We start from the raw sequence: 56,464 nt of genomic DNA on the forward strand, positions 1-56,464 counted from the left end.
TGCTCGCACGCCTCATCGTCCCGGGCCGGCAGAACCTGTCCATCGCCATGACCATCGTCATCGGCATCATCGGCTCGTTCGTCGGCGGATTCCTCGGCTACCTGTTCTTCCGCAGCGACGCCGCCGACGGCTTCCTGCAGCCCGCCGGCATCATCGGATCCATCATCGGCGCCATCATCGTGCTGCTCATCTGGATCCGCGTCGGCGCCCGCCGCTCCATCACCAGCTGACCCCACCGCGCGCCCGACGTCCCCGTCGTCAGGACCGGGACGTCGGGCGCCGACACTCACACGTTGAAGCGGAACTCCACCACGTTCCGTACCGGCACAACGTGTGAAACGGAGGCGGACCGGGCCCAGGGACTCCCGAGCCCGGTCCGGCCGCTCACTCAGGCCCGCTCGACCGGGAACCAGAGCTCACACGTCGCGGTACTGAAGTCGGGCGCGCGGTCGAGTACGGAGACGATCGACGGACCAGGGCGCAGCCGCCACGGGTTGGAGGGGAACCACTCTGTCGCAGACGCCGCGTACGCCTCCTGGAGGGCCGCCGGGTGCGAACCGGAAGTGCGGAAGACCACCCACGCTCCGGCGTCGACGTCGATCACGTCGAGGTCATCGGGAGTCTGGGCGTCGACGTCAACTGCCACGCCGTGCAGATATGTCAGTTCGCTGCCCTCAGTCGCGTCCGGTTCGACATCAGCACTGACCTGCAGCAGCCCCGACGGCTCGGTGCCGCCGAGCTGCTTGAGGCGCTCATGCTCGGAGACGGGCAGCGAAGCGACGTGCCGCTGAATGTGTGGGTTGACACCCTCGTAGACCAGCGGCACGCGAGCGGCGTGGCCGATGAGACGGAAGGCGGGGCGTTCGATGATGCGGGCATCCATAGGGTGCGTCCCTTCGACGGTCAGGCGGAACCTGAGCTGCGGTTGACTACGAAGGGGGCCTCCATCACGGCGGACGTCGCCATGACTTGCGCCGTGCACGGCACGGAATGCTCGCCCGAATGCCTCGGTCGAGCCGTATCCGTACCGCACGGCGATCGTGAGCAGATCCTCGTCCCCGATCACGTCAGCCGCGGCGACAGTCATACGCCGCCGCCGCACGTAGTCGGACACCGGCATGCCCGCCAAGGACGAGAACATGCGACGCGCGTGATAGCCCGTCGTTCCCATCGATGCCGCGAGGTCATCGACGTCGAGGTCGTCGCCGAGGCGCTGCTCGATCTCGTCGACGAGCCGGTTGAGGATCTCGATCATCGCCGCTCCCTTCGCCTCCCACTCTCATCGACGCAGAGGGGGCTCCGCCCGACTTCTCCGGTTCGGTTCTGTCGGGTGAACAGCGCAGCTCAGGGAGGACGCGATCACACGTTGAAGCGGAACTCCACCACGTCGCCGTCGGCCATGACGTAGTCCTTGCCCTCGATGCGGGCTTTGCCGGCGGCGCGCGCGGCGGCGACGGAGCCGGCGGCGACGAGGTCGTCGAACGAGATGACCTCGGCCTTGATGAAGCCCTTCTGGAAGTCCGTGTGGATCACGCCGGCGGCCTGCGGGGCGGTCCAGCCCCGGTGGATCGTCCAGGCGCGCGACTCCTTGGGACCGGCCGTCAGGTACGACTGCAGGCCGAGCGTGTGGAAGCCGACGCGGGCCAGCTGGTCGAGGCCGGCCTCCTCCTGCCCGTTGTCGGCGAGCATCTCCTTCGCCTCGTCGGGCTCCAGCTCGACCAGCTCGGACTCGAACTTCGCGTCGAGGAAGATCGCGTCGGCCGGTGCGACCAGCGCGCGCAGCTCGTCCTGCATCGCGGTGTCCGCCAGCCCGGCATCGTCGGTGTTGAACACGTAGATGAACGGCTTGCTCGTCATGAGCTGCAGCTCGTCGAGGTGCTCGATCGTCTTGCCACTCTGCGACAGGGTCTGGCCGGTCTCGAGGATGGCCTGCGCCTCCTGGGCTGCCGCGAGCAGGCCGGCGTCGGCCTTCTTCGCGCGGACCTCCTTCTCCAGGCGCGGGATCGCCTTCTCCAGCGTCTGGAGGTCGGCGAGGATCAGCTCGGTGGCGATGATCTCGATGTCGTCCTTGGGGTTCACCGCACCCGAGACGTGCACGACGTCCGGGTCCGCGAACGCGCGGGTGACCTGGCAGATGGCGTCGGCCTCGCGGATGTTGGCGAGGAACTTGTTGCCCAGCCCCTCCCCCTCGCTGGCGCCCTTGACGATGCCCGCGATGTCGACGAACGACACGGTCGCCGGGAGGATGCGCTCGGAGCCGAACAGCTCCGCCAGCACCTCCAGGCGCGGGTCGGGCAGCGGGACGACGCCGACGTTGGGCTCGATCGTCGCGAACGGGTAGTTCGCGGCGAGGACCTGCGCACGGGTCAGCGCGTTGAAGAGGGTGGACTTGCCGACGTTGGGCAGGCCGACGATGCCGATGGTGAGTGCCACGAGGGAGCAGTCTAGGCCGCCGGGCGAACGTGATCCCGGTCGCACGCTCRGCYGAGCGTGCGACCGGGATCAGGGACGAGGCCTATCGGCGCTGCCGGCGGGACCCGACCGCGACCAGCAGGCCGCTGCCGAGCAGGACCGCGAGGACCGCGGCCCACGCGTAGACCTGCACGTCATGGGCGCCGGTCGCCGCGAGCACCGCCGAGGAGCCGGAGGACCCCGGCGCCGCAAGGACGGCCGATGTCGGCACCAGGACCGGCGGCGTCGTGATGCACGTCGGCGACGACGGCGGGTAGCTGACCGCCACCGTCAGCGTCGGGTTCACCGACACCACCACGTGCACGTTCGGCCCTCGGGTCCACGCGAAGTTGCCCGTGGTGGCCGTGTACGTGCCGTCCGCGTTGGTGATGTACCCCGGCCACTGCGTGCCGTGGCCGTCCGGCCCGACCGCAGCGCCCGGCCACAGGACCGAGAACGCACCGAGCGGGAACGCCGTCGGGTAGGTGTAGGTGTTCGTCCCGTCCGTCAGGCTGATCGTCGCCGTGTGGCCCGTGCTCTGGTTGTCGGGGTCCACGAGCACGACATTGCCCTGCAGGTACGGGGCATCCAGAGAGCACACCGGGTTGAGCACCGTGCCGTCGAGCGTGGGTGCCTGGAACAGCACGGGCGTCGGGCAGGCCGTGTTGGTCAGCGTGGCGGTGAACACCGCGGTGCCGCCCTCCGTCGTCGACCAGCCCGTCGGCAGCACGCCGAAGACGTACCCCTCGTCCGTGCTAGCCGTGACGGTGACGGTCGCACCGGAGCGGCTGGTGACGTACGTGATCCCCTGCACTGCGACGGGAACCACCGTGTCGTTGGCCGTCTCGCAGACGTCCGTGACCGTCACCGACGGCACGACGGTGACGGGGCACTCCGCGGACGGGCTCGGCAGCTTGCCGGCCAGCGTGTACGTCGTGCTCAGCGTGGTGCCGGACGCGAACGTGTAACCGGTCCGCGTCGTGGCCGTCAGGGTGTTCCCGCTCCACGACCACGTGTACGTGTCGGTGTCGGCCGGGGTCGACGGCAGCGACGCACCGGCCTGGCAGGTCGGCGGCGAGGCGGGCGGGAAGGTCACGTCCACGATCGTCGTGACGCACTGCTCCTTGGGGAGCCTGGGCAGCAGGTCGAACGCGAACACCAGCGTGGTGCCGTCGTCGGACACCCGGTCGCCTGCCGGGAACAGGTGCCCGGGCGCGGCCGTGAAGGTCACCTGGTAGTGCGTGCCACCGGTGGGGACCACCGGGCCGGCCGTCGCGTTCACCACGTTGATCTTGGCGACGGTCCCGTCCGCCCCGCACGTCGGGCCGCTGACCTGCACGTCAGCCGACGCGTCGCGCGGGAGACCGCACGGCTCCGACGACGAGTACTTCCAGTAGGTGACGATCGCCTCGTCCTCCGGGTGCGCGACCGTGCCCCCCAGCTGACCGTCAGCGAGCACCGCCTCGATCGCCTCGCGCGAACCCGAATAGTGGTCCTTCTGGTAGGTGACGCCGCAGTCCGTGGGGTGGATCTTGCCGAATCCCACGAACGTCTGCGGCAGGCCGACCCTGGCCAGCGTCGGATCGACCGGCACGTAGTTCGGCGCCTTCCAGGTGACCCAGAGGTCACAGAGCTCGCCGCCCCCGTCCTGGGACGTGCAGTACTGACTCAGGTCGGTCGCCGTGGCCGTGCCGGCCAGGCCGACCACCCCCAGCAATGTCAGACACGCGGCGACCAGCGCCGCGAAGGCCTTTCTCATCTGTCTCTCCCGTTCAGCCAGTCATGGGCCGTACGGTCGCCTCGTTGCTCGAGCGACAGGGGAGCTGCGGACCCTGGACGACGGCGCGCTAGAAGCCGCGTCGGGATCGGAAAGTCGCGGGGCCCCCAAAGACGCGGAACGCTCCTCTGAGCCCGCCTCGTCCGCCGTCCCGCAAGCCGGCGTTGATTCGACTATGACACGGCATACCGGACATCTCGTGCTGAAAGTGGGTGATTCCGACGCTCGGCAGGGGTGAAGTCGGCAGCCCTACGCGCGACCTCAGGCGAAGGCGACGATGCGCCGCAGGAGGTCCGGCGCGGTCCGGTCGAGAGTGCGGCCGCCGACCCGGACGCCGATGGCCAGCAGCACCGGTCCCAGCACCAGCCCGACCGCCAGCGTCACCCAGCCCAGCGCGACCGAGCCGCGCCCGACGGACACCACGGCCAGCACGATCTCCGGCAGGCACAGGACCATGACAGCCAGCCAGCCGCAGACCTGCGAGACGAGCGCGGACATCGAGGCACCCTGCCGGCTCTGGAACGGGTTCTCGCCGGGCATCTGGACGGGGTAGACCACCAGCGCGGAGACGACGCTCGATCCCCCGAGCGCGGTCAGGAGGACTCCGAACGAGACGCCGAGCAGCGCGGGGACCAGCGCGACCTTGTCCGTCAGCACGGCGGACGCCACGGCGAGGACCACGACGGCCGGCACGGCGATCGCGCCCGCGGCCAGCACGCGACCGAGCCGGTCCGTGACACCGCGCAGCGGCGCGGCGACGTGCGTCCAGAACGCCGTGCCGTCGTAGGCGACGTCGGCGGAGATGCCCCAGCCCATCAGGTACCCGGCGATGGGGCCGATGAGCAGGAGCAGTCCGCCTCCGGGGTTCACGACGTAGAACACGACGGCGAGCACGGGCACGATCGCGGCCGCGAGCGCGTACCGGGGGTCGCGCGCCCAGTAGGTGAGGCAGCGCGCGGTCACGGCACCCAGGGGCGTCGCCGGCAGGCGGTCGAACCAGCCGAGGCCGTGCCCGCGGGTGGACACCGCCTGGTGGGGCGGGTTGACCAGGGCGTGCGCCATCGCGCGGTCCCACACGACGGCCGCGACGACCAGCGTGCCGACGGCGATCGCGAAGCGGACGGCGGCGAGGGACCACCGGCCGTCGGCGACGTCCGCGGGGACCGCCCACACGGCACCCACCGGCGTCCACGACAGGACGTCGGCCACCTGCTCGACCATCGGCTGGGTGATCGTCGTCCCCGAGAAGAACCGGCCGAGCAGGGGTCCGACGACGATGAACGGCAGGATCACGACGGCCGCCATGACCTCGCGGAACCGTCGTCCGCTCATGAGGCTCGACGCCGCGGACGTCGTGGCCCGAGCTCCGACCACGCATGTGGCCAGCGCGAGCACGGCGCAGACGAGCCCGGCGACGAGGGCCGCGGGCGTCCGCCACCACACGCCCGCCATCGAGAGCACCGCCAGGGTGGTCACGACGCCGGGGATGCCCAGCAGCCCCGCGAGCGCCAGGCCGACGAGCAGCGACCGCCGCGGGATGGCGAAGGTGACGAACCGCGCCGGGTCGATGGTCGAGTCGAGGCCGAAGGCGAGCAGCGGCACCACCCACCAGCCGAGCACCAGCACCGACCCGAGCAGGATGGTCACCAGTCCCCGGATGTCCGGCTCCTGGACGCTCAGCACGGCCATGGACACCACCACGACCGCCAGCGCCAGGAGGCCGTAGAGGGCGCCGACCGCGAGGCCGACGATCTGCCACGCGCTGCGCCGCAGACCGTTGCGCAGCAGCGTCAGCTTCAGGCGGACGAGGTGCGCAACCACGCGAGCCCCTCCCCGCCGACCCTGCCGCCGACGAGGTCGACGAACCGGTCCTCCAGGCTGCCGTCGCCGCGGACCTCGTCGACGGTGCCGGCGGCGAGCACGTGCCCGGCCGCGATGACCGCGACGTGGTCGCACATGCGCTGGACGAGGTCCATGACGTGCGAGGACACGATGACGGTGCCCCCGGAACGGACGTAGGACGCCAGGATGTCGCGGATGTTCGCGGCGGAGACCGGGTCCACGGCCTCGAAGGGCTCGTCGAGCACCAGCAGCCGCGGCGCGTGCACCAGCGCGCACGCCAGCGCGACCTTCTTGGTCATGCCCGCGGAGTACTCGACGACCAGCTTCGTGGCGTCGGCCGTGAGGTCGAGCGCGGCCAGCAGGTCGGTCGTGCGCTCGGCCACCGTGGCGCGGTCCAGTCCCTGGAGCAGACCCGCGTAGGTGATCAGCTGCTCGCCCGTGAGCCGGTCGAACAGGCGCACGCCGTCGGGCAGGACGCCGAGCATGGCCTTCACCTCGACGGGCGCGGCCCACAGGTCGCGGCCGTGCACCAGCACCGTGCCGAAGTCGGGTTGCAGCAGCCCCGTCGCCATCGACAGGGTGGTCGTCTTGCCCGCACCGTTCGGGCCGACGAGGCCGTAGAACGACCCGGCCGGCACGACGAGGTCGATCCCGGAGACGGCGATCTTGTCCCCGAACCGGCGCCAGAGGCCGCGCAGCTCAAGGGCGGGTGCGGTCGACATCGGTCCACCCTAGGTGGCCGGGCGGCGCGCCGTGCGGGATCCGGGCCGCATGTCGGTGGGCGCTGGGAGGGTGCTCGCATGGACACCGGACTGCTGCTGGGACTCGTGATCGGGGCCGTCGTCGGCGTGCTCGTGGGCTGGCTGCTGGCGTCCGCCCGGCTGCGCGCGGCCGACCTCGCGGCCGCCCGGGCCACGGCACTGCTCGAGGCCGAGCGGCACGGCGCGCAGGCGCGGCTCGCGGACTCGGACCGGCTGGCGGACCAGTTCCGGGCCCTCGCCGCGGACGCACTGGCGACCAGCTCCGACCAGTTCCTCGCGCTCGCCCACCAGCGGTTCGCCGCCGACCACCAGACCCAGGTCGGCGAGCTCACCCAGCGCGAGCAGGCCGTGCGGGCCATGGTGGAGCCGCTCTCCCGCACGCTCGACCAGGTCCGCCGCGAGCTGTCGACCGCCGAGCAGGCACGCGCGGCCGGGCAGGCCGCGCTCGGGGAGCAGGTGCGCGCGATGCAGCAGGCGTCCGAGCACCTCCGCGGCGAGACTGCCCAGCTGGTCACCGCGCTGCGCTCGTCGCAGGTGCGCGGCAGGTGGGGCGAGCTGCAGCTCAAGCGCGTGGTCGAGGCCGCAGGGATGCTCGCGCACGTCGACTTCGTCGAGCAGGACCAGGTGCGCACGGACGACGGCCTGCTGCGGCCGGACATGGTGATCAAGCTCGCCGGGGGCAAGAACGTGGTCGTGGACGCCAAGGTCGCGTTCCTCGGCTTCCTCGACGCCGCGCAGGCGACCGACGAGCGTGTGCGTACCGAGCGGCTCGCCGCCCACGCGCGACACGTCCGGGCGCACGTCGACGACCTCGCGGCCAAGCGCTACTGGGACCAGTTCGCGCCGGCGCCGGAGTTCGTCGTGATGTTCGTGCCCGCCGAGTCGTTCCTGCACGCGGCCGCCGAGCAGGACCCGTTGCTGATCGAGTACGCGTTCGAGCGCAACGTCGTCATCGCCACCCCCACCACCCTGCTGGCGCTCCTGCGGACCATCTCCTACGCCTGGCGGCAGGACGCGCTGGCCAGCAACGCGCAGGCGGTCCTCTCGCTGGGCAAGGAGCTGCACGGTCGGCTGGCGACGATGGGGTCGCACCTGGCCAAGCTCGGCCGCGCCCTCGACTCGGCGGCGGGCGCCTACAACCAGACGGTGTCCTCGCTCGAGACGCGCGTGCTGGTGAGCGCCCGACGGTTCGCCGACCTGCACGTCGTGGACGCCGACCTTCCCACCCCGGACCCGGTCAACCCGCAGCTGTCCGTCGTCAGCGCCCCGGAGCTGGTGGCCGCCGCCGAGGAGCAGCTCGTCCTGTTCGACGGCCGGGCGGAGCGCGACGAGCGAGCGCTGAGGGACGAGAGCGCCGCGCCACAGAGGACCGAGGGCGACGCGTCGACCGCGTGACGTGCACGTCGCGAGCCGACCGTGTCGGCGCGCGGGCCGCGCGGGCGGGGGGTCAGGCGGGCTGGACGTCCAGGGACCGGCGGCCCTCGCGGCGCGGCACCTCGGGCGCCTTGCCGGCGGCCTTCAGGTCGGCGCGCAGCTCGCGCGGCAGCGAGAACATGAGGTCCTCGGTCGCGGTGCGCACCTCCTGCACGTCGCCGAAGCCGTGCTCGGCCAGCAGCGCGAGGACGTCGCGGACCAGGATCTCGGGCACCGAGGCGCCGGACGTCACCCCGACCGTCGTGACGCCGTCGAGCCACGCCAGGTCGATCTCGGACGCCTGGTCCACCCGGTAGGACGTCCGCGCGCCCGCGTCCAGCGCCACCTCGACCAACCGGACGGAGTTCGACGAGTTCGCCGAGCCGACCGTGATGACCAGGTCGCACTCGGGCGCCAGCTTCTTCACCGCGACCTGGCGGTTCTGGGTGGCGTAGCAGATGTCGTCGCTGGGCGGGTCCTGCAGGTTGGGGAACCGCTCGCGCAGGCGGCGGACGGTGTCCATCGTCTCGTCGACGGACAGGGTGGTCTGGGAGATCCAGATGAGCCTGTCGGGGTCGCGGACCACGATGTCGGCCACGGCCTCCGGCGAGTTCACCACCTGGATGTGGTCGGGGGCCTCCCCGTACGTGCCCTCGACCTCCTCGTGCCCGTCATGGCCGATGAGGAGGATGTCGTAGTCCTCCGAGGCGAACCGCACCGCCTCCTTGTGCACCTTCGTCACCAGGGGGCAGGTCGCGTCGATCGTCTGCAAGGACCGTGCGGCCGCCTGGGCGTGCACCGCCGGGGACACCCCGTGCGCCGAGAACACGACACGCGCGCCCTCGGGCACCTCGTCCGTCTCGTTCACGAAGACCGCACCGCGGGCGGCCAGCGTCTCGACGACGTACTTGTTGTGCACGATCTCCTTGCGCACGTACACCGGGGCGCCGTAGTGCTCGAGGGCCTTCTCGACGGCGATCACGGCGCGGTCGACGCCGGCGCAGTAGCCGCGCGGGGCGGCGAGCAGGACGCGCTTGCCGCCGACGGCGGGGGTCACGGGGCCGAGGTCCTGGCCGTCGGGCGTCGAAGAGGTCACGTCGGGAGTCTAGTTCGGCGCGTCCGCACGGCCCCGGCCGATCGGGCGTCTGCGGCTGTGACCTCCACCCGACCCGCACTGGGTGCACACGAATGTGCGAGGGCGGACCGGGTGTGGGCGGGATGAGGCAGGCTGGGCGCGTGAGCACCGGCCCCATCACCAGCGCGCCGGCGGCCGGTCCCCCGCCGCTGCGCGCCGCGGACACGACGCCCGACCGCCCCTGGCCCGTGCGGCACCTGGCCCCCAAGATCGCCGACTACATCGCGAAGATGCCGCCGGTCTGGGTCGAGGGCCAGGTGCTCAACCTCAAGCGGTGGAACACCCTCTACTTCCTGACGCTGCGCGACACGGACCTCGACATGTCGCTGTCGGTGACGGCGCCGGCCTCCGCGATCGGCCCGCTGGCGGACAAGCTCGCGGACGGGGCCCACCTGGTGGTGCACGCGCGGCCGCAGTTCCACGCGAAGAAGGGGACGCTGTCGTTCTCGGCCGACGACGTCCGGCTGGTTGGGCTCGGCGAGCTCCTGGCCCGGATCGAGCACCTCAAGGGCATCCTCGGCGCCGAGGGGCTGTTCGAGCCCTCGCGTAAGCGCGCCCTGCCGTTCCTGCCCGCGCGGGTCGGGCTGATCGTGGCGCAGCAGGGCGATGCCGAGCACGACGTCGTCTCCAACGCGCGCGCCCGCTGGTCGGCGGTGCAGTTCGAGATCCGGCGGGTGACGGTGCAGGGTCCGCGCGCGGTCCCCGAGGTCAGTGCCGCCATCGCCGAGCTGGACCGCGACCCCCGCGTCGAGGTGATCGTGGTCGCCCGCGGCGGTGGCTCGTTCGAGGACCTCCTGCCGTTCAGCAACGAGTCGCTGGTGCGCGTCGCCGCCGCCTGCCGCACGCCGCTGGTCAGCGCGATCGGGCACCACCTCGACACGCCCCTGCTCGACCTGGTGGCGGACCTGCGCGCCTCGACGCCGACCGACGCGGCCAAGCGGGTGGTGCCCGACGTGAGCGAGGAGCGTGCGCGCGTCACGCAGGCCCGGCTGCGGGCGCGCGCCGCGCTGACGGCCCGGCTGCACCGCGAGCAGACCGGCCTGGACCACTGGCGCAGCCGGCCCGTCCTGGCCAACCCGACCACGCTGGTCGACGTGCACGAGCACCGGGTGGCGGCCCTCCGGGACAGCGCGCGCCGCTCGCTGCACACGGCGCTCGTGCACGGGCGCGCGGAGGTGGCGGGCCTCGCGGCGCAGGTCAGGGCGCTGTCGCCGGCCGCGACCCTCGACCGGGGGTACGCCGTGGTCCAGCGTGCCGACGGGCACGTGCTGCGCGACCCGGCCGAGGTGGCCGACGGCGACGCCTTACGCATCCGCGTCGCCCGCGGCGAGGTCGCGGCGCGTGTGACCACCTGACGCGCGTGGCCGTCCTGGCATCCGGGTCGGCCCCGGCGCGTGTGACCGGCTCACGCGAGGCCCGGCTCGAGGCTCGTCTCGGTGGATGGTGGGGCCGCGCAGCGGTGTGGGCATGTCCTGGTTGACTGTCCCTGTGCCGAAGCCGTCCCCGTCCTCCTCGCCCGCCGCCCCGCCGCCCGACGTGAACGCCGACGTGCGTGAGCTCGGCTACGAGGAGGCTCGCGACGAGCTCGTCGCAGTGGTCGCGCGGCTCGAGGCGGGCGCCGCGACCCTCGAGGAGTCGCTGACGCTCTGGGAGCGCGGCGAGGCGCTCGCCGCGCGGTGCCAGGAGTGGCTGGACGGGGCACGGGAGCGGCTCAGCGCGGTGCGCGACACCCCGGCGGCCGGCAGCACGGACGACGAGGAGTCCTGATGAGCACGACCGACCGCGCCCTCGTCGTGGGCGAGGCCCTGATCGACGTGGTCGCCCGGGCGGACGGCAGCCGCGCGGAGCACCCCGGCGGCAGCCCCGCGAACGTGGCGCTGGGGCTCGGACGCCTCGGCCGGCACGTCGACCTGCTCACGTGGCTCGGGTATGACGCCGAGGGCGACCTGGTGCGGCACCACCTGGAGGGCTCGGGCGTCCACGTGCTCGAGGGAAACCGGTCGGCGGCGCGGACGTCGCTGGCCACGGCGACCATCGGCTCCGACGGCTCGGCGTCCTACGAGTTCGACCTCGAGTGGGACCTGCCCGAGACGTGGGACGAGGACCCCGGGGATCCGCTGGTGGTGCACACCGGCTCGATCGCGACCGTGCTGCAGCCCGGCGGGGCCGCCGTCGCCGCGATCCTGGCCCGGCGCCGCGACACGTCGACAGTGACGTACGACCCCAACCTGCGGCCGGTGCTCATGGGCTCGCCCGCGCACGCCCTGCCTGTGGTGGACGCCCTGGTGCGGCTGGCCGACGTGGTCAAGGTCAGCGACGAGGACCTCGCCTGGCTGCACCCCGGCGTCGCGCCGGCGGAGATCGCCGAGGAGTGGAGCCGGTCGGGCCCGTCGCTCGTCGTCGTGACGCACGGTGGCGAGGGCGCGTTCGCGAGCACGTCGGCGGGCGCGCGGCTGTCGGTGGTGGCGCCCAAGGTGCAGGTGGCGGACACGGTCGGCGCAGGCGATTCGTTCATKGGCGGCCTGATCGACGGGCTCTGGTCGGCCGGGCTGCTGGGGGCCGACCGCCGGCAGGCGCTGGCGGACGTCGACGCGGCGACCGTGCAGGCGGTGCTCGAGCGCTGCGCCCGCATCGCGGCGATCACCGTCTCGCGTCCGGGCGCCAACCCCCCACGCTCGGCCGAGCTCGACTGACCCGTCAGGCGTGCGCCTTCTCGCGCGCCTGAGCCCGCTCGAGGGAGGCCTTGCGGTCGGCCTCGTTCTCGCGGTCGAGCGTCTGTGCGGCGTCGCCGTCCCACGTGAGGTTCTCGCCGCTCTCGGGGTCGAACACCATCATCCTCGCGGGGTCGAACCACAGGGTCGCGTCCCGGCCRTCGCGGATCTTGGTCTCCGAGGGGAGCGCGACGATCAGCTGCGTGCGCAGCCCCTCGCCGTCCAGGTCGCGGTCGAGCTCCTCCAGGGTGGACGCGACGTCGGGGTTCGTGTCGAACGGGATGTAGGCGTAGAGCTCGGAGCCGAGCCACTCCGTGACGTCCACGGGCGCGGTGAACGAGACGCCGGTGCCCTTCTTGGAGTCGTCGAGGAGAGCCTCGTCCTCGAAGTGCTCGGGCCGGATGCCGACGATGACGATCTCCTTGCCCTGCAGCTTGGGCGCGAGCGCGGCGGAGATCGGCACGTCGGCGAACGGCAGCCTCATGGTCGACCCGTTGATCTCCCCCGGCAGGAAGTTCATGGGCGGCGAGCCGATGAAGCCGGCGACGAAGAGGTTGACCGGCTGCTCGTACAGGCCTCGCGGGCTGGCGACCTGCTGGAGCTCACCCTTGCGCAGGACGGCCACCCGGTCGCCGAGGGTCATGGCCTCGGTCTGGTCGTGGGTGACGTAGACGGTGGTGGTGCCCAGCCGGCGCTGCATCCGGGCGATCTCGGTGCGCATCTGGCCGCGCAGCTTGGCGTCGAGGTTCGACAGCGGCTCGTCGAAGAGGAACGCCTGCGCCTCGCGGACGATCGCGCGGCCCATCGCGACGCGCTGTCGCTGCCCGCCGGACAGGTTGGCGGGCTTGCGCTCGAGGTGGTCCTGCAGCTCGAGCGTCTTCGCGGCGAACTCGACCTTCTCGCGGATCTCGGCGTCGGTGAACTGCCCCTTCTGCAGGCGCAGCGGGAACGCGATGTTCTCGAAGACGGTCAGGTGCGGGTAGAGCGCGTAGTTCTGGAACACCATCGCGAGGTGCCGGTCGCGCGGCGCCTTGTCGTTGACCCGCTCACCACCGATCTGGAGGTCGCCCGCCGTGATGTCCTCGAGGCCGACGATCATCCGCAGCAGCGTGGACTTCCCGCAGCCCGAGGGGCCGACGAGGATCACGAACTCGCCGTCGGCGATGTCGAGGCTCACGCCCTTCACGGCGAGGAACCCATCGCCGTACTGCTTGACGATGTCCTTGAGGGTGATGGCTGCCATCGGATCTCCTTCGTGGGACGGACTGCGCGCGTGGACGTCAGCCCTTGACGGCGCCCTGGGTCAGGCCGGACACGATCTGACGTTGGAAGAGCAGGACGAGGATGACGACAGGGATGGTCACGACGATGGCGGCGGCGGAGATCGACCCCGTCGGCTCCTCGAACTGGGAGGCCCCCGTGAAGAAGGCCAGCGCGGCCGGGACCGGCCGGGCCCGGTCCGTCGACGTGAGCGAGATGCCGTAGACGAAGTCGTTCCAGGCGATGAAGAACGCGATCAGCGCGGTGGTGAACACGCCGGGCGCGGCGAGCGGGACGATCGCCTTGCGGAAGGCCTGCCACGTCGTCGCACCGTCCACCTGGGCGGCCTGCTCGAGCTCCCACGGGATCTGCCGGAAGAACGCCGCGAGGGTCCAGATCGAGATGGGCAGCGTGAGCGACAGGTACGGGATGATCAGCCCGAGCCACGTGTCGTAGAGGCCGATGTTCCGCCAGAGGTTGAACAGCGGCGTGACGATCGAGATGACCGGGAAGATCGAGACCCCGAGCGCGGTGAGCAGGACCAGGCGCTTGCCTGGGAAGTCGAGCCGCGCGATCGCGTAGGCCGCGAGCGTGGCGAGGACCACCGCGATGGCCGTGGCGATCAGGCAGATGCCGATCGAGTTGCGCAACGAGGACAGGAACAGCGTCTGCGCCGACCCGCCCGGGGCGAGGATCTGCTCGTAGTTCACGGTCGACCAGGTCTTCGGCCAGAACAGCCCCAGGTTGAGCTGACTGGGCAGCTTGAACGACGTGGCGAAGATCGAGACGATCGGGAAGAGGGCGTACGAGATCACGAAGATCGTGATGAGGGCCCAGCCCCACTTGGCCCTGGTCGACAGCTGCTTCATCAGCCCGCTCCCCTCGCGCCGCCGGCCAGATCGACCTTGAAGAGCTTGACCGCGATCCAGCAGATCAGGATCACGCACAGGAACAGCAGGACGGAGATCGCCGACCCGAGGCCGATCTCGAGCCGCCCGATCGACGTCCGGTACGCCAGCAGCGACAGCACCTCGGTACCGTTCGCGCCGTTGGTCATGATGAACACGTTGTCGAAGATCCGGAACGCGTCGAGCGCTCGGAACAGGACCGCGACCATGATCGCGGCCTTCATGTTCGGCAGGACCACGCGCGTCAGCCGCTGCCACCACGTCGCGCCGTCGACCTCCGCCGCCTCCTCCAGCTCGGTCGGCACCTGCGAGAGGCCGGCCAGCAGGAGCAGCGAGATGAACGGGGTGGTCTTCCAGATCTCCGACAGGATGATGACGAAGAGGCTGGTGCCCTGCTGGGCGAACCAGTTGAGGTCCGTGCTGATCCCGGGCACCCACGCGAACCAGTGGTTGATGTACCCGGAGTTGATGTCGAACGCGTAGAACCACGCGAACGCCGAGACCACCGTGATGATGCCGTAGGGCACGAGGATCGCGGTGCGCAGCAGGCCGCGGAGCTGGGTGATCGCGCGGTGCATCACCAGCGCGAGCGCGAAGCCGAGGATCAGCTCGACCACGACGGTGACGACCGTGATGAACACCGTCACGCCGAGCGCCTGCCAGAAGAGCGGGTCGGTGAGCACGACCGCGTAGTTGCTGAGGCCCGCCCAGCGCTTGTCGTCCGGCGCGGTGAGGCGGAAGTGGAACAGCGAGTCGTAGAAGGCCTGGAGGATCGGGTACAGCGTGACCGCCAGCATGACCACGAACGCCGGGCCCGCGAGCAGCCAGCCGAGCCGGGCCTCGGACCGCGACCGGTCGCTGCGCCCCGCCTTGGCCGCGGCGTCGCGCAGGTCCGGCGGGGCCCCGGCCGGGACCTGGGCCTGGACCGGCCCCGCCCCCGTCGATGCGGTGCTCATAGCAGCTGCTCCCCTCGCAGCACGGCGGTGATCAGGTCGGTCGACTCCTTCGGCGTGACCTCCGGGGTCACCGAGCTCGGCGGGTGCCACGTTTGCTGCAGGCCGGTCGACACCTCGTTGTAGTACGGCGTCTGCGGGCGGGGCGCGGCCTGCTCGAGCGACTGCCGGATGACGTCCGCCATCGGGAACGCCTCCTTGACCGCCGGGTCGTCGTACGACGCGGTGTTGGACGGCGGGTTGCCGTTCGTCGCGAAGTACTGCGCCTGGTGCTCGGGGGTCACGATGCACTCCGACGCCGCGAACGCCAGGTCGACGTGGTTGCTGAACGCCCCCACGCCGAGGTTGATCCCGCCATAGGGAGGCGCCGTGGGCTGGTCCGCCGTCACCTGCGGGTACAGGGCCCACCCGATGTCGTCGAGGAGGGACTGGTCGAGCGTGCCGTCCTTCACCCCGGCCTCGGTGGCGGAGTACACGAACGGCCAGTTGACCATGAACGAGCCCTTGTCCCCCTGGAACACCGACAACGACGCGTTCTCGTCCTCCGTCGGAAGCCCCGGACCGCCGAGACCCTCCTTGCCGATAGTGCCCATGATCGTCGCGGCGGCCTCGCCCGCGGGCGTCTCCAGCCCGAGCTTGACCTCCTCGGCCGGGGCCTCGGGGTTCTCGATGATCTGGCCGCCGGCCGACGCGACGAGCGCGTTGATCCACACGGTCAGCGACTCGGCCTTGGTGCCCTGCACGGCGAGGTACTTGTCCTGGTCCTTGGCCGCCTTCATGATCTGGTCCCACGTCACGGGCGTGGTCGCCGGGTCGAGGCCCGCGGCCTTCGCCACCGACTTGCGGTACCAGAGCAGCTGCGTGTTCGCCCAGAAGGGCACCGTGACGAGCTCGTCCTTCCACGTCGCGCCGGCGAGGGCGCCCTTGACCACGTTCTCGGTGACCTTCGCCTGGACGTCCTGCGGGATCGGGGCGAGGAAGCCCGGCTCGGCCAGCTCGGGGATGAAGGGCGGGTCCAGGCTCATGATGTCGATGGACGAGTCCTTGGCGGCCAGCCGGCGGGCCAGCTGCTCGCGTTGCGCCGACGCGTCACGCGGGAGGACGGACGTCTCGATCGTGTACTGCCCGTTGGCGGACTCGGTGCACTGCTTGGCGATCTCCGCCTGGCCCCCGTTGTCGGGGTTGATGTACCAGGTGAGAACCGGGGTCCCTGACCCGGATCCTGCGCAGGCTGCCAGCGGAGCGACGAGCCCCACCCCCAGAGCGAGGGCGAGCCCCCTGGTGCGTCGTCGCACGGAGCACCTCCGAAACCGAGGCGTCGACGCCTCACAGGTCAAGGGCTACACCCGTTCGGCCCACGCGCGCTACCGCTGGCGGCTTTCTCGCACGGTGAACGGCGGCTCCCGTGCGTCGTCCCGACCTGCGACGATGGCGCCGTGCCACGACCTACCACTCCCGCCGAAGCCTGGTCCGCACTGCGCGAAGGGAACGAGCGCTTCGTCCGCGGCGAGATGCTCCACCCCTCGCAGGGCGTCGACCACCGCGCCGAGCTGAGCTCCTCGCAGCACCCCTTCGCCGTGATCTTCGGGTGCTCGGACTCGCGCGTCGCCGCCGAGATCATCTTCGACCAGGGCCTCGGCGACGTGTTCGTGGTCCGCACCGCCGGGCACGTGCTCGACACGACGGTCATCGGGTCGATCGAGTACGGCGTCGAGGTGCTGGGCGCGTCGCTCGTCGTCGTGCTCGGGCACGACAGCTGCGGCGCGGTCGCCGCGGCCACGACGGCGCTCACCACGGGTGAGCTGCCGACCGGGTTCGTCCGGGCGATCGTCGACCGCGTCATCCCGAGCATCGTCAACCTGGCGGGAGGCGGTCCGGGCGCGCTCGACAGCCTGGACCCGGCGGTGCTCGGTCACGAGCACGTGAAGCACACGGTCCGCATGCTGCAGAGCTACTCGCGGTCGCTCGCCGAGGCCATCACCGAGGGGCGCGTCGCGGTCGTCGGGCTCGAGTACACGCTGGCCGACGGGACCGTGCACCTCAGCGAGGCGGCCGGCGACCTCGGCTGACGGCTCACGGCCACGGGTCCGCCGGCCTCGGCAGCGCGCCGTCCTCGTCGTCGTGCGGGGTGCTGCGTTCGCGCCAGTACGCCGAGCCGTCCTGCCGCCGCCCGACCAGCCCGGCCTCGACGAGGTCCCGCCGCAGCCGGACGGGGTCGTGGGTGAACGCGGCCGCTCGCTGCGTCAGCTCCGCCTCGGACGCACGTTCGCCGGGCGCGAGCACGCGGGAGGCCAGGTGCTCGAGCACGAGGGCGCGATCGTCGTGGCGCCGGGGCGTGCGGACGAGGTGCCCGCGGTCGAGGAACCGCTCGGCGGCGCACGGGGACGACATGCCGTCATGGTGCCCGCCACACCGCGTGGACCGCACGCCGATTGCGTCACGCCGGGTCGGGCCATCCCGGCGCGTGCGGCAGGATGTTGGGCATGACTTCTGAGTTCCGCATCGAGCACGACACGATGGGCGAGGTGCGCGTGCCGGTCGACGCCCTCTACCGCGCACAGACGCAGCGGGCCGTCGAGAACTTCCCGATCTCCGGCAGCCGCCTCGAGCGCAGCCACATCGAGGCGCTCGCCCGCATCAAGAAGGCCGCAGCCAGGGCGAACGCCGAGCTGGGCGTCCTCGAGCAGGACGTCGCGGACGCCATCGTCGCCGCCGCCGACGACGTCGCCTCAGGCGCGCACGACGGCGACTTCCCGATCGACGTGTACCAGACGGGCTCGGGCACCAGCTCGAACATGAACACCAACGAGGTGCTCGCGACGCTGGCCACGCGCCGGCTGGGCCGCGACGTGCACCCGAACGACCACGTCAACGCGTCGCAGTCGTCGAACGACGTGTTCCCCACGTCGGTGCACGTCGCCGCGACCGCCGGCGTGGTCCGGGACCTGGTCCCGGCGCTGGAGCATCTCGCGGAGGCGTTCGAGGCCAAGGCGGTCGAGTGGGCCGAGGTGGTGAAGTCCGGCCGCACGCACCTGATGGACGCCACTCCCGTCACGCTCGGCCAGGAGTTCGGCGGGTACGGCGCCGCGGTCCGGTACGGCATCGAGCGGCTGCAGTCGGCGCTGCCGCGCGCGGCCGAGGTGCCGCTCGGAGGCACGGCCGTCGGCACGGGCATCAACACCCCGGCGGGCTTCCCGCAGCGGGTCATCGCCCTGCTGCGCGAGGACACCGGGCTGCCCCTGACCGAGGCGCGCGACCACTTCGAGGCACAGAGCTCGCGCGACGGACTGGTCGAGCTGTCGGGCGCGCTGCGCACCATCGCCGTCAGCCTGACCAAGATCTGCAACGACCTGCGCTGGATGGGCTCGGGCCCGAACACCGGGCTCGGCGAGATCGCGATCCCCGACCTGCAGCCCGGGTCGTCGATCATGCCCGGCAAGGTCAACCCGGTGATCCCTGAGGCGGTGCTCATGGTCGCCGCCCGCGTCGTCGGCAACGACGCCACGGTCGCCTGGGCGGGTGCGAGCGGGTCGTTCGAGCTCAACGTGCAGATCCCCGTCATCGCGGCCGGCGTGCTCGAGTCGGTCCGCCTGCTGGCCAACGCGTCGCGCCTGCTGGCCGACAAGACCGTGACCGGGCTGGTGGCCAACGTGGAGCGGGCCCGGGCGCTGGCCGAGTCGTCGCCGTCGATCGTCACGCCGCTGAACCGCGTGATCGGCTACGAGGCGGCCGCGAAGATCGCCAAGCACGCCGTCAAGCACGGGATCACGGTCCGCGCGGCCGTCATCGACCTCGGCTTCGTCGAGCGCGGCGAGGTGACCGAGGAGCAGCTGGACAGCGCCCTCGACGTGCTGAGCATGACGCGCCCGCCGCGGGCCTGACGCGCACGACGAAGGCCCCGGTCCGCGCGGACCGGGGCCTTCGTCGTCGTCGGGATCAGACCTCGACGGCCACCGGGGCCGGCGCGGCCGGCGCGTGGTGCACCGGGCGGCCGCCCTTCATCGCGAGGCTGGCGACGAGCCCGAGCACCAGCACGGACACCGTGAACAGCATCGTCTGCGTCACCGCGATCGCGAAGCCGGAGTGCACGGCGTTGAGCGCGACCTGCTGGACCTGCGCGGCGACGTCCGCGGGCACGGACGCGGGCAGCGTCGGTGCCGCGCCGCTGGCGAAGTTGCCGGACGCGAACCCGTCGACGAACGGCTGGCGGAGCGGCGCGGGCAGCTGGTCGGCCGCCGACCGGGCCGCCGCCGGGATCTCGACGCCCAGGCGCGAGGTGAGCACGGCGACGACCGCCGCGGAGCCGATGACTCCGCCGATCTGGCGGGTCGTGTTGAACGCGCCCGCGCCGGCGCCCGCGGTCCGTCCGTCGAGCCCCGACGTGGCGAGGTTGGCCAGCGGCGAGAAGAGCGCGCCCGTGCCGACGCCGAACAGGACCATCGGGAGCACGAGGTGCCACACGGGCACGTCCGGGTGGACCGCGAGCGCGAGCCAGGTGATGGCCACGGTGAGCAGCGCGAACCCGCTGGCGACCACCCACTTGCCGGCGATCCGGTCGGACAGCCGGCCGGCGAACGGCGCGACGACGCCCGAGATCAGCGAGCCCGGCAGGCCGACGAGCGCCGCCTGGAGGGGTTCGAGGCCGAGGACCTCCTGCAGGAAGAGCGTGAACGGGAAGAAGATGCCGATCATCGCGAACGTCACGGCCCAGCCGGCCACGTTGGCGAGCGAGAAGTTCCGGTGGTGGAACAGGCTCAGCGGCAGCAGCGCGTCGCTGCCGCGGTGGCGCTGCCACAGCACGAAGCAGACGAGCACGAGCACGCCCGCGCCGATGACGCTCCAGACGGTGATCGGGCCGGTGATGGTGCCCCAGTCGTAGGTGGCACCCTCCTGGACGCCGAACACGACGAGGAACATGCCGACCACCGAGAGCAGCACGCCGAGGCCGTCGAACGAGCGGTTGGCCGTGGGCAGCGTGGGCAGGGTGCGGACGGCGAGAACCAGCGCCACGACGCCGACGGGGATGTTCACGTAGAAGATCCACTCCCAGCCGACGGTCTGCACCAGCAGGCCGCCGAGCACGGGACCGGTGATCGTGGCGATGCCGGCGACGGCACCCCACAGGCCCATCGCCGAGCCGCGCTTCTGCGGCGGGAAGACGCGCGTGATCATCGACATGGTCTGCGGCGTCATGAGGGCGGCGCCGACGCCCTGGGCCGCGCGGGCGGCGATCAGCATCGCGATCGACCCCGACAGGCCGCAGAGCAGCGACGTGAGCGTGAAGATGACGAGGCCGACGATGAAGACCGGCCGCGGTCCGAAGCGGTCACCGAGCCGGCCGGTGACCAGCAGCAGGGTGGCGAACGTCAGCAGGTAGGCGCTGTTGACCCAGCCGACCGCCGTCAGGTCGGCGTCGAACGCCGTGACCAGGGACGGGATCGCGATGTTCACGATCGTGGTGTCGACCATGATCATGAAGAAGCCGAGGCACAGCGCGGGCAGGATGCTCCACGGGCTGCGGCCATGGAGGTCGACGAGCGCGCGTGGCTGGTCGGTGGTGGTGGTCATGAGCTGTCCTTCGACGAGGCGTGGTGTGAGTGAGACGAGCGAGGGGCGTCGGGATCGACAGGTCGGAGCGCGCGCTTGGCCTCGACGAACTCCGGCGGGAACGGAGCCGTCCAGTCGAGGGTGTCGGCCCGCAGCTCGTCGAGCATGCCATCGAGCCATGACATCTCCGCGCGGAGCAGCGCGAGGTCGTGCTCGACGTCGAGGAGGTACCGCCGCGGCAGGCCCAGGTCCCGGACGGCCCGGTAGGACGCCTCCAGGGTGGCCAGGTGGCCCGCCGTGCGGTCCCGCCGACGCGTGAGCTGCTCGAGGACGACGGGCACCGGCAGCTCGTTCGCCTCGGCGAGTCCGACGGAGAACAAGGGGTACTCCCGGTGCTCGTCACCCAGGAGGCTGGCGAGCCGTTCCGCGCAGGCCGTCCGGCCGGCGTCGGTGATGCGGTAGGTGGTGCGCTCGGGGCGCTTGCCGGCGCGGTCGGTGCCGACGATCTCGACGAGGCCGTCGCGCTCGAGCCGTTCCACCCCGTGGTAGACGGCGCCCGGATTGACCCGCACGAGCCGGGTGTCCCCGCGCTCCACCAGGGTCTGGTGCAGCTGGTAGGGGTGCATCGGCTGCTCGTGCAGCAGCGCCAGGACGAGCACGGACACGGCGGAGAGCTCGGCCATCCGCATTCCCCTCCCGTCGAAGTATTCCGACTGGAATATAGCCCAGGTCGGGGCCTTTCCGCGAGACGGGCCTCAGCGTCCGGTGCGCTCCACGAGAGGACGAGGGTCGAAGGTCACCCGGATCCGCGTGATGAGCCCGTCCTCGACATGGCTCCAGTTGGCCGTGGGCAGGGTTGTGTCCCCGCTCACCAGGTCGAACCACGTGATGGCGTCGGCTCCGTCCACGACGCGGGCGTGCAGCACCAGGTCGGTCATCACCGACTCCGCCATGCCGCGCAGACCGGCGAGGCACTCGTCGGCCCCCTCCGCCCGGCCGAGCGCACCCACGAACGACACGTCGGGAGCCAGCACGGTGCGCAGCCGCTCGAAGTCCCGGGCGCGCCAGGCCTCGAAGTAGGTGGTGACGGCGTGCCGGGTCTGGTCGGTGGCGGTCATCTCGATCCTCTCGTTCACAGCTCGGGGGCCCAGGCGCGGGTGGTCACGCCCACGGCGTTCCAGGCGTTGATGGTGACGACGAGCGCGACGAGCGCGCCCAGCTCGGTCGGCGTGAACGCGGTCGCGCCCGCGCGCCACTCGGCGTCCGGGACGTGGTGGTTCACGGCGCACGTGATGGCGTCGGTGAGCTCCAGGGCGGCGCGCTCGCGCGCGCTGAAGAAGGGCGACTCCCGCCAGACGGGTACGGCGGCCACGCGCCCGACGGCCACCCCCGCGCGGAGCGCGTCCTCGGTGTGCACGGCGACGCAGTACGCGCACCCGTTCAGCTGCGAGGCGCGGATCCGGACCAGCTCACGCAGGTCGGGCTCGATGCCGGCCGCGTCGAGCTCGGCGGTGGTCGCCGAGTCCAGGTGGGCCAGCGCGCGGGAGAACGTCGGGGCGACGGTGTCGATGTCCAGCCGGGACGGGATGGGGACGTGGGTCATAGGTCGAGTCTTCGACCGTGCGACCCATCCGTCCAACATCGGTTTCCGATCCCATCTATCGTCGTGAGTTATGGATCTGCTGCGTCTGCGCTACCTGCTGGCCGTGGTCGACGAGGGGTCGGTCACCGCAGCCGCCCGCTCGCTCCAGGTCGCCCAGTCCGGCGTCAGCAGCCAGCTGGCCAAGCTCGAGCGCGAGCTCGGCCTGCCGCTCTTCCGACGCGTCGGCCGTGGGGTCGTCCTCACCGCGGAGGGCGAGGCCCTCCTCCCCGCCGTGCGGACCGCGTTGTCCGCGGTGGACGACGTCGCGGCCACGGCCAGCGACGTGCGTGGACTCCTGGTCGGGACGCTGCGGGTCGGGACGGTGACGACGCTGCTCTGGCCACGGCTCTTCGACGCGATCTCGGACCTGCACGCGGCGCACCCGGGCGTCGACCTGCGCCTGCGCGAGGGCAGCTCCCAGGAGCTGCTGGACCAGGTCCGCGGCGGGGAGCTCGACGTCGCGATCGCCGCCTGGTCGCAGGCCGCGCCCGCCGACCTGCACAGCGTCGTGGTGTTCGACGACGCGCTCGTCGTGGTGGTCAGCGACGAGCACCCGTGGGCGTCGCGGTCGCTCATCCGTCCGGCGGAGCTCGCCACCGCACCGCTCATCGCGCTCGTGCCGGGCACGGGCGCTCGCGACGCCCTGGACGCGGCGATGCGACGGATCGGGCGCACGGTCGTCCCGCGGTGGGAGGTGCCCACACCCTCGTTCGTGGAGCTGCTGGCGCTGCGCGGGGTCGGCGCCGGCGTCGTCAGCGAGACGACCGCCTCGCTGTGGGACCTGCGGCGGATCCCCCTCCAGGACTCGCAGGCGCGGTCCCGGCTGGGGATCGTCTGGCGCTCCACGCCGAGCCCCGCCGCCGGGGCGTTCCTCGAGCGCCTGCGCGTCCACTCCTGAGCCTGGAGGGCGCGACTCATATCGGTTCGATCACAAATGCGGAATCGCTCCCACACTTTCTTCGGGCTCCCATACGATCGCCGGACCGCGCACCCTTCGTCTCTCGATGACCCGTGCGCGCCCGCGCGGACGAGGAGGTCGGATGGGCTGGAGCCTGCGCGTCCTGCGCCACCGCGCCGGCGCTCAGCGGACCCTGCTCGCCACCGTCGTCGCCGTCGCGATCGTCGGCGCCTCGCTGCTCGGCACGTTCGCCCTCCTGCTGTTCACCAGCGCGCACAGCGCCCTCGACACGGCACTGGACCGCGCCCCCCTCACTGCCACGGACATCGACGCCGTCCTCTTGCTGGACAAGTCCGACCCTGCCCCTGCGGTCGCCGCGGGCGAGTCGTTCCTGGACGAGCTGCTGGGCGACGTCCCCGCGACGCGCACCCAGTGGCTCACGTCCCCCATGTACCGCCTCGTCAGTCAGGGCGGCCGGGTGCCTCCCCTGTCCTACCTGGCGGCCAACCCGCAGCTGCCCGCCGACGCGACCCTGCTGGCCGGCTCCTGGCCGACCGCCGCGGCCGACGACCAGGGCCGCATCGAGGTCGCGGTCCCGAAGGTCACGGCCGACGCGTACGGCTGGACGGTGGGCAGCGAGCTGGCCGTGCAGAGCATGGCGACCTACCAGGACACCCGGTTCGTGGTGGTCGGCATCCACGAGCTGACGGGGCCGCGGAGCATCTGGACCCGCGACCTCCTACAGGGGGCCGAGCACGATCCCAGCTACCCGGTCCCCGGCTCCTTCGGCTTCGTCACCACCGACGCCTGGGGCCCGTTCGTCGCGGACCCGGGCGCGCTCGCCGGAGCGGGCGCCCTGGCCAGCGCGGACCTCGTCGCGTCCCCGCATCTCACCTCGGCACCCTCCGGTGCGGTCACCGGCCTGCGCGCCCGGCTGGACGACGCGCAGGCGTCGCTCACCGCCGCGGTCGACGACCTCGCGATCTCCGGCGACTTCCGCTCGTCGTTGGCGGAGACGATCGACGTCGCCGAGGGCAACCTCGCCGTCACCCGGGTCAGCCTCGTGATCGTCGGCCTCATGCTCGTCGTGCTCGCCGTCACGGTGCTGATGCTCGCGGCCCGGCTGCTCGCCGACCGGCGCGCGGCCGAGCAGACGCTCATGTCGTCGCGCGGCGCCTCGGGCCGTCAGCTCCTGCGCCTCGCGGCCCTCGAGGCGTCCGCGGTCGCCCTCATCACCACGCTGGTGTCGCCGTGGCTCGCGGGGCTCCTGTTCGGCCTGATCACGTCCTTCGGCCCCCTCGAACGCGCCGGCATGCACACCGACCCGGGCCGACCGTTGTCGCTGTGGGTCACCTGCGTCGTCGCGTCGTTCGTCCTCGCCGGCGTCCTGCTCGGGCCGCTCCTGCGGCGTCGGGGCAGCGTGGTCGACACCGAGCAGCAGCTGGTGCGGCAGGACCGCCGCGGCGGCCTCGCGCGCTCGGGCGTCGACCTCGCGCTCGTCGCCCTCGCCGCGGTGGCGGTCTGGCAGCTCCAGGCGTACCACTCCCCCGTGGTGGCCGGCGCGCGGCTCGACCCGATCCTCGTCGCCGCGCCGGCGCTCCTGCTCCTCGCAGGCGCGGTGCTYGCCCTGCGCGCGCTGCCGCTCGTGGCCGGCGTCGGCGAGCGGCTCGCCGCCAGGGGCCGCTCGCTCGTCGCGCCGCTGGCCGCCTGGGAGGTGGGCCGTCGACCGTCCCGCGCGGCCGGTGCGGTGCTCCTGCTCACCCTCGCGCTGGCGGTCGGCTCGTTCTCGCAGTCGTTCCTCACCACGTGGCGCACCTCGCAGGCGGACCAGGCGGACCTGGCGGTCGGCACGGACGTGCGGGTGGGCAAGCTCAACGGGCCGCCGGCCGCGCAGGGGACGCTGGTCGACGGGCTGCCGGACGTGCAGGCGGCGAGCGCCGTGACGTTCCGTGGCATCCGTTTCGGCGTGCCGACCGACGGCAACGACGCGAGCAACGGCGGATCGGTGAACGTGCTCGCCCTCGACACCACGCGCGCCGGGGACCTCCTGCGCGGCCGCATCACGCCCGACTGGGGTCAGATCAGCGCGCCGCTGGCGCCGACCACGCCCGACGGGGCGATCCCGCTGCCCGGCGCGCCCACCTCCCTGGTGCTCGACGTCGACAGCGCGGTCAGCCCGACGATGCCCGGGTTGCTGCTGGTCACGCTGGTGGTCGAGGACGCGTACGGCACGCGGACGCCGGTGGAGCTGCCGGTGGTGCCGCTCGTCGGGACCTCACCGGACGTCAGAGTCACGCTGCCGGCCACGGCGGACGGTCTGCGGCTGGTCGCCGTCATCGCCCAGGGTCTCGTCGACCCGGCGGACGCCGCCGACGCGGGCTCGGGGCGGGGACCGGGCACGACCTCGGCCGTGTCGGTCACGGTCCGCAACGTGCGCGCGGTCGAGCGGCCGGCCGGGGCGACGGCCGACACCGTCACGCCCGTCCCCCTCGCCTCCGCCACGTGGTCGGGCGGCGCGCCGGCGAACGACCGTGGCCGACGAGCGCTCGTGGCGACCGGCGTCGACGACGCGGGCCTGCACCTCAAGGCTCAGCTGGACTCCATCGGGCTGCTGTTCGGGCAGGCGCGGATGGCCGCGATGACGTTCACCGATCCCGGCGTGGTGCCGGTGGTCGCGACGGACACCGTGCTGGCCGCCCTCGGGACGAAGGTCGGCGACGTGGTGCAGCTCGACCTCGACGGCGCGTCCGTGCGGGTGTCGATCGCGCGCGAGGTCCCGTACCTGCCCGGCATGCCTCGCGGCGCGGGGCTGCTGGTCGACCGCGACCTCCTCACGCGGGCGGCGCTGCAGTCGGCGTGGTCGGACCCCCTGCTCGACGAGTGGTGGCTCCAGGTCCCCGACGACAGCGCGGCCACGGTGGTGGACCAGGTGGTCACCGATGAGCTGGGCGTCGCGACCAGCCGGGTCGCGGTGCAGACGACGGCGATCGAGGGCCCGCTGCGCGTCGGCGTGCAGGCCGCGCTGTGGATCGTCACGCTCGCCGCACTGGCGCTGGCGGTGGCCGGCTTCGCGATGAGCGCCACGGTGTCGGTGCGCACGCGGCGCCTCGAGCTCGCGCGGCTGCAGGCCCTCGGCGCGTCGCGGCCCTCGCTCGTGCGGTCGGTCATGGTCGAGCACGTCATCCTCGGCACGCTCGGCCTGGTCGCCGGCCTCGCCCTCGGCGCCCTCCTGGCGCGGGTCGTCGCGCCCCTGGTCACGGTCTCGGCCACCGGCGGCCGGCCCGTGCCGCAGGTCGTCGTGCACTGGCCGTGGCCCACGCAGCTCGCGCTCGCGACGCTCCTCGTCCTGCTCGTCGGCACCGCGGTGGCCCTGACGACGAACCTCCTGCTCCGCCGGGCGTCCGGCGAGCTCCTGCGACTGGGGGACGAGCGATGAGCGCGACGACGCGCGTCGCGGTCGGCTGGCGCGCGGCGACCGGGGACGGGGTGCTCGTCGCCCGGCGACGCAGCCGGCAGGACGCGGGCCTGCTCGCGCTGTCCGCGCTGCTGCTCGCCGTCACGGTGCTGCTCTCGCTCGTCGTGCCGCGGATCGTGCTGCGGATGGCCGACGAGGGCGTCCAGCAGGCGGTGCGGGACGCCGGCTCGACGGCGGACGTCGTCGCCACCATCGGCGTCGCGCTCGGCACGGCGGACGGCCGCCAGGACGACGCCGCGACCATCGTCGCCAACGCCGCGTCGAGCATGGGCGAGCTCCTGCCCCCCGCGGTCGGCGACGTCACCGGCGCGCCCGTCACCCTGGTCGAGAGTCCCGCGGCCCTCATCCCCACCGACGCGGGCCTGGTCTCGACGCGGCTCGTCCACGTGGCGGACGCCGCCCCGCGCCAGGCCGGCGACAGCCCGCCCCCGGTGGTCCGCTGGGTCGCGGGGATCGAGCCGCGGACGTCGCCGGCTCCCGCCGTGACCGGCGCGGACCCGGACGCGGTGCCGACCGTCGACGACCCGCGCCTGGTCGAGGTCGGCGTCTCCGCCGCCGCCGCGGACGCCGCCGGCCTCGCCGTGGGTGACCGGTTCGCGCTCAGGGGACCGACGCGAGGCGCCGTCGAGGTCGTCGTGACCGGCCTGTACGAACCCCTCGACGCCTCGTCCCCGCTGTGGACCGCGCACCCGGACCTGCTGGGCGAGGTGCCCACCGCCGCCGAGGCCGCCGCGGTCGGGCGCGTGGCGCTGCTGCTGTCCGACGCGTCGCTGCCCGACATGCAGCTCGGGATGCCGCGCCAGGCGGTGGCGACCGTCATCCGGTTCCCCGCGCAGGCCGACGACCTCCTGGCCACCGACACCGACGAGATCGAGAGCGCCGTCGTCCAGCTGCTCAACGACCCGACCACGCTCACGGGCTCGGACGGGTACACGCCCGTGGTCACCACCGGGCTCGGCACCGTCCTGCAGGCCGCCGACGCGCGGCTGCTGGCCAGCACCGCTCAGGCGTCGGTGCTGCTCATCGGGCTGGCCACCGTCGGCGCTCTCGCCCTCCTGCTCGCCGCCCGCCTGCTCGTGGTGCGCCGCGAGACGTTCCTGCTCGCGGAGCGGGCCCGGGGCGCGTCCGTGGCGTCGGTCGCCGTGCGCGCTCTCGTGGAGAGCGTCCCGCTGGTCGTCCTCGCGGCCGCCGTCGGCGCGCTGGGGGCGTGGCTGCTCGAGCCCGACGCGCGTGGGTCGTGGGCGGTCGCCGCGCTGGTCACGGCGGTGGCCGCGCTGGCACCGGCCGTCGCGGCCGGCCGGGTGGTCCGGGGCGCGTGGACCGGGCGTCGGCTGCCCGCCAACCGGGTGGACCGCGAGCGGGTGGTGCGCCGCCGGCGCGTGCGCCGCCTGACCGCCGAGCTCGCCCTCGTCGCGCTCGCCGTCGCGGCGCTGGTGTCCGTGCACGCGCGCGGGCTGCTGCAGACCGCGACCGGCGGTGTCGACCTGCTGCTCGCGTCGACGCCCGTGCTCCTCGCGACGGCCGCCACGCTCCTTGCCGCCCGCGCCCTGCCGCCCCTGCTGCGGGGCCTGTCCGGCCTCGCGGCCCGTCGCCGCGGCCTGGCCCCCGTCATCGCCACCGCGCGGGCGAGCAGCACGGCCGGCACCCGCGTCCCGCTGCTGACGCTGACCGTCGCCGTCGCGCTGGTCGTCTTCTGCGGGACGACCGCGGTCACCGTGCAGCGCGGCCAGCTCGCGGCGGCCGACATCGTGGTCGGGGCGCCCGTCCGGATCGACGGCGAGATCCCGCCCGAGACCCTCGACGCCCTGCGCGACGAGCCCGGGGTGACCGCCGTCGCTGCAGCCCTCCCGATCGGTGAGCGGACGTTCGGCAAGGAGAGCGGCGTCAAGGCGCGGGTCGTGCTGGTCGACGCGGCCGACCTCGCCGCCGTGCTGACGGCCGCCGGCCGACCGGTCGACCCGGGGCTCGCGGCGCTCGGCGACACGTCCGGCTCGCAGGTGCCGGCGCTGATCACGCCCGCGCTCGAGAGCACGTCCGCGCTCGTCCAGCCCGCCGTGATGGGGAGGTCGAGGTTCGTCGACCTGGACGTCATCGGCATCGCCGCGCACCCGCCCGTCCTCGCCGCGCCGGCGGGCGACGCCGCTGACGACACCGACGCCCTCGTCATCGTCGACCGCGCGCGCTTCGAGGCGGCGTCGAACATCGACCTCCCGCCGACGGTCGCGTGGGTCGACGGTCCGGGTGCCGTCGACGCCGTCCACGCCGTCGGCCTCACCGAGACGTCCGGGGTCACCGTGACCGAGCGGGCCACCTGGCTCAGCGACTGGCGGTCGTCGCCGCTGACGGCCGGACTGCTGATGCTGCTGGTCGCGGTCGGCATCGCGCTCGCGGGCTACGCCGCCGTGGCGCTCGTGCTGACCGTCGTCGCGACCTCGCGCGAGCGCGGCCGGACCCTGTCTGCCCTGCGCACCCTGGGGCTCGACGGAGGGACGGCCCGGGCCATGACCTTCGGGGAGCTCGCTCCGCTGGCGTTCGCCGCGCTGGTCGCCGGGACCGCCGTCGGGATCGCCGTGCCCTGGCTGCTCACCGGAGCGCTCGGGCTGGACCTGGTCACCGGCGCCGCGGAGGCCACGACGCTCCAGATCACCTGGGTCCCGATCCTCGGTGCCGCCGCGGTGATCCTGCTGGCGCTGGGCGTCGCGGTCCTGGTGGAGTCGGCCGTGCGACGGCGCGACCGGTTGGGCGAGGTGCTGAGGGTGGGCGACCGATGACCGTTTCCCGAGCAAGGAGGACCACGTGACCGTCACTGAGACGACGCTCGGCGCGCTCGAGCAGCGGGCCCAGCAACGCACGGGTGCGTTCGGGGAGAACGCCCTGATCGTGTGCGACTCGCTCGTGCGCATCTACCAGTCCGAGGGGATCGAGGTGCAGGCCCTGCAGGGCCTCGACCTGCTCGTGGAGGACGGGGAGCTCGTCGCGATCGTCGGTGCCTCCGGGTCCGGCAAGTCGACCTTGCTGTCGGTCCTGTCCGGGCTGGACGTCCCCACGGCCGGGCGCGTGCGGGTGGGTCCGTGGGACCTCATGGCGATGTCGGGCGCGCAGCGGGTGGAGTACCGGCGCTCCATGGTCGGGTTCGTCTGGCAGCAGACCGCCCGCAACGTCGTGCCGTACCTCACCGGCACGGAGAACGTCGCGTTCCCCCTCGCGCTGGCCGGGGTCAGGCGCAAGGAGCGCGACCGTCGCGCGGCCGAGCTGCTCGACGTGCTCGGCGTCGGCTACTGCGCCGAGCGCCGGCCCGGGCAGATGTCCGGTGGCGAGCAGCAGCGCGTCGCCATCGCCGTCGCCCTGGCCAACGCGCCCCAGGTGCTGTTCGCCGACGAGCCCACGGGCKAGCTCGACTCCGCCACGTCGCACGACGTCCTGGAGGGCCTGCGGACGGTCAACCGTGAGCTGGGCACCACGGTCGTCGTCGTCACCCACGACCCCGGGGTCAGCGAGCACGTGCAGCGCACCGTGGCCATCCGCGACGGCCGCACCAGCTCCGAGGTGGTGCGGCGGACGCACACCCGCGAGGACGGCACCGAGCACGTGGTGGCCGAGGAGCTCGCGGTGCTCGACCGGGCCGGCCGCGTGCAGCTGCCGAAGGAGTACCGGGACACGTTGCAGCTGGTCGGACGTGTGCGGCTGGCGCTCGAGGAGTCGCACGTGTCGCTCTGGCCTGACCGGGTAGTGCCTGCGCGGGAGGTCGGCGAGCCGCCGGCTCGCCCCTCGGGCAGGCACTCCTCCGGCACGGCGGTCGACGCCCCCACCACCACCGGGACGACGCCGGTCGCCGCCCCTCGCGAGGAGACGAGCCGATGACCGCCACCACCGCCGCCCCGGCCGCAGCGCCCACCACGGACGCCGTCGTCAGCGTCGAGCACGTCAGCCGCACCTACGGGTCCGGCACGGGCGCCGTGCACGCCCTGCGGGACGTGTCGTTCACCATCCGGCCCGGCGAGCTCGTCGCGCTGGTGGGCCGCTCGGGCTCGGGCAAGACGACCCTGCTCAACATCGTCGGCGGCCTGGACCGGCCCGACGAAGGTCGGGTGGTCGTCGACGGGCGCGAGGTGTCGACGCTCGACGAGCGCGGCCTGGTCGAGCTGCGGCGCGACGTCGTGTCGTTCGTGTTCCAGACGTTCGGGCTCGTCCCGGTGCTCTCCGCGGCCGAGAACGTCGGCGTGCCGCTGCGCCTGCGCAAGCTGCCCACCAAGGACCGCGAGGAGCGCGTCCGGCTGCTGCTCGACCTGGTCGGGCTGGGCTCGCACGCGCTCCAACGGCCCGGCGAGCTGTCCGGCGGTCAGCAGCAGCGCGTCGCGATCGCCCGGTCGCTGGCCAACTCGCCGCGGCTGCTCGTGGCCGACGAGCCGACCGGCCAGCTGGACACCGAGACCGGCACGGCAGTCATGGCGCTCATCCGGGCGGTCGTCGAGGCCGAGGGCATGACGGCGATCGTCTCCACGCACGACCCGCTCATGGTGTCGCTGGCGGACCGGGTCCTGCGCATCGCCGACGGCCGGCTGGTCGAGGGCTGAGCGCGCTCACGCGGGCCGGAGCACCAGCCTGCCCACCGGCCTGAACCATGACAACTCGCGGGCCACCGCAGTGTCGGCGTCGAGCGGCTCGGCTGCCCGCTGCGCGCGGCCGAGCGCCCAGCGGAAGTCGTAGATCCAGGCCCGGCCCCCGGGCCGCAGCACCCGTCGGACCTCGGTCACGCCCGCGGTCGGGTCCGCCCAGTGGTGCTGGCTGATGGTGGAGACGACCAGGTCGAAGGTCGCGTCGGGCCACGGCAGTCGTGCGACGTCGGCGACCGCGAACGTCACGGCGCCCGCCGGGTCCGCGCGTCGGGCCTCCGCGATCATCTCCGGCGCGACGTCGATCGCGTCGATCCGCAGGTCGGGCCTTTCCCCCGCGACCAGGAGCGGCAGGGAACCCGGGCCGGTCCCGACGTCGAGCACCCGCGCTCCCGCCGGGAGCCCGAGCCCTCCCACGTCGAGGGCGACCCGTCGGTAGAGGCGCGCGGCCAGGTGGCCCGCGAACCGGCTGTACTGCGCGGGATGGTGCACGAGGCCGAACATGCTCTCGCGCCGGTGGTGGTGCGTCGTGGTGCTCATGGCCGCTCTCCCCTACAGTTGTACGACACAACTATTGTCGACGAGAGCGTAGGCGCAACAGTTGTACGCCACAACCTTTCCGGACGACGACCTCCGGCGGTTCTTCCAGCAGCTCGCCCGGACCAGCGGGCTGCTGGAGACGGTCCGCCCCCACGAGCACGCCGGCGTCCAGCTGTCGCTGTCCGAGACCATGGCCCTCGCCGAGCTGGCCGCGGCCGGCTCGACCTCGCAGCAGGACCTGGCCGACCGCCTCGGTCTGGAGAAGAGCACCGTCAGCCGGCTCGCCGCCGGGATGGAGGGACGCGGTTGGATCTCGCGCGAGCGCGACGCGGACAACCGCCGCCTCTACCGGCTCCGGCTCACGGCCGAGGGACAGGACATCGCGGACCGCGTCGGCGCGGAGCTGCACGCGCACCACCGTCGGATCCTGGCGCGGCTGACCGACGAGGAGCGAGGGGCGCTCGCGCTCGGGCTCGGCGCGCTGGTCCGCGCCCTCGACGCCGGTCACGCGCCGCCGACCGAGGGCTGACACGCGCGAGCGCCCGGGCCCGCGGCGGACCCGGGCGCTCGTCGGGAGGTCAGACCTCGATGCCCTCCAGCAGCTCCGTGACCAGCGCCGCGACGGGCGAGCGCTCGGAGCGGGTGAGCGTGATGTGCGCGAAGAGCGGGTGGCCCTTGAGCGCCTCGATCACCGCGGCGACGCCGTCGTGCCGGCCGACCCGCAGGTTGTCGCGCTGGGCCACGTCGTGCGTGAGGACCACGCGCGAGCTCTGCCCGATGCGCGACAGCACCGTGAGCAGGACGTTGCGCTCGAGCGACTGAGCCTCGTCGACGATGACGAACGCGTCGTGCAGCGAGCGCCCGCGGATGTGGGTCAGCGGCAGGACCTCGAGGATGTCGCGGTCCATGATCTCCTCGACGACCTCCTTGGAGACCAGGGCCCCGAGGGTGTCGAACACCGCCTGCGCCCACGGGTTCATCTTCTCGTCGGCGCTGCCGGGCAGGTAGCCGAGGTCCTGGCCGCCGACCGCGTACAGCGGGCGGAACACCATGACCTTGCGGTGCTGGCGGCGCTCGAGCACCGCCTCCAGACCGGCGCACAGGGCCAGCGCGGACTTGCCGGTGCCGGCGCGACCGCCGAGCGAGACGATGCCGATCTCCTCGTCGAGCAGCAGGTCGATCGCGATCCGCTGCTCCGCGCTGCGACCGTGCAGGCCGAACACGTCCTGGTCGCCGCGTACGAGCTGCACGTGCTTGTCGGCGGTCACGCGACCGAGGGCGGAGCCGCGAGGGCTGTGCAGGACGACGCCGGTGTGGCACAGCAGGTCGTTCGGGTTCGTGCTGCCGGTGCCGAAGCCGGCGGGGACGTCCGCGAGCGCGATCGACTCGTGCTCCCACAGGTCCGCCATCTGCTGCTCACCGAGGTCGAGCGCGTCCATCCCGGTCCAGCCGGAGTCCACGGCCAGCTCGGCGCGGTACTCCTCGGCGCGCAGGCCCACGGCGGACGCCTTGACCCGCATCGGCAGGTCCTTGGAGACGACCGTGACGTCCTTGCCCTCGGCGGCGAGGTTGGCCGCCACGGCGAGGATCCGGGTGTCGTTGTCGCCCAGCCGGAAGCCGGCGGGCAGGACCGTCGGGTCGGTGTGGTTGAGCTCGACGCACAGCGTGCCGCCGTCCTCGCCGAGCGGGATCGGCGTGTCCAGGCGGCCGTGCTCGATGCGCAGGTCGTCCAGCATCCGCAACGCGGCCCGGGCGAAGTACCCCAGCTCGGCGTGGTGGCGCTTGGCCTCGAGCTCCGTGATCACCACGACCGGGAGCACGACGTCGTGCTCGGCGAAGCGCAGGATCGCCCGCGGGTCGGACAGCAGGACGGAGGTGTCGAGGACGTGCGTCCTGCGACCCTCGAGCGCGGGCTCGGGCTGGGTGTCGTTCTGCGCGTTGCTGACCACGGCAGGCTCCCTCCGGCGCTACGTGCGCCGCGACGGGCACCGGACGCCGGCGTCCTGCCAGAGCAGGACCACGCACCGACGAGCGGCGACGGGACGGGGGCGGTCGGCCGAGGGCCGGATCCGGCCCACCTCCCGGAGCAGATGCTCCATGGGCTGGCCTCCCGGGGACGGCGGTCGCCGTCCTCTACGCGGGAACATAAGCCCGCTCCCACACCCCTCTGCGGAGACACGCGAAGTGGTTACACGCTGTTCATCTGGGCGCTCCCGGGCGCCGTGGAGCCCGGCGCGAGCCGCGCCGGGCGGAGCCGCAGGTGGGAGCCGCGCGGGAGCCGGCAGCGCGCCCGTCGCGGGCCCGTCGGGCCGCGGAACAATTAACCCGGACGGGTCAGCGGCCGCCGCGCCGCTCGCGCGCCGCGTACGCGCGGACCGCGCGCAGGAAGTCGACCCGCCGGAAGTCGGGCCAGTACGCCTCGCAGAAGTAGAACTCCGAGTGCGCGCTCTGCCACAGCAGGAACCCGCCCAGGCGCTGCTCGCCGGAGGTGCGGATCACCAGCTCGGGGTCGGGCTGCCCCTTGGTGTAGAGGTGCTCCGCGATGTGCTCGACGTCGAACGCCTCGGCCAGCTCGTCCAGGCTCGACCCGGCGTCCGCGTGCTGGCGCAGGAAGGCCTTCACGGCGTCGGCGATCTCGCGTCGCCCCCCGTACCCCACGGCGACGTTCACGTGCAGGCCGACGACGTCGGCGGTCGCCTTCTCCGCGGCCACGAGAGCCTCGACCGTCGTGGCGGGAAGCAGCTCGAGCGAGCCGACCGCCTGGATGCGCCAGCGACCGGTCGCCGCGAGGGAGCCGACCGCGTCCTCGATGATCTCGAGCAGCGGCTCCAGCTCGTCGGAGCTCCGCGCCAGGTTGTCCGTCGACAGCATCCACAGCGTGACGACCTCGACGCCGATGTCCTCGCTCCACTGCAGGAGGTCCGCGATCTTGTCGGCGCCCGCCTGGTGCCCGTGCCGCGTGGACTCGCCCTGGTTGCGCGCCCAGCGGCGGTTGCCGTCGAGGATGACCCCGACGTGCCGCGGGAGCCCGTCCTTCGGGAGCGAGGCCGCCAGCCGGCGCTCGTACAGCCCGTAGAGCGGGTGGGGCAGACGCACGCGCACTCCTTGGGTGGGTGACCGGAACCCGCTCACCGTACTCGTCGTGAGGGCCTCGCGGACCCGGGTCCGCGACGCCGAGACGTTGGGTCGGTCCGGCCGTGCGCGGTACCGTCGGACGGGTCCTGCGCGGGTGCCGCCGACGGGCGCGTCGACCGCGTCACACCCGCCGCGCCGTGGTCGACACCCCTACCTACGGGGCCGTAACCTACGGTGTCGTAGGTTGCCGCTGACGAATCGAGACCGGTCCATGAGCACGTCCCCCGCGCCCACCCCCGCGACCCCCGGCGCTCAGCCGACGGCGAGCGCGGAGACCACCGGGGTCGCGGAACGCGTGGCCGACACAGTCAAGCCCCACCTGCGGGGATGGATCCACGCGGGCATCGCGCCCTTCGTGCTCGTCGCGTCGATCGTGCTCGTCGTGCTCTCGCCGACGCCCGAGGCGAAGTGGTCCACCGCGGTCTTCGGCGTCACCGCCGTGATGCTCTTCAGCACCAGCGCGTTCTACCACCGCGGGCGCTGGTCATCGACCACGGCCGCGGTCCTGCGCCGGCTGGACCACACCAACATCTTCCTCATCATCGCCGGCACCTACACCCCGCTGTCGGTCCTGCTCCTGCCCGCCGACACCGCGCGCACCCTGCTCCTCGTCGTGTGGTCGGGCGCTCTGGTCGGGATGCTCGCGCGCATCTTCTGGCTCGGCGCGCCCCGCTGGGTCTACGTGCCGGTGTACGTGGCGCTCGGGTGGGTGGCCGTGTGGTTCTTCCCGGCGTTCTACCGCTCCGGCGGGCTCGCGATCGTGCTGCTCATCGCCGGCGGCGGCGTGGCCTACACGCTCGGCGCGGTGGTGTACGGCCTCAAGCGGCCCAACCCGAGCCCGCGCTGGTTCGGGTTCCACGAGATCTTCCACGTGCTCACCGTGGTCGGGTACACCTGCCACTACATCGCGGTGTCGATGGCGTCGTACGGCTCCGCCTGACGTCCGCTACGCGACCGGGACCACCGCGTAGCGACGGTTCGCCAGCGACGGGTTCTGCGCACGGACCCGGAGCAGCGCKGCGCCGTCGAGGTCGACCGTCCGGATCTGCGGCGCGTCGTCCATCTCCAGGCCCACCACCCCGTCGGGCGCCACGACGATCGAGCGTCCGACCACGCCCTTGCCCGCCTGGCCGACGGCCACGACGGCCGCGGTGTTCTCGATGGCGCGCGCGATGGCGAGGGTGCGCCAGTGCATCGCCTTGAGCTCCCCGGCCGCCCACGCGGCCGGCACGACGAGCACCTGCGCGCCCGCGTCGACCAGCCGGCGCGCCGACTCGGGGAAGCGCAGGTCGTAGCAGGTGAGCACGCCGAACGTCAGGCCGCCCACGTCCAGCACGAGCGGCGGCGCGTCCACCGGTCCGGGCGCGAGGCGGTCGGACTCCCGCTGCCCGAACGCGTCGTACAGGTGCACCTTGCGGTAGACCCCCGCCAGCGCCCCCGTGCCGTCGACCGCCACGACGGCGTTGACCGCCCGCGGGTCGTCGCCGTCGGCGGGCAGGGTGACACCCGCGAGCACCGCCACGCCAGTCGCGGCAGCCCTCGTGCGCAGCATGTGCACGAACGGCCCGTCCAGCGGCTCCGCGTGCTCCACGCCGACCCCGCGCGGGTCGAACCCGGACGCGTACTCGGGCACCACGAGCAGGTCGGCCCGCGACCGCGCGGCGACGTCGAAGGCGTCCTCGACCACCTGGCGGTTGGCGCCGTGGTCGCCGCTCACCGACAGCTGCGCGACCGTGACGCGGACGGCCGGGCGCTCCGGCGGCGGGGTGGCGCTCATCGCGACCCGTCGGTCCGGTCCTGCCCCGGCGCGTCGGGGGCCGGCGGCTCGTCCTGGAGGTACTCCCAGGGCGCCACGGCGACGTCCGCGTCGACCTCCGAGTCGGGGCCGCCGGCGCCGGCATCGAGCAGGCCGAGGTCCGCGTGCGGTCCCGCGGTCCGGTCGTCACCCTCGTCGTCGTCGTCGTCGAGCCCCAGCTTCTTCGCGCGGCGGTCGACCACGCGCAGCTGCTTGGTCAGCGACAGGAAGAGGAACACGAGCGCGACGGCGAGCAGGAACGTGAACACGAAGCCGAGGAAGCCCGGCGAGCCCACCGGGCTGCCGTCGATGTTCACGTCGGACGGCGACGGGCTGGGCGCCGGCGCCAGGAGCAGCAAGGTCGCGATCATGGGCGGAGCCCGGCGAAGAGGTCGTCCTCGGGAAGCGTGACGGGCACGCGCGACGACGCCAGCTCGTACTCCTCGGTGGGCCACTGCGCGATCTCGAGCTCGCGCGGGACCGCGAAGAAGAAGCCGTCCGGGTCGATCTGGGTCGCGTGCGCGCGCAGGGCGGCGTCGCGCTGGCCGAAGTAGGCCGACGCCTCGATGCGCGTGGTGACCTCGCGCTCGGGGACCTCCCGGGCCTGCCGGGAGTCGATCCAGTCGCCGAACGGCGACTCACGACCGGCCGCGACGAGCGCGTCGTGGACCGCGCGCATCCGCACCAGCGAGAAGCCGTGGTTGTAGTACAGCTTCGACGGCGTCCACGGCTCGCCGAGCCCGACGTACCTGTCGGGGTCGCCGGCCGCCTCGAACGCCTCCACCGAGACCTTGTGGCACATGATGTGGTCAGGGTGGGGGTAGCCGCCCGACGGGTCGTACGTCGTCATGACGTGCGGCCGGAACTCGCGGACCAGCTGCACCAGCGGGGCCGACGCCTCCTCGAGCGGGACCAGCGCGAAGCACCCCTCGGGCAGCGGCGGCAGCGGGTCGCCCTCGGGCAGGCCCGAGTCGACGAAGCCGAGCCACCGGTGCTGCACGCCGAGCGCGGCCGCGGCTGCGGCCATCTCGTGCTTCCGGTACTCGCGCATGCCGTCGAGGCCACCCTCGACGGGCGGGTGCTGGGTGTTGAGCACGTCCCCGCGCTCGCCGCCGGTGCACGAGACGACGAGGACGTCGACGCCCTCGGCCGCGTACTTCGCCATGGTCGCGGCACCCTTGCTCGACTCGTCGTCGGGGTGGGCGTGCACCGCCATCAGGCGCAGCCGCTCTCCGGTCACCTCGGGCCTCCCGTCAGTCGCCCGACGCTCGGCGCAGGCGGGTGTGTGGACGAGAGACAATGATCGCGCACGCGGCGACCCCGTCGCGCCACCGCCCGAGGAGCTCCGTGACCGACTCGCCCGCCACCCGACCGCCGGCCGGGCGCTACGGCCCCGAGCCCACCGCACGGTCGGCCAGACGCGGGCGCGTCGGTCTGGTCATCGCCGGGGTGCTGGGCGTCGCGCTCGTGGTCTGGATCGGCCTGAACCTGGCCGGCCGACCCGTGTCGTGGAAGGACGTCGGCTTCCACGTCGAGGGGCCGCGCGCCATCGAGGTGACGTTCGAGGTCACCAAGCCGAAGGAGTCGACCGTGACCTGCACGGTCACGGCGTTGTCGGAGTCGTACGGCGAGGTCGGGGTCCGCAAGGTCGACGTCGGCCCGGCCGGCACGGCCACGCGGCGGGTGACCGTCACCGTGCAGACGACCGAGCTCGCGGTGAGCGGGACGGTCGAGCGCTGTGACCTCGTCGACGATCCCGCCCCGAGCAGCTGACGGGCCACCCGAACGGGCGACAGGGCAGCGCGACGGACCCGCCGCCACCCTGCGCGGCGCGTGATCCCGGGCATCGTCGCGCCCCCGCTTGCTATCCTGTTCGTTTCAACGCCGCCCCGGTCCCGCACCACCACCGGTCGACGCGACCGCGAGGAAACGGCGGAGCAGACCCTTCAGTACCCGATCGCCGGACGTGTCCCTGGATGCCTCCGGTCCCCCGGACTGCCGACAGCGCGCCCCCGAGGCGCGGACCGGCACGTCCGGCACACGCAAGGAAAGGAGCGATCGTGACCGATACGACTGCGGCCACCTGGCTGACCCAGGAGGCCTACGACCGCCTCACGGCTGAGCTCGCACGCCTCGAAGGAGAGGGCCGCGCCGAGGTCACCGCCCGCATCGCCGCCGCGCGCGACGAGGGCGACCTCAAGGAGAACGGCGGCTACCACGCCGCGCGCGAGGAGCAGGCGAAGCAGGAGGCTCGCATCCGCGAGCTCAAGGAGAAGCTGCGCAACGTGCAGATCGGCACGCCCAAGGACGACGGCATCGTCGAGCCCGGCATGGTCGTGACCGCCGTCGTCGCCGGCGACGAGATGGTCTTCCTGCTCGGCTCGCGCGAGATCGCGGGCACCTCGGACATCGAGGTCTACTCCCCGACGTCCCCGCTCGGCGCCGCCATCAACGGACGCAAGATCGGCGAGTCCACCGCGTACACCGCGCCCAACGGGCGCGAGATCGCCGTCGAGATCACCGACGCCAAGCCCTTCACGGGCTGACGCCCCGCACGCCCGACGAGGCGCCACTCCCTCCGTGGGCGTGGCGCCTCTCGCGCGTCAGTGGTTGGTGAGCCGGTAGCCGGCGTCGCGCAGCTGCTGCACGACGTAGTCGCAGTGGTCGGGGCCCTTGGTCTCCACCTGCACCACGATCGCGACCTCGTCGAGCTGCAGGTCGCCGACCGTCCGCGCGTGGGACACGTGCATGACGTTCCCGCCCGTGTCGGCCAGGGCACGCAGCAGGTCCGCGAGAGCGCCGGGCGTGTCGTCGATCCGGACCTGCAGCTGCAGGAACCGGCCGGCCGAGGCGAGCCCGTGCCGGACCACGCGCATGAGCACGAGCGGGTCGATGTTGCCGCCCGACAGGATCGCGACGACCGGGCCCTCGATCGGTCCGACGCCCGCCATGAGCGCGGCCGCGGCGGCCGCACCCGAGGGCTCGACCAGCATCTTCGCCCGCTCCGCCACGAGCAGCAGCGCCCGAGAGAGGTCCTCCTCCGAGACGGTCCGGACCTCGATGTGGTGGGAGGCGAGGATGCCGAACGGGACCGTGCCGGGCGTCCCCACGGCGATGCCGTCGGCCATCGTGCGCAGCTCCGGCGCGGGGACCGGGTGACCGGCCGCGAGGGACGCCGGGTACGCGGCGGCCCGAGCGGCCTGCACCCCGATCACCCGCACGTCCGGTCGCAGCTCGGCGAGGGCGGCGACCACCCCGGCGGCCAGGCCTCCCCCACCCACCGGCACGACGATCGTCGCGACGTCGGGCACCTGCTCGACGATCTCGAGCGCGATGGTGCCCTGGCCGGCGACGACGTCGTCGTGGTCGAAGGGGTGGATGAGGATGGCGCCGGTGCGGTCGGCGAACTCCCGGGCGTGCACCAGCGCCTCGTCGACGCTCGCGCCGACCAGCTCGACGCGCGCGCCGTAGTCGCGGGTCGCCGCGATCTTGGGCAGCGCGGCGTCGGCCGGCATGAAGACGACGGCGGTCAGGCCCAGGATCCGGGCCGCGAGCGCGACGCCCTGCGCGTGGTTGCCCGCGCTCGCGGCGACGACCCCGCGCGCCTTCTCCTCCTCCGACAGCCGCGCCATCCGCACGTAGGCGCCGCGCAGCTTGAACGAGCCGGCCCGTTGCAGGTTCTCGCACTTGAGCCACACCTCGGCGCCGACCACGTGCGAGAGCGCGCGGCTCAGCTGCACGGGCGTGCGGTCCGCGACGCCCTTGAGCAGGTCCGCCGCGGCCCGGACCTCGACCAGCCCGGTCATCGGGCGTCCCGGCGGTCGTCGTCAACGTCGTCCGTGTCCACGACGGGCGGCGGCTCGACGCCGGCCTCGGCCTGGGTGGCCACCCGCTCGGACGTCGMCTCGGCCACCTGTGCGATGGCCCGGTCGAGCACCGGGTGCCCGCGCCCGCGCACGGGCACGTGGTCGTCGGTGCCCAGCTGCGGGAACTTGTCGTGGCCGTGCAGGTACAGCATCACGGTGTTCAGCGTCGCGACGATGGGCACGGCGAACAGCGCACCGACGATCCCGGCGACGAAGGAGCCTGCGGCGACCGACAGCAGCACGGCGACCGGGTGCAGCGACACCGCGTGACCCATGAGGAACGGCTGCAGCACGTGGCCCTCGAGCTGCTGCACGAGGATGACGACGACCAGCATCCAGATGGCCGACGCCGGACCGTTGGACACCAGCGCGACGAGGATCGCGACCGAGCCCGTGACCACCGCGCCGACGATCGGGATGAACGATCCGAGGAACACGAGCACGGCGAGCGGCAGCGCGAGGGGGACCTGCAGGATCGCCGCACCGAGCCCGATGCCGACGGCGTCGACCGCCGCCACGAGGATCTGGGTCCGCGTGTAGGCGCCGAGCGTGACGAGCCCCCGTCGGCCCGCCTGGTGCACGTGCTCGCGGGACCCCCGCGGGAGCAGCCCGACGACCCACGCCCAGATCGAGCGCCCGTCGAGCAGGAAGAAGAACGTGCAGAACAGCGCGATCAGCGTGCCGGCGGCCACGTGGGCCACCGTCGTCGTCGCGTGCAGGGCACCCGAGACGAGCTCCGAGCTGCCGCCGCTGAGCGACCCCTGGATCTTGTCCAGCCACCCCGAGATGTCCGTGGTGGTCAGCTGCAGCGGACCCTCGGCGAGCCAGGTGGTGAGCTTGTCGATGCCCTGGGCGGCCTGGTCCCAGAGCTGCCCGAACCCCTTGACGATCGAGCGGCCGGCGAGCGTCAGCAGGCCCGCCACAACGACGACGAGCCCCACGAGCGCCACGGCGACGGCCGCCACCCGCGGCATCCGCGTCCGGCGCTGGACCCAGCCGACGAACGGCGCGAGCAGGACCGTCAGCAGCAGGGCCACCGCGATCGGGACGACGACGACCTTGAGCTCGTTCAGCAGCCAGAGCAGGACGGCGAGGGCGGCGCCGATGAGCAGCAACCGCCACGACCACGCAGCGGCGTTGCGCACCGACGGCGGCACCGACTGCCCGTCGGCGGCCCGGATGACGCCCGTGGACGCGCGCGCACCCGTGCGGCTCACGGGCGGCCCCGCGGTGGGCACCGCCAGCTCGTCGGCCGCCACCAGCTCGCCCGCCAGGGGCTCCGTGCCGTGCCCGCTCACGCGTCGCGCCCCGCCGCGAGCGCGGCCTCGAGGTCGGCGAGCAGGTCCGCGACGTCCTCGATGCCCACCGACAGGCGGACCAGGTCGTCGGGAACCTCGAGCTCGGTGCCGGCCACGGAGCCGTGGGTCATCTTGTGCGGGTGCTCGACCAGCGACTCCACCCCGCCCAGGGACTCCGCGAGGGTGAACACGTGGGTCGCCGCGCAGAACGCCAGCGCGGTCGCCTCGCTGCCCGTGCGGAACGAGATCATGCCGCCGAACCCGCTCATCTGCCGCGCCGCGACCTCGTGCCCGGGGTGGCTCTCGAGGCCCGGGTAGATGACCGACGTCACCGCGTCGTGCCCGACCAGGAACTCGGCCACGGCGGCGGCGTTGCTCACGTGCCGGTCCATGCGGACGGCGAGCGTCTTGAGGCCGCGCAGCGTCAGCCACGCGTCGAACGGGCCGGCGACCGCGCCCGACGCGTTCTGGTGGAAGCGCACGGCGTCCGCGAGGCTCGTCGTCCCGGTGGGGCCGTCGAGCCCGACCGGGAGCTGCGCGCCGTCCGCGACGACGAGCGCGCCGCCGACCACGTCGGAGTGCCCGCCGATGTACTTGGTCGTCGAGTGCACGACGACGTCGGCGCCGAGCGCGAGCGGCTGCTGCAGGTACGGGGTCGCGAACGTGTTGTCGACGACCAGCAGCGCCCCCGCCGCCCGGGCGTGCGCCGCGAGGACGGCGATGTCCGCGATGCCCAGCAGGGGGTTGGTCGGCGTCTCCACCCAGACGACCTTGGTGCGGCCGGGCTGGATCGCGGCGAGGACCGCGTCCGCGTCCGAGAGGTCGACCGGCGTGTGCTCGATGCCCCACGGGCCGAAGACGCGCGCGATCAGGCGGTAGGTGCCGCCGTACGCGTCGTTGGGGACGACGACGTGGTCGCCCGGCCGCAGCGTCGCGCGCAGCAGCGTGTCCTCGGCGGCGAGGCCCGAGGAGAACGCGAAGCCGGCCGCGCCGCGTTCGGCCGCCGCCAGGGCGGACTCGAGGGCCGTGCGGGTCGGGTTGGCGGAGCGCGAGTACTCGTAGCCGCCGCGCAGCCCGCCGACGCCGTCCTGCTTGTACGTCGAGGTCGCGTAGATGGGCGGCACGACCGCCCCGGTGGTGGCGTCCGGGTCCTGACCTGCATGGATGGCGCGGGTCGAGAAGCCGGCGGAGGACCAGTCGTCGTCGTGGGGGTGCCCGTGGTTCGTCACGCGTCCCAGGCTAGGCGCTCGGGGCGTCGCGGCCCTGGTGGGCGCGTTCCGGTGCGCTCCGGGTCATGGGAGGGTGCGCTCCCGGTATGGTCATGGTGCGGTCAAGACATTGTCACGATCTGGGCGAGAATTCGGGAACAGGACGAGAGGGGGTCCCGTTGTGATCCCCGGGAGGACCCAGGTGACCAACCGGGCTCCCGGAGAGGAAGCACAGACATGAGCTGGCTGTTCGGATCCGCACTCAAGTCCACGATGGTCGAGCCGGAGCGCGCCCTCGCGGGTCGTGACCGCTACCCCTACGCCGTTCCCACCACCCACACCGTCCTCGGCACCCCGCTGCAGGGCCCGTGGCCCGAGGGCACCGAGGTGCTCTACGTCGCGATGGGGTGTTTCTGGGGCGCCGAGCGCACCTTCTGGAAGATCCCGGGCGTCGTCACCACGGCGGTCGGCTACCAGGGCGGCTTCACGCCCTTCCCGACGTACGAGGAGACCTGCACCGGGCGCACCGGTCACACCGAGATGGTGCTGGTGGCCTACGACCCGTCCGTCGTCTCCGCCGAGGACCTGCTCCGCACGTTCTGGGAGTCGCACGACCCGACGCAGGGCTACCGGCAGGGCAACGACGTCGGCACCCAGTACCGGTCGGCGATCTACACCACGACGCCGGAGCAGGAGCTCGCCGCACGCGCCACGCGCGACGAGTACCAGCCGCGGCTGACCCGGGTCGGCTTCGGCCCGATCACCACGGAGATCCGGTCGGCCGACGACGCCGGCACCTTCTACTACGCCGAGGGCTACCACCAGCAGTACCTCGACAAGAACCCCAACGGCTACTGCGGCCTGGGCGGCACGGGCGTCTCCTGCCCGCGGCCGACCGGCGCCTGATCGTCCGGCGCTCGCCCGCCAGATGTACGGGCGGGTGACCGACTGTGCCCCCGCTGTCGGTCACCCGCCCGCCACGGCGTCGGCGACGGGTCCCCCGTGATCTGTCGCCGGCCGCCCTTCGGCGTCGTCCTGGCGGACCGGAGGGTCGCTCCCCCTGCCGGTCCGCCGCGAACGTATCCACCGACCGCAGGCCCCGTCCATGGCCGTCCACCTGGTGCTGGACCCGGGTCCACCTGCACGGACGTCCAGGACTGCCGCCCGCCCGTCTCGCTCCCGGGTCCCGCACCCGACAGACTGCACGGGTGACCTTCTCCGGTGTGCCGACGGCGGCCGCGTGACCCGCCCCGACCTCGCATGAGCGACACGACGACCAGCCGGACGCACGGCTCGACGACGACCGGCACGACGGCGGCCCGCATCGTCGCCGCCGCCCTCGTCTGCGGCGCGGCGATCCTGCTGTTCGCGGTCCACGTCCGCCCGCTCGGCTACGTCCCGCTCGTGCTGGGCGTGGGCCTCGGGCTGCTCGTCGACAAGCCCCTGGGCAAGGACCTCGCCCTGGTCGCGCTCGGTCAGGCGATCATCAGCACCATCTCGCTGCGGGCGGACCTGTCGAACGCCGGCATGGCGCGGTTCACGGTGGCCCTGGGCCTCGCGGTGATCGTCCCGACGGTGCTCAGCCGCCGGGTGCTGCGGGACGACAAGATCCACTTCCCCGTCCGCACGGGTCGGCGCTGGGACCGATGGCAGTGGGTGTACCTCGGCGCGGTGGTCGTGGCGGCCTACCTGATCCTCCCCGCGTACTTCCTCGGCTCGGGCGTGTGGCAGAACTGGCCCGACCTCGACGGCGCGCACGACGTGGTGCGCCTCTTCGTCGGGGTCAACGCCGTGGGCATCTGGGACGAGCTGTTCTTCATCTGCGTGGTCCTCGCCCTGCTCCGGGCGCACTTCGGCTTCTGGCTGGCCAACGTGCTGCAGGCCGCCGTCTTCGTGTCGTTCCTGTGGGAGCTGGGCTACCGCTCGTGGGGGCCGCTGCTGACCATCCCGTTCGCACTGATCCAGGGCTGGATCTTCCGCAAGACCTCGTCGCTGAGCTACGTCGTGGCCATCCACCTGACGTTCGACCTCGTCGTGTTCCTGGTGCTGGTGCACGCCCACGACCCCGCCCTGTTCGACGTCTTCCTCACCGGCGGGTCGTAGGTTGACCTGGTGACGCTGACCAACTGGGCCGGGAACTACACCTATCGCGCGGCCGACATCCACCACCCCCGCACGGTCGAGGAGCTGCAGGAGATCGTCGCGAGGTCCAGCAGGATCCGGGCGCTGGGCACCCGGCACTGCTTCAACGACCTCGCCGACGACCCCGCCGCGCTCGTCGCGCTGGACGGCCTCGAGGGCGCGCCGGAGATCGACGAGGCGGCACGGACCGTCACTGTCACGGGCGGCACCCGGTACGGCACGCTCGCCCAGCACCTGCACCCGGCAGGCTGGGCGGTGCACAACCTCGCGTCGCTGCCGCACATCTCGGTGGCCGGCGCGGTCGCCACGGCGACCCACGGCTCGGGCGACCGGTCGCAGAACCTCGCCGCGGCGGTCCGGGCGCTCGAGCTCGTCGGCCCCGACGGGGCCCTGCGGACGGTCCGGCGCGGGGACGACGACTTCGCCGGCTCGGTCGTCGCCCTCGGTGCGCTCGGCGTCGCCACCCGCGTGACGCTCGACATCGAGCCCACCTACGACGTCGCGCAGGAGGTGCACCTCGACCTGCCGTGGAGCGCGGCCCTGGAGCACCTCGACCAGATCACGGGCAGCGCCGACTCCGTCAGCCTCTTCACCGACTGGACCGGCGACACCATCCAGCAGGTCTGGCGCAAGACGCGCGTCACGCCCGACTACGCGCTGCGGACCGACTTCTTCGGCACGACGCCCGCCGACGGCCCGCGCCACCCGCTGCCCGGCATCGACCCCGTCAACTGCACGGCCCAGCTGGGCGAGCCCGGGCCGTGGCACGACCGCCTGCCGCACTTCCGCATGGACTTCACGCCCAGCAACGGCGACGAGCTGCAGTCGGAGTTCCTGGTCCCGCGCGCGCACGCGGTCGCGGCGATGGAGGCGATGCGGACCCTGGCCGACCGGATCGCGCCGTTGCTGCAGGTCACGGAGGTCCGCACCATCGCCGGCGACGACCTGTGGCTGTCCACCGCCGAGGGCGGCGACCGCGTCGGCCTGCACTTCACGTGGCTGCCTCGCCAGCCCGAGGTCGAGGCGCTGCTGCCGACGATCGAGGCCGCGCTGGCTCCGTTCGACGCGCGCCCGCACTGGGGCAAGGTCTTCATCGACGCCGATCGCGACCTGGCGCGCCTGTACCCGCGCTGGGCCGACTTCCGGTCCCTGGTCGCCCGCACCGACCCCGACGGCGTCTTCCGCAACGCCTACCTGGACCGCCACGTCCTCTGAGCCCTCGCAACGTCCGCGGATGTACGCCCCCTGACCCGTACCTGCGCGGACGTCCCGCGCTTCTCCCCCGCAACGTCCGCGGAACTACGTCCCCTGACCCGTACTTGCGCGGACGTTGCGGCGGGTCAGGAGCGCCAGCGGGTGACCTTCGCTTCCAGGTCCGCGTCGCCGACCCGGCCGGTCGGCGACAGCGTCACCACCCCGGTGCCCGGCTGCAGCCGGGGGTCGGTCGCGTAGCGGTCCGCCAGGGTGGCCTCGGCCGCCGCGTCGCCACCGTCGGCGGCCACGAGCAGCGCGGCGATCTCGTCGGCGAGGCGGTCCAGCTCGTCCGGGGGCGTCGCCGTCCCGGGCAGGGTGTCGCCCCACACGTCCCAGAGCAGCAGCTCGTCGCGCTCCCGGTGCGCGAGCTCGGTGACCACGTACCCGCGGACGAACTCGGGCCCGCACAGCTCCGGCAGCGACGGGTCGACGCCGTAGGTAGACACGTCGAGCCCCTCGGTCCGGTGCGCGAGCCACACCTCCGCGGCCGTCTCGAACGGTGCGCCGAGCCCGGTCGCCATGTCGTGCGAGTCGAACCCGAACCAGTTCTCGGCCATGTTCAGCTCGGGGTCGAACCGGACCCAGCGCTCACCGTCCCAGTACTCGCCGACGACGTGGTCGTGGTGGAAGCCGGGACGGAAGTAGGCCGAGAAGCCGACCCTGCTGCGCGCGGGGATCCCGTGCTCGCGCAGCACGCCGATCGAGAACAGCGTGTGGTCCCGGCAGCAGCCGGCGATCTGCTGCGCCGGGGTCCGGGGCGCGCCCAGCGGGCCGGCGGACCGCTTCTGGGACTCCGCCAGCAGGTGGTCGAGCCAGCGCAGGTCGATGTCGGCGTCCTGGCCGGGCTCGAGCTGGTCCGCGCCGGCGCGGTAGTGGATGACCGTGCTGCAGGCGGCCTCGTGCAGCGCTCCCGGCGCGGGCGTCACGGCGGCGAGCAGCGCGGCGTGCGGACCGGGGTCCGAGTAGCGGCTGTGGGTGGCGTAGTCGGCGAGCTCAGGCATGGGACCAGCGTGCGGCCTGCCCCAGGGGCAGGGTCAAGCGACGGGTCGGGCGACGCGCGCGACGACACCCTGGTCGGACCACGGCACGGGGTAGATCTCGCGCTCGGGGCCGGCGTGCGCGCGCCCACCGGAGGTGAACCACGTCTCGAGCGCGACGTACGCGCCGATGATCCGTGGGTACCGGCAGTCGGCCGCCGTCACGGGCACGAACGCCATCGTGTGGGCGGGCTCCCGGCGCAAGCTGATGCTGCCGACGGGGTCGACCGGTCCCTCGTACGGCACGCACACCTCGACCGGTCCGTCGCCGTCGTTGCCCACGGCGCCGTGGAACAGGACCCAGAACTCGTCGCCTCGCGTGGCGCCGCCGTCGTCGAGGAACCGTCGGATCTCCAGCACGTCGGCGGTCATTGCCGCGACCAGCTCGTCCTGCGGGACGCGCCGGGTCACGGTCGCGACCGTCCGGGCGGGCGCCGGCTCGACCACGACGTCGTCGATCCCGAACTGGCCGGCGTGCGGCTGCCCGGGCGGTCCGCCGAGCGCATGCAGGACGAGGTCGAGCTCGGGCCCGTGCTCCGCGAGCTCCCGCTGCCGACCGGCCCACCAGGACCGGATGGCGACGGCCTGCCCGGTCGGCGCGGCGAGCACGTCGGCGATCGTGCCGAGCGGCATCTCCAGCCGCCGCAGCAGCGCGATGGTCCGCGCGCGGTCGAGCTGCGCCGGGTCGTAGTAGCGGTAGCCCGTGCCGGGGTCCACCCGCACGGGCTCCAGCAGGCCGCGGGCGTCGTAGAGCCGCAGCGCCTTCAAGGACAACCCCGACCGGCGCGCGAGCTCCCCGATCGTCACCTCGCGGTCGGCCACGGCCCGAGGATAGCGACGGCCCCCTGCGGCGAGCGCAGGGGGCCGTCGCGGCTGGTTCAGTTGCTGGTGCCGACGATGTCGACGACGAAGACCAGCGTGTCGCCACCCTTGATGCCGGCCTGCGGGGCGCCGCGGTCGCCGTAGCCCAGGTGCGACGGGATCGAGAGCAGCACGCGGGAGCCCACCTGCTGGCCGACGAGGCCCTGGTCCCAGCCCCCGATGACCGCGCCGACGCCGATCGGGAAGCTGATCGAGGAACCGCGGTCGTACGAGTTGTCGAACACGCCCCCGTTCCACGACTGGCCCAGGTAGTGGACCTCGAGGTCGTCGCCGGCCTCGACGAGGGGGCCGTCGCCGCGGGACAGGACGCGCACCTCGAGCTCCTGCGACGGCTGCGCGTCCGGGAACGTGAGGGTCGGCTTCTGGCCGAAGGATCCCGATGCCTCGGGCAGCGCTGCGGACATGACGTACTCCTTCAGTGGATGACAGTGCGCGACCCATCTTGCCAAGCCCGACCGACACCCGCCGAACCGGGGGTTGACGGCGTTGGCTAATGGCATTAGCTTTTCAGTCATGGACACCATCAACCACCTGCAGCGCCCCGAGGGGCGGATCGCCTACACGGTCGAGGGGCCCGCCGACGGCCCGCTCGTCGTGCTCATCCCCGGCATGGGTGACCTGCGCAGCACCTGGCGCGAGCTCACCGGCCCCCTCGCCGACGCGGGACACCGCGTCGCCGTCCTCGACCTGCGCGGCCACGGCGACTCCGACACCACCTTCAGCACCCACGGAGACGTGGTGACCGGCCAGGACGCGCTCGCCCTCGTCGAGCACCTGGGCGGCCCGGCGGTCCTCGTCGGCAACTCGATGGGCGCGGGCGCCGCCGGCTGGGCCGCCGCCGAACGGTCCGACCTCGTCGCCGGCCTCGTCCTCACCGGCCCGTTCCTGCGCGAGCGCCCGATGCCCGCGATCGCGGTCGCCGCCATGCACGGCGTCATGCGCGTCCTGTTCGCCCGGCCGTGGGGCGCCGCGGTCTGGGCGTCGTACTACCGCGGCTACCTCAACCGCGGCACCAAGGCACCGTGGCTCGACGAGCACGTCGCCGACCTGCGCGCCGCCATGAAGGACCCCGCCCACCTGCGGTCCTTCCGGCACCTCACGGTCCAGCTGACGCACGCGCCGGTCGAGGCACGCGTGCCCGAGATCGCGGCCCCGGCCGTCGCGTTCGTCGGCGCGATCGACCCCGACTTCCCCGACCCGGCGGCCGAGGCCGAGTGGCTGCGCGGTGCGATCGACGCCGACGTCACCCTGATCCCCGACGTCGCCCACTACCCGCAGAACCAGGCGCCCGAGGTCGTCGTCCCCCGCACGCTCGCCTTCCTCGCGGACCTCCCGCGCGACGACGCCGGCCGGTTCCAGGTCCGCGCGAGCACGCGTGCCTAGGGCGGGTCTCGACCGCGCCACCGTCGTCGAGCTGGCCCTCGCGGTCGTCGACGACGGCGGCCCGACCGGCTTCGCCGACCTCACGCTGTCGGCCGTCGCGGCCCGCGCGGGCGTCGCGGTGCCCAGCCTCTACAAGCACGTCGCCGGCCTGCCGGCACTGCGCCGCGAGGTCGCACTGGTCTGCATCGAGGAGTTCGGCGACGCCCTCCGGTCCGTCGGCGCCACGCATTCGGGCGCTGACGTGCTCCCGGAGATGGCGCGGGCCATCCGGGACCTCGCGCGACGCCATCCAGGGCGTTACGGCGCCGTCCAGGGCGCTGCCTGGATCCACGACCCCGACGCTCACGCCGTCCGGGAGGCGAGCGTGCGCGTCGTGGGCGCGCTGGTGGACGCCGTCACGGCACTGGGTGTCCCCGAGGACCGCCGGATCGATGCCGTGCGCGCCGTCCGGGCCGCGGTGCACGGGTTCGTGGTCCTCGAGCTCGACGGGGGTTTCGGCATGCCGGACGACGTCGACGAGAGCTTCGCCTTCCTCGTCGCGGGCCTGGTCGGCGGCCTGGAGCGGCTGAGCGTCGGCTGACCCTGTCGGACCGGCCCGCCCGGTGCTGGGATGGGGGGCGAGCCGGGAGGAGGTGCGCCCCATGAGAGGCGTCCGGACGGGGTACGGCCTCGCCTACCGCATCGGGTTCGCGCCGTGGGAGAGCTACGGCCGCACCGCCGCGGCGGCGCTCGGTGCCCTGCTCGACCGCGAGGAGGCGGACCGGCCGCACCCGCCGGGCCGGGCGCTCGACCTCGGGTGCGGCCGGGGCCCGAAGACCCACGAGCTCGCGCGCCGTGGCTGGGACGCTGTCGGGCTCGACACCGCCGCGCACGCCGTCGAGGTKGCGGCGCGCAGCGGCCTGTCCGACGCCCGGTTCGTGGTGGGTGACGTGACAGACCTGCAGGCGCCCGGCCTGGGCACGTTCGACTTCTTCCTCGACGTCGGCTGCTTCCAGCACCTGGTCGCCGACGAGCGGGCGGCCATGGGCTCGGGCGTGTCCGCCCTGGCGAACCCCGACGCGACTCTGCTCATGCTCGAGTTCCAAGCGACGCGCATGCGCTCGTGGGTGGGCGGCGTGACGCCGGCGGAGATCCGGGCTGCGTTCGTCGGCTGGGACCTGCTCTCTGTCGACGCCGCGGACACGACCGGCCTGGGTTGGCCGCTGACCAAGACCGCCCCGCAGTGGTACCGGCTGCGCCGGGCGGCCTGACCCGTCGGGCCGAGACGGCTCAGGCCGGTGTGGCAGCCAACAGCGCACGCAGCCAGTGCAGCTGTCGGTGCACCTGGAACGCCTGACCGCCCTCGTGCTGGTTGTACGCGTACACCTCGATGTCGGTGGCGGGCCGCGCGGCCGACAGCCCGGCGTAGTGGTTGTAGGCCGCGAACACGGTCGACGGCGGGCACGTCTCGTCCCGCAGCGCCACGGAGAACAGCGCGGGTGCCGACGCCCGGCGCGCGAAGTGCACGCCGTCGAAGTACGACATCGTACGCATCGCGACGGCCTCCTGGTCGCGGTGCACGGCGAGGTACTGCACGAGCTCGCCGTACGGGAAGGCGTCCGTGATCGCGAGCGCGCGGGGGTAGTGGCACAGGAACGGGACGTCGGGCATGACGGCCACGAGCCCGTCGGCCAGCCCGCCCACGGCGATCGCGAGCCCGCCGCCCTGGCTGATCCCGGTGACGGCCACGCGCGACGCGTCGACGCCGGGCAGCGCGCGGACCGCGTCGACGGCCCGCACGCCGTCCGTGATGAGCCGCCGGTAGTAGTGGTCGTGCGGGTCGTGGATGCCGCGGGTCATGACGCCCGGGGACGCCGGCCCCGACCCGGCCGGGTCCGGCGTGTGGCCGCCGCTGCCCCACGTCGACCCCTGGCCGCGGGTGTCCATGACCAGGTGCACGTACCCGGCCGCGGCCCACGCCAGCCGCTCGTGCGCGAAGCCCCGACCGCCGCCGTACCCGATGAGCTCGACGACCGCCGGCAGCTCCCCGGACACGCCGGCCGGCCGCGTGACCCACGCCTTGATCGGATGCCCGCCGAACCCGGCGAACGTCACGTCGAACGCGTCGATCGCCGTGAGCCCGGTGTCCACCGGAGTCACCGTCAGTCCGAGGTCGAACGTTCGCGCCTCGTCCAGGGTCGACGCCCAGAAGGCGTCGAGGTCGGCCGGCTCGTCCAGCTCGGGCAGGTAGCGCTCGAGCTCAGGCAGGGGCAGGTCGAACAGGGCCATCGTGCTCCTTCGCGGCGATCAGGACAGCGTTTCCCGGACGAATTTACCGTGCCAGGAAACCGAGCAGGTCGTGGCGGGTGAGCACCCCGACCGGCGACCCGTCGTCGACCACCATGAGCGCGTCCGCCTTCTGCAGCGCCGACCGCGCGGACTCGACGCTCTCGCCGGACCCGATGAGCGGCAGCGCGGACGACATGTGCCGGTCGACCCGGTCGGACAGCTCCGCCTCTCCGGAAAAGACCGCGTCGAGCAGCTCGCGCTCGCTCACGGCGCCGGCCACCTCGCCGATCTTCACGGGCGGCTCGGCCCCGACCACAGGCATCTGCGAGACGCCGTACTCGTGCAGGATCTCGATGGCGTCGCGGACGGTCTCGTTGGGGTGGGTGTGCACCAGGTCGGGCAGCGTGCCGGTCTTGGTGCGCAGCACGTCGGCCACCGTGGCCCCCTCGTCGGCGGCCAGGAACCCGTACGAGCGCATCCACTTGTCGTTGAAGATCTTGGACAGGTAGCCGCGACCGCTGTCGGGCAGGAGCACGACGATGACGGCCTCCGCGGCGGCCGCCGGGTCCTCGTCCTGGAGCCGCCGGGCGTACCGCAGCGTCGCCTCGACCGCCATGCCGCACGACCCGCCGACCAGCAGGCCCTCCTCGCGCGCGAGGCGCCGCGTCATCGCGAACGAGTCCGCGTCGGACACGGCGATGATCTCGTCGGGGACGGTCGGGTCGTACGCGGTCGGCCAGAAGTCCTCGCCCACGCCCTCGACCAGGTACGGGCGCCCGTCGCCGCCCGAGTACACCGAGCCCGCGGGGTCGGCGCCGATGACGACCACCCGCCCGTCGGAGACGTCGTGCAGGTAGCGCCCGGTGCCGGTGATGGTGCCGCCGGTGCCCACGCCGGTGACCAGGTGGGTGACCCGCCCGTCGGTGTCCGCCCAGATCTCCGGCCCGGTCGACTCGTAGTGGCTGGCCGGACCGTTCGGGTTGGCGTACTGGTTGGGCTTCCACGCGCCCGGGATCTCCTTGGCCAGCCGGTCGGAGACCGAGTAGTAGGAGTCGGGGTGGTCCGGGGCGACCGCGGTCGGGGTCACGACGACCTCCGCGCCGTAGGCCCGCAGCACGTCGCGCTTGTCCTGGCTCACCTTGTCGGGGCAGACGAACACGCAGCGGTAGCCCTTGCGCTGCGCGACGAGGGCCAGGCCGACGCCGGTGTTCCCGCTGGTCGGCTCGACGATGGTGCCGCCCGGCATCAGCTCGCCGCTCGACTCCGCGGCCTCGATCATCTTCAGGGCGATGCGGTCCTTCACGGAGCCGCCGGGGTTCATGTACTCGACCTTGGCGAGGATGGTCGCCGTCAGGCCTGCGGTCACGGACGTGAGCTGGACGAGCGGGGTGCCGCCGACGAGCTCCGAGATGTGCTTCGCGAACTTCACTGTCCTGCGCTCCCATGGGTGGCGGGGTCGGGCCGACGTGGAGCAGTTCCGACGCGAGGCGTCAGTTGCGACCCTGCAGGATCGCGAAGAGGCGCAGGAACTCGAGGTACAGCCAGACCAGCGTCACGATGAGGCCGAACGCGGCCGACCACGCGAACTTGGCGGGCGCGCCCTTGTCGACGCCGCGCTTGATCGCGTCGAAGTCGACGATCAGGCTGGCCGCGGCGAGCCCGACGCCGACCAGGCCGGCGAGCACGCCCCAGATGCCGTTGCGGAACGGGCCGAACCCGTCGCTGGCCAGGAAGAACGACGCGACGAAGTTGGCCAGCGAGAAGATCAGGTAGCCGACGAGGCCGATGAGCAGCCAGCGCGTGAACCTCGGCGTGACGCGCACCTTGCCGGAGCGGAACAGCAACAGCGCGCCGGCGAACGTGGCGAGCGTCGCGATGACCGCCTGCGTGACGATCGGCGCCGCGGTGCCGGTCGACGTGCCCTCGACGAGGTAGTTCTGGAACAGGTAGCTGATGCCGCCGAGGAACAGGCCCTGCGCGGCCGTGTAGGCGATGATCAGCGGCGGGCTCGGCTCCTTGCGGAACGCGTTGACCAGGCCGAGGACCAGTCCGGCGAGCATGCCGACCCAGAGGATCCACGGCATGGACGGCGTGAGGTACCAGGACCCGGCCGCGATGACGACGAGCAGCGCGAGCAGCCCGCCCGTCCTGATGATGACGTCGTCGTACGTCAGACGGCCTGTGTCCCGCGTCGTGGCCGACGGGGCGTTGTACAGGGTGTCGAGCGTCGCAGCGTCGGTGGTCGCGGTGCCGGCGGTGCCGTAGGAGACCGTCGAGGCGGGCGACTTCTGACCCCGGCGCTGGACGGGGTCCTGGAAGACCGGGCTGTTGTTGAACACGGGATTGGCCATGGCGTCCTCCTGGACGGATCGGGCGCTGTCAGACAAGGCTGTCACCGTAGCGAACGTGGACAGGGGCGCGTTCGTTCCCGACATTCCTCACCTCACGAGTCCTCGGCCTTTCGGCTGGGCCTCGCTCCCCCCATGGTCCGATGTATCGCCTTGCGACCCGCCCGTAGGGTCGTCAACGGTTCTGCTCCCGACGACGAGGAACGGCTGATGATCGAGGCCCACGACCTGACGAAGAGATACGGCACGAAGCTGGCGGTGGACGGCATCTCGTTCACCGTGCAGCCCGGAAGGGTCACCGGGTTCCTGGGACCCAACGGTGCCGGCAAGTCCACCACCATGCGCATGATCGTCGGCCTCGACAAGCCGACGCACGGCAGCGTCACCGTGAACGGCAAGCGGTACGCCGAGCACCACTCCCCTCTCACCCAGGTGGGAGCGCTCCTCGAGGCGAAGGCGGTCCACACCGGCCGCAGCGCCCGCAACCACCTGCGCGCCATCGCCGCGACGCACGGCATCGGCGACAAGCGCGTCAACGAGGTCATCTCGATGACCGGCCTCGACACCGTGGCCAAGCGCCGCGTCGGCGGGTTCTCGCTCGGCATGGGCCAGCGGCTGGGCATCGCCGCGGCGCTCGTCGGCGACCCGCAGACGCTGATCCTCGACGAGCCCGTCAACGGCCTCGACCCCGAGGGCGTCCTCTGGGTGCGCAACCTGGTCAAGTACCTGGCCGCGTCCGAGGGCCGGACCATCTTCCTGTCGTCGCACCTCATGAGCGAGATGGCCGTGACGGCCGACCACCTGATCGTCATCGGCCGCGGCAAGATCATCGCCGACGGGCCCGTCGACTCGGTGATCGCCCAGGCCACACGCGCCACCGTGCGGGTCCGCTCCCCCCAGGCGACGGACCTCGCGGCCCGCCTCGCCGGGCCTGCCGTCACCGTCACGCCGTCGGAGGACGGGCTCCTCGAGATCCACGGCGCGACTGCCGTCGAGGTCGGCGAGATCGCGGCCAAGCACGGGTTCGTGCTCCACGAGCTCACCCCGCTGGCCGGCTCGCTGGAGGAGGCGTACATGTCCCTCACGTCGGAGTCGGTCGAATACCACTCCGCCGCGCTGCCGGGCGAGGTCTCCGAGCCGCACGGCGCACACGCCGCGACCACGTCCCCGACCACCGGAGAGGACGCCCGATGAGCGCCACCGTCGCCACCGAGCCGCACCGCCACACCACCGCCACCAAGCCGTACCGGCTCAGCTTCGGCCACCTCCTGCGCGGGGAGTGGATCAAGTTCTGGTCGGTCCGCTCGACCATCTGGACGCTGGCCATCTTCCTGATCGCGACGGTCGGACTGGTCGTGCTGATCAGCCTGGCGTACGTCAACGCCCCCAGCCCCGAGCAGGGCGGTCCGCCCGACGCCAGCGACGCGCTCGGTCCGCTGAGCTTCGCCGTGACCCTGGGGCAGCTGGCCCTGGCGGTCCTCGGCGCCCTGACCATCACGAGCGAGTACACGACCGGGATGATCCGCTCGAGCCTGACGGCCGCCCCCAAGCGACTTCCGGTGCTGTGGTCCAAGGCGATCGTGCTGATCGTCGCGGTCTTCGGTGCCGCGCTGGTGGCGGTAGCGGCCGGGACAGCCCTCCAGTGGCTCTTCTTCGACAGCAAGGGGCTGTCGGTCGACTTCAGCGACCCGGACATGATCCGGCCGCTCGTCGGGACCGCCGTGTACCTCGCGACGATCTCGCTGTTCTCGTTCGCCCTGGGCGCGCTCATGCGTCACTCGGCGGCAGCGATCGCGACCGTGCTCGGGCTGCTGCTCGTCGCGCCGATCCTCTTCAGCTCCATCCCATGGAAGCCGCTGACCTACATGTTCCCGTTCTTGCCGGGAATCGCGGGGCAGCAGCTCACGCAGACCGACGCCCAG

The 56,464-nt window shown here is 72.9% G+C and carries 54 protein-coding genes (1 of these 54 cut by a window edge); 24 read left to right on the forward strand and 30 right to left on the reverse strand.

Annotated elements, in window-relative coordinates:
- On the forward strand, nt 1-230 hold a 230-nt coding region (locus tag AC1DQC_RS12240; protein ID WP_477051511.1), incomplete at its 5' end, for a GlsB/YeaQ/YmgE family stress response membrane protein.
- 158 nt (nt 231-388) lie between these two features.
- Here the strand turns inward: AC1DQC_RS12240 and AC1DQC_RS12245 are convergent.
- The 5 genes from AC1DQC_RS12245 to AC1DQC_RS12265 all read right to left on the reverse strand — a co-directional run bounded on the left by AC1DQC_RS12245 (nt 389) and on the right by AC1DQC_RS12265 (nt 6,792).
- On the reverse strand, nt 389-1,255 hold the full coding sequence (locus AC1DQC_RS12245; RefSeq protein WP_477051512.1) for a GyrI-like domain-containing protein: 867 nt from the start codon (nt 1,253-1,255) through the stop codon (nt 389-391).
- A gap of 104 nt (nt 1,256-1,359) precedes the next feature.
- Nucleotides 1,360-2,433 carry a redox-regulated ATPase YchF gene (gene ychF / locus AC1DQC_RS12250; RefSeq protein WP_477051513.1) on the reverse strand — a complete coding sequence of 358 codons (1,074 nt, stop codon included), beginning with the start codon at nt 2,431-2,433 and terminating at the stop codon, nt 1,360-1,362.
- 82 nt (nt 2,434-2,515) lie between these two features.
- Nucleotides 2,516-4,210, reverse strand: a complete 1,695-nt coding sequence (locus AC1DQC_RS12255) for a hypothetical protein (RefSeq protein ID WP_477051514.1) — start codon at nt 4,208-4,210, stop codon at nt 2,516-2,518.
- Nucleotides 4,211-4,489: 279 nt separating this feature from the next.
- Nucleotides 4,490-6,049, reverse strand: a complete 1,560-nt coding sequence (locus AC1DQC_RS12260) for a hypothetical protein (RefSeq protein ID WP_477051515.1) — start codon at nt 6,047-6,049, stop codon at nt 4,490-4,492.
- Complete coding sequence (locus AC1DQC_RS12265) at nt 6,025-6,792, reverse strand: ABC transporter ATP-binding protein (protein ID WP_477051516.1); 768 nt, start codon at nt 6,790-6,792, stop codon at nt 6,025-6,027. The genes AC1DQC_RS12260 and AC1DQC_RS12265 overlap by 25 nt, the downstream gene beginning before the upstream one ends.
- A gap of 78 nt (nt 6,793-6,870) precedes the next feature.
- Between AC1DQC_RS12265 and AC1DQC_RS12270 the strand changes: the two genes are divergently transcribed.
- Nucleotides 6,871-8,226 (forward strand): DNA recombination protein RmuC, encoded by a 1,356-nt coding sequence (locus tag AC1DQC_RS12270; protein ID WP_477051517.1) that lies wholly within the window; start codon nt 6,871-6,873, stop codon nt 8,224-8,226.
- Between the two features lie 52 nt (nt 8,227-8,278).
- Here AC1DQC_RS12270 and AC1DQC_RS12275 read toward each other — a convergent pair whose 3' ends face one another.
- Complete coding sequence (locus AC1DQC_RS12275; protein ID WP_477051518.1) at nt 8,279-9,340, reverse strand: 4-hydroxy-3-methylbut-2-enyl diphosphate reductase; 1,062 nt, start codon at nt 9,338-9,340, stop codon at nt 8,279-8,281.
- 122 nt (nt 9,341-9,462) lie between these two features.
- Here AC1DQC_RS12275 and xseA point away from each other — a divergent pair, with 122 nt between their 5' ends.
- The 3 genes from xseA (at nt 9,463) to AC1DQC_RS12290 (ending at nt 12,072) form a co-directional block, all read left to right on the forward strand.
- A complete protein-coding gene (gene xseA / locus AC1DQC_RS12280) occupies nt 9,463-10,734 on the forward strand; it encodes an exodeoxyribonuclease VII large subunit (RefSeq protein ID WP_477051519.1) in 1,272 nt (423 codons plus the stop codon).
- Between the two features lie 112 nt (nt 10,735-10,846).
- Nucleotides 10,847-11,146 carry an exodeoxyribonuclease VII small subunit gene (locus tag AC1DQC_RS12285; RefSeq protein WP_477051520.1) on the forward strand — a complete coding sequence of 100 codons (300 nt, stop codon included), beginning with the start codon at nt 10,847-10,849 and terminating at the stop codon, nt 11,144-11,146.
- Nucleotides 11,146-12,072: a carbohydrate kinase family protein gene (locus AC1DQC_RS12290; protein WP_477051521.1), complete on the forward strand. Its 927-nt coding sequence runs from the start codon at nt 11,146-11,148 to the stop codon at nt 12,070-12,072. Before AC1DQC_RS12285 ends, AC1DQC_RS12290 begins: the two co-directional genes overlap by 1 nt.
- A gap of 4 nt (nt 12,073-12,076) precedes the next feature.
- Here the strand turns inward: AC1DQC_RS12290 and AC1DQC_RS12295 are convergent, their stop codons facing one another.
- Genes AC1DQC_RS12295 through AC1DQC_RS12310 form a run of 4 tightly spaced genes read right to left on the reverse strand, consistent with a single transcriptional unit; the run spans nt 12,077 to nt 16,506 of the window.
- Nucleotides 12,077-13,333: an ABC transporter ATP-binding protein gene (locus AC1DQC_RS12295; protein ID WP_477051522.1), complete on the reverse strand. Its 1,257-nt coding sequence runs from the start codon at nt 13,331-13,333 to the stop codon at nt 12,077-12,079.
- A gap of 37 nt (nt 13,334-13,370) precedes the next feature.
- Complete coding sequence (locus AC1DQC_RS12300; RefSeq protein WP_477051523.1) at nt 13,371-14,219, reverse strand: carbohydrate ABC transporter permease; 849 nt, start codon at nt 14,217-14,219, stop codon at nt 13,371-13,373.
- Nucleotides 14,219-15,214, reverse strand: coding sequence for a carbohydrate ABC transporter permease (locus AC1DQC_RS12305; RefSeq protein ID WP_477051524.1), 996 nt, complete (start codon nt 15,212-15,214; stop codon nt 14,219-14,221). Before AC1DQC_RS12305 ends, AC1DQC_RS12300 begins: the two co-directional genes overlap by 1 nt.
- Nucleotides 15,211-16,506 (reverse strand): sugar ABC transporter substrate-binding protein, encoded by a 1,296-nt coding sequence (locus AC1DQC_RS12310; protein WP_477051525.1) that lies wholly within the window; start codon nt 16,504-16,506, stop codon nt 15,211-15,213. The genes AC1DQC_RS12305 and AC1DQC_RS12310 overlap by 4 nt, the downstream gene beginning before the upstream one ends.
- A 141-nt stretch (nt 16,507-16,647) precedes the next feature.
- Here AC1DQC_RS12310 and AC1DQC_RS12315 point away from each other — a divergent pair, with 141 nt between their 5' ends.
- A complete protein-coding gene (locus AC1DQC_RS12315; protein WP_477051526.1) occupies nt 16,648-17,280 on the forward strand; it encodes a carbonic anhydrase in 633 nt (210 codons plus the stop codon).
- A gap of 4 nt (nt 17,281-17,284) precedes the next feature.
- Here the strand turns inward: AC1DQC_RS12315 and AC1DQC_RS12320 are convergent, their stop codons facing one another.
- Nucleotides 17,285-17,602, reverse strand: coding sequence for a DUF2087 domain-containing protein (locus tag AC1DQC_RS12320; RefSeq protein ID WP_477051527.1), 318 nt, complete (start codon nt 17,600-17,602; stop codon nt 17,285-17,287).
- A gap of 83 nt (nt 17,603-17,685) precedes the next feature.
- Between AC1DQC_RS12320 and AC1DQC_RS12325 the strand changes: the two genes are divergently transcribed.
- Entirely contained in the window at nt 17,686-19,092 is a 1,407-nt protein-coding gene (locus AC1DQC_RS12325) for a class II fumarate hydratase (protein ID WP_477051528.1), read from the forward strand.
- Between the two features lie 55 nt (nt 19,093-19,147).
- On the opposite strand, the gene AC1DQC_RS12330 is transcribed toward AC1DQC_RS12325, so the two are convergent.
- The 4 genes from AC1DQC_RS12330 to AC1DQC_RS12345 form a co-directional block, all read right to left on the reverse strand.
- On the reverse strand, nt 19,148-20,779 hold the full coding sequence (locus AC1DQC_RS12330) for a DHA2 family efflux MFS transporter permease subunit (RefSeq protein WP_477051529.1): 1,632 nt from the start codon (nt 20,777-20,779) through the stop codon (nt 19,148-19,150).
- Nucleotides 20,776-21,441 carry a PadR family transcriptional regulator gene (locus AC1DQC_RS12335; RefSeq protein ID WP_477051530.1) on the reverse strand — a complete coding sequence of 222 codons (666 nt, stop codon included), beginning with the start codon at nt 21,439-21,441 and terminating at the stop codon, nt 20,776-20,778. Before AC1DQC_RS12335 ends, AC1DQC_RS12330 begins: the two co-directional genes overlap by 4 nt.
- A gap of 72 nt (nt 21,442-21,513) precedes the next feature.
- Nucleotides 21,514-21,876 (reverse strand): nuclear transport factor 2 family protein, encoded by a 363-nt coding sequence (locus AC1DQC_RS12340; RefSeq protein ID WP_477051531.1) that lies wholly within the window; start codon nt 21,874-21,876, stop codon nt 21,514-21,516.
- Nucleotides 21,877-21,890: 14 nt separating this feature from the next.
- Nucleotides 21,891-22,361 carry a carboxymuconolactone decarboxylase family protein gene (locus tag AC1DQC_RS12345; RefSeq protein WP_477051532.1) on the reverse strand — a complete coding sequence of 157 codons (471 nt, stop codon included), beginning with the start codon at nt 22,359-22,361 and terminating at the stop codon, nt 21,891-21,893.
- A gap of 70 nt (nt 22,362-22,431) precedes the next feature.
- Between AC1DQC_RS12345 and AC1DQC_RS12350 the strand changes: the two genes are divergently transcribed.
- The 5 genes from AC1DQC_RS12350 to AC1DQC_RS12370 all read left to right on the forward strand — a co-directional run bounded on the left by AC1DQC_RS12350 (nt 22,432) and on the right by AC1DQC_RS12370 (nt 31,347).
- The gene (locus AC1DQC_RS12350) at nt 22,432-23,298 is read left to right on the forward strand and encodes a LysR family transcriptional regulator (RefSeq protein WP_477051533.1); all 867 of its coding nucleotides are present in this window, start codon (nt 22,432-22,434) and stop codon (nt 23,296-23,298) included.
- A 142-nt stretch (nt 23,299-23,440) separates the two neighbouring features.
- Nucleotides 23,441-26,734 (forward strand): FtsX-like permease family protein, encoded by a 3,294-nt coding sequence (locus AC1DQC_RS12355; protein ID WP_477051534.1) that lies wholly within the window; start codon nt 23,441-23,443, stop codon nt 26,732-26,734.
- Entirely contained in the window at nt 26,731-29,544 is a 2,814-nt protein-coding gene (locus AC1DQC_RS12360; protein ID WP_477051535.1) for an FtsX-like permease family protein, read from the forward strand. Before AC1DQC_RS12355 ends, AC1DQC_RS12360 begins: the two co-directional genes overlap by 4 nt.
- A gap of 25 nt (nt 29,545-29,569) precedes the next feature.
- The gene (locus tag AC1DQC_RS12365) at nt 29,570-30,634 is read left to right on the forward strand and encodes an ABC transporter ATP-binding protein (RefSeq protein WP_477051536.1); all 1,065 of its coding nucleotides are present in this window, start codon (nt 29,570-29,572) and stop codon (nt 30,632-30,634) included.
- Entirely contained in the window at nt 30,631-31,347 is a 717-nt protein-coding gene (locus tag AC1DQC_RS12370) for an ABC transporter ATP-binding protein (RefSeq protein WP_477051537.1), read from the forward strand. Before AC1DQC_RS12365 ends, AC1DQC_RS12370 begins: the two co-directional genes overlap by 4 nt.
- A gap of 6 nt (nt 31,348-31,353) precedes the next feature.
- On the opposite strand, the gene AC1DQC_RS12375 is transcribed toward AC1DQC_RS12370, so the two are convergent.
- Complete coding sequence (locus AC1DQC_RS12375; protein WP_477051538.1) at nt 31,354-31,926, reverse strand: class I SAM-dependent methyltransferase; 573 nt, start codon at nt 31,924-31,926, stop codon at nt 31,354-31,356.
- A gap of 61 nt (nt 31,927-31,987) precedes the next feature.
- On the opposite strand from AC1DQC_RS12375, the gene AC1DQC_RS12380 reads away from it, so the two are divergent.
- Nucleotides 31,988-32,455, forward strand: a complete 468-nt coding sequence (locus AC1DQC_RS12380) for a MarR family winged helix-turn-helix transcriptional regulator (RefSeq protein WP_477051539.1) — start codon at nt 31,988-31,990, stop codon at nt 32,453-32,455.
- 49 nt (nt 32,456-32,504) lie between these two features.
- Here the strand turns inward: AC1DQC_RS12380 and AC1DQC_RS12385 are convergent, their stop codons facing one another.
- On the reverse strand, nt 32,505-33,875 hold the full coding sequence (locus tag AC1DQC_RS12385; RefSeq protein ID WP_477051540.1) for a PhoH family protein: 1,371 nt from the start codon (nt 33,873-33,875) through the stop codon (nt 32,505-32,507).
- Between the two features lie 385 nt (nt 33,876-34,260).
- Nucleotides 34,261-35,022, reverse strand: coding sequence for an isoprenyl transferase (locus AC1DQC_RS12390; protein WP_477051541.1), 762 nt, complete (start codon nt 35,020-35,022; stop codon nt 34,261-34,263).
- Nucleotides 35,023-35,272: 250 nt separating this feature from the next.
- Here AC1DQC_RS12390 and trhA point away from each other — a divergent pair, with 250 nt between their 5' ends.
- Entirely contained in the window at nt 35,273-36,001 is a 729-nt protein-coding gene (gene trhA, locus AC1DQC_RS12395) for a PAQR family membrane homeostasis protein TrhA (protein WP_477051542.1), read from the forward strand.
- 6 nt (nt 36,002-36,007) lie between these two features.
- Here the strand turns inward: trhA and AC1DQC_RS12400 are convergent, their stop codons facing one another.
- Genes AC1DQC_RS12400 through mca form a run of 3 tightly spaced genes read right to left on the reverse strand, consistent with a single transcriptional unit; the run spans nt 36,008 to nt 38,096 of the window.
- On the reverse strand, nt 36,008-36,838 hold the full coding sequence (locus AC1DQC_RS12400; protein WP_477051543.1) for a carbon-nitrogen hydrolase family protein: 831 nt from the start codon (nt 36,836-36,838) through the stop codon (nt 36,008-36,010).
- Nucleotides 36,835-37,227, reverse strand: coding sequence for a hypothetical protein (locus AC1DQC_RS12405; RefSeq protein WP_477051544.1), 393 nt, complete (start codon nt 37,225-37,227; stop codon nt 36,835-36,837). The genes AC1DQC_RS12400 and AC1DQC_RS12405 overlap by 4 nt, the downstream gene beginning before the upstream one ends.
- A complete protein-coding gene (gene mca / locus AC1DQC_RS12410) occupies nt 37,224-38,096 on the reverse strand; it encodes a mycothiol conjugate amidase Mca (RefSeq protein WP_477051545.1) in 873 nt (290 codons plus the stop codon). The genes AC1DQC_RS12405 and mca overlap by 4 nt, the downstream gene beginning before the upstream one ends.
- Before the next feature lie 107 nt (nt 38,097-38,203).
- On the opposite strand from mca, the gene AC1DQC_RS12415 reads away from it, so the two are divergent.
- Nucleotides 38,204-38,629 carry a DUF4307 domain-containing protein gene (locus tag AC1DQC_RS12415; protein WP_477051546.1) on the forward strand — a complete coding sequence of 142 codons (426 nt, stop codon included), beginning with the start codon at nt 38,204-38,206 and terminating at the stop codon, nt 38,627-38,629.
- Between the two features lie 287 nt (nt 38,630-38,916).
- Nucleotides 38,917-39,402: a transcription elongation factor GreA gene (gene greA / locus AC1DQC_RS12420; RefSeq protein WP_477051547.1), complete on the forward strand. Its 486-nt coding sequence runs from the start codon at nt 38,917-38,919 to the stop codon at nt 39,400-39,402.
- A gap of 57 nt (nt 39,403-39,459) precedes the next feature.
- Here greA and ilvA read toward each other — a convergent pair whose 3' ends face one another.
- From ilvA to AC1DQC_RS12435, 3 genes are read right to left on the reverse strand one after another with little or no spacing between them, the layout of a single operon-like run.
- On the reverse strand, nt 39,460-40,662 hold the full coding sequence (gene ilvA / locus AC1DQC_RS12425; RefSeq protein WP_477051548.1) for a threonine ammonia-lyase: 1,203 nt from the start codon (nt 40,660-40,662) through the stop codon (nt 39,460-39,462).
- Nucleotides 40,659-42,020 (reverse strand): AI-2E family transporter, encoded by a 1,362-nt coding sequence (locus tag AC1DQC_RS12430; RefSeq protein ID WP_477051549.1) that lies wholly within the window; start codon nt 42,018-42,020, stop codon nt 40,659-40,661. Before AC1DQC_RS12430 ends, ilvA begins: the two co-directional genes overlap by 4 nt.
- A complete protein-coding gene (locus AC1DQC_RS12435) occupies nt 42,017-43,249 on the reverse strand; it encodes a cystathionine gamma-synthase (RefSeq protein WP_477051550.1) in 1,233 nt (410 codons plus the stop codon). Before AC1DQC_RS12435 ends, AC1DQC_RS12430 begins: the two co-directional genes overlap by 4 nt.
- 216 nt (nt 43,250-43,465) lie before the next feature.
- On the opposite strand from AC1DQC_RS12435, the gene msrA reads away from it, so the two are divergent.
- The 3 genes from msrA (at nt 43,466) to AC1DQC_RS12450 (ending at nt 46,585) form a co-directional block, all read left to right on the forward strand.
- A complete protein-coding gene (gene msrA / locus AC1DQC_RS12440; protein ID WP_477051551.1) occupies nt 43,466-44,134 on the forward strand; it encodes a peptide-methionine (S)-S-oxide reductase MsrA in 669 nt (222 codons plus the stop codon).
- Nucleotides 44,135-44,488: 354 nt separating this feature from the next.
- The gene (locus AC1DQC_RS12445; RefSeq protein ID WP_477051552.1) at nt 44,489-45,331 is read left to right on the forward strand and encodes a lysostaphin resistance A-like protein; all 843 of its coding nucleotides are present in this window, start codon (nt 44,489-44,491) and stop codon (nt 45,329-45,331) included.
- A gap of 9 nt (nt 45,332-45,340) precedes the next feature.
- Nucleotides 45,341-46,585 (forward strand): D-arabinono-1,4-lactone oxidase, encoded by a 1,245-nt coding sequence (locus tag AC1DQC_RS12450; RefSeq protein WP_477051553.1) that lies wholly within the window; start codon nt 45,341-45,343, stop codon nt 46,583-46,585.
- A 125-nt stretch (nt 46,586-46,710) separates the two neighbouring features.
- Here the strand turns inward: AC1DQC_RS12450 and AC1DQC_RS12455 are convergent, their stop codons facing one another.
- From AC1DQC_RS12455 to AC1DQC_RS12465, 3 genes are read right to left on the reverse strand one after another with little or no spacing between them, the layout of a single operon-like run.
- The gene (locus AC1DQC_RS12455) at nt 46,711-47,625 is read right to left on the reverse strand and encodes a transglutaminase-like domain-containing protein (protein ID WP_477051554.1); all 915 of its coding nucleotides are present in this window, start codon (nt 47,623-47,625) and stop codon (nt 46,711-46,713) included.
- Between the two features lie 33 nt (nt 47,626-47,658).
- Nucleotides 47,659-48,483, reverse strand: coding sequence for a MerR family transcriptional regulator (locus AC1DQC_RS12460; protein WP_477051555.1), 825 nt, complete (start codon nt 48,481-48,483; stop codon nt 47,659-47,661).
- Nucleotides 48,484-48,539: 56 nt separating this feature from the next.
- Nucleotides 48,540-48,947, reverse strand: coding sequence for an FKBP-type peptidyl-prolyl cis-trans isomerase (locus tag AC1DQC_RS12465; protein ID WP_477051556.1), 408 nt, complete (start codon nt 48,945-48,947; stop codon nt 48,540-48,542).
- 109 nt (nt 48,948-49,056) lie between these two features.
- Between AC1DQC_RS12465 and AC1DQC_RS12470 the strand changes: the two genes are divergently transcribed.
- The 3 genes from AC1DQC_RS12470 (at nt 49,057) to AC1DQC_RS12480 (ending at nt 51,176) form a co-directional block, all read left to right on the forward strand.
- Nucleotides 49,057-49,926: an alpha/beta fold hydrolase gene (locus AC1DQC_RS12470; RefSeq protein WP_477051557.1), complete on the forward strand. Its 870-nt coding sequence runs from the start codon at nt 49,057-49,059 to the stop codon at nt 49,924-49,926.
- Nucleotides 49,919-50,506 (forward strand): TetR/AcrR family transcriptional regulator, encoded by a 588-nt coding sequence (locus AC1DQC_RS12475; RefSeq protein WP_477051558.1) that lies wholly within the window; start codon nt 49,919-49,921, stop codon nt 50,504-50,506. Before AC1DQC_RS12470 ends, AC1DQC_RS12475 begins: the two co-directional genes overlap by 8 nt.
- Before the next feature lie 61 nt (nt 50,507-50,567).
- Nucleotides 50,568-51,176 (forward strand): class I SAM-dependent methyltransferase, encoded by a 609-nt coding sequence (locus AC1DQC_RS12480; RefSeq protein ID WP_477051559.1) that lies wholly within the window; start codon nt 50,568-50,570, stop codon nt 51,174-51,176.
- 19 nt (nt 51,177-51,195) lie between these two features.
- On the opposite strand, the gene AC1DQC_RS12485 is transcribed toward AC1DQC_RS12480, so the two are convergent.
- The 3 genes from AC1DQC_RS12485 to AC1DQC_RS12495 all read right to left on the reverse strand — a co-directional run bounded on the left by AC1DQC_RS12485 (nt 51,196) and on the right by AC1DQC_RS12495 (nt 54,545).
- Nucleotides 51,196-52,194, reverse strand: a complete 999-nt coding sequence (locus AC1DQC_RS12485; RefSeq protein ID WP_477051560.1) for an acetylxylan esterase — start codon at nt 52,192-52,194, stop codon at nt 51,196-51,198.
- Between the two features lie 43 nt (nt 52,195-52,237).
- Nucleotides 52,238-53,623 (reverse strand): cystathionine beta-synthase, encoded by a 1,386-nt coding sequence (locus AC1DQC_RS12490; protein WP_477051561.1) that lies wholly within the window; start codon nt 53,621-53,623, stop codon nt 52,238-52,240.
- Nucleotides 53,624-53,684: 61 nt separating this feature from the next.
- Complete coding sequence (locus AC1DQC_RS12495) at nt 53,685-54,545, reverse strand: Bax inhibitor-1/YccA family protein (RefSeq protein ID WP_477051562.1); 861 nt, start codon at nt 54,543-54,545, stop codon at nt 53,685-53,687.
- Nucleotides 54,546-54,752: 207 nt separating this feature from the next.
- Between AC1DQC_RS12495 and AC1DQC_RS12500 the strand changes: the two genes are divergently transcribed.
- The gene (locus tag AC1DQC_RS12500) at nt 54,753-55,736 is read left to right on the forward strand and encodes an ABC transporter ATP-binding protein (protein ID WP_477051563.1); all 984 of its coding nucleotides are present in this window, start codon (nt 54,753-54,755) and stop codon (nt 55,734-55,736) included.
- On the forward strand, nt 55,733-56,464 hold the 5' portion of the coding sequence (locus tag AC1DQC_RS12505) for an ABC transporter permease subunit (protein ID WP_477051564.1). The gene runs 132 nt beyond the window's last position; the window shows 732 of its 864 coding nt (coding positions 1-732); its start codon is at nt 55,733-55,735; its stop codon lies beyond the right edge, outside the window. The genes AC1DQC_RS12500 and AC1DQC_RS12505 overlap by 4 nt, the downstream gene beginning before the upstream one ends.

The sequence above is a fragment of the Cellulomonas sp. P4_H12 genome (assembly GCF_056400905.1).

Coding starts and splice junctions, on each gene's coding strand:
- AC1DQC_RS12245 (WP_477051512.1), bottom strand. CDS start 1,255: ATGATCGAGATCCTCAACCGGCTCGTCGACGAGATCGAGCAGCGCCTC.
- AC1DQC_RS12255 (WP_477051514.1), bottom strand. CDS start 4,210: ATGAGAAAGGCCTTCGCGGCGCTGGTCGCCGCGTGTCTGACATTGCTG.
- AC1DQC_RS12265 (WP_477051516.1), bottom strand. CDS start 6,792: ATGTCGACCGCACCCGCCCTTGAGCTGCGCGGCCTCTGGCGCCGGTTC.
- AC1DQC_RS12270 (WP_477051517.1), top strand. CDS start 6,871: ATGGACACCGGACTGCTGCTGGGACTCGTGATCGGGGCCGTCGTCGGC.
- xseA (WP_477051519.1), top strand. CDS start 9,463: ATGAGGCAGGCTGGGCGCGTGAGCACCGGCCCCATCACCAGCGCGCCG.
- AC1DQC_RS12285 (WP_477051520.1), top strand. CDS start 10,847: ATGTCCTGGTTGACTGTCCCTGTGCCGAAGCCGTCCCCGTCCTCCTCG.
- AC1DQC_RS12300 (WP_477051523.1), bottom strand. CDS start 14,219: ATGAAGCAGCTGTCGACCAGGGCCAAGTGGGGCTGGGCCCTCATCACG.
- AC1DQC_RS12305 (WP_477051524.1), bottom strand. CDS start 15,214: ATGAGCACCGCATCGACGGGGGCGGGGCCGGTCCAGGCCCAGGTCCCG.
- AC1DQC_RS12320 (WP_477051527.1), bottom strand. CDS start 17,602: ATGTCGTCCCCGTGCGCCGCCGAGCGGTTCCTCGACCGCGGGCACCTC.
- AC1DQC_RS12325 (WP_477051528.1), top strand. CDS start 17,686: ATGTTGGGCATGACTTCTGAGTTCCGCATCGAGCACGACACGATGGGC.
- AC1DQC_RS12330 (WP_477051529.1), bottom strand. CDS start 20,779: ATGACCACCACCACCGACCAGCCACGCGCGCTCGTCGACCTCCATGGC.
- AC1DQC_RS12335 (WP_477051530.1), bottom strand. CDS start 21,441: ATGGCCGAGCTCTCCGCCGTGTCCGTGCTCGTCCTGGCGCTGCTGCAC.
- AC1DQC_RS12340 (WP_477051531.1), bottom strand. CDS start 21,876: ATGACCGCCACCGACCAGACCCGGCACGCCGTCACCACCTACTTCGAG.
- AC1DQC_RS12345 (WP_477051532.1), bottom strand. CDS start 22,361: ATGACCCACGTCCCCATCCCGTCCCGGCTGGACATCGACACCGTCGCC.
- AC1DQC_RS12350 (WP_477051533.1), top strand. CDS start 22,432: ATGGATCTGCTGCGTCTGCGCTACCTGCTGGCCGTGGTCGACGAGGGG.
- AC1DQC_RS12360 (WP_477051535.1), top strand. CDS start 26,731: ATGAGCGCGACGACGCGCGTCGCGGTCGGCTGGCGCGCGGCGACCGGG.
- AC1DQC_RS12370 (WP_477051537.1), top strand. CDS start 30,631: ATGACCGCCACCACCGCCGCCCCGGCCGCAGCGCCCACCACGGACGCC.
- AC1DQC_RS12375 (WP_477051538.1), bottom strand. CDS start 31,926: ATGAGCACCACGACGCACCACCACCGGCGCGAGAGCATGTTCGGCCTC.
- trhA (WP_477051542.1), top strand. CDS start 35,273: ATGAGCACGTCCCCCGCGCCCACCCCCGCGACCCCCGGCGCTCAGCCG.
- AC1DQC_RS12405 (WP_477051544.1), bottom strand. CDS start 37,227: ATGATCGCGACCTTGCTGCTCCTGGCGCCGGCGCCCAGCCCGTCGCCG.
- ilvA (WP_477051548.1), bottom strand. CDS start 40,662: ATGACCGGGCTGGTCGAGGTCCGGGCCGCGGCGGACCTGCTCAAGGGC.
- msrA (WP_477051551.1), top strand. CDS start 43,466: ATGAGCTGGCTGTTCGGATCCGCACTCAAGTCCACGATGGTCGAGCCG.
- AC1DQC_RS12445 (WP_477051552.1), top strand. CDS start 44,489: ATGAGCGACACGACGACCAGCCGGACGCACGGCTCGACGACGACCGGC.
- AC1DQC_RS12455 (WP_477051554.1), bottom strand. CDS start 47,625: ATGCCTGAGCTCGCCGACTACGCCACCCACAGCCGCTACTCGGACCCC.
- AC1DQC_RS12465 (WP_477051556.1), bottom strand. CDS start 48,947: ATGTCCGCAGCGCTGCCCGAGGCATCGGGATCCTTCGGCCAGAAGCCG.
- AC1DQC_RS12470 (WP_477051557.1), top strand. CDS start 49,057: ATGGACACCATCAACCACCTGCAGCGCCCCGAGGGGCGGATCGCCTAC.
- AC1DQC_RS12485 (WP_477051560.1), bottom strand. CDS start 52,194: ATGGCCCTGTTCGACCTGCCCCTGCCTGAGCTCGAGCGCTACCTGCCC.
- AC1DQC_RS12495 (WP_477051562.1), bottom strand. CDS start 54,545: ATGGCCAATCCCGTGTTCAACAACAGCCCGGTCTTCCAGGACCCCGTC.
- AC1DQC_RS12500 (WP_477051563.1), top strand. CDS start 54,753: ATGATCGAGGCCCACGACCTGACGAAGAGATACGGCACGAAGCTGGCG.